General features: G+C 38.7%; 48 protein-coding genes and 1 tRNA gene (2 of these 49 only partly in view). 31 read left to right on the top strand and 18 right to left on the bottom strand.

Translation table 11 applies throughout. The annotated features are described in order from the left end of the window. Positions 1 to 8: the end of a DUF2931 family protein gene (locus ABTV71_RS06465; protein WP_433902567.1), read on the top strand. 1,522 nt of this gene lie to the left of the window's left edge; only the last 8 of its 1,530 coding nucleotides appear in the window; its start codon lies beyond the left edge, outside the window; it ends in the stop codon at positions 6 to 8. Between the two features lie 483 nt (positions 9 to 491). Then, positions 492 to 2,156, top strand: a complete 1,665-nt coding sequence (locus ABTV71_RS06470) for a tetratricopeptide repeat protein (protein ID WP_433902568.1) — start codon at positions 492 to 494, stop codon at positions 2,154 to 2,156. A 114-nt stretch (positions 2,157 to 2,270) separates the two neighbouring features. Here ABTV71_RS06470 and ABTV71_RS06475 read toward each other — a convergent pair whose 3' ends face one another. Beyond that, positions 2,271 to 2,954, bottom strand: a complete 684-nt coding sequence (locus ABTV71_RS06475) for a YceI family protein (RefSeq protein ID WP_121125073.1) — start codon at positions 2,952 to 2,954, stop codon at positions 2,271 to 2,273. Positions 2,955 to 3,227: 273 nt separating this feature from the next. Here ABTV71_RS06475 and ABTV71_RS06480 point away from each other — a divergent pair, with 273 nt between their 5' ends. Continuing rightward, entirely contained in the window at positions 3,228 to 3,542 is a 315-nt protein-coding gene (locus ABTV71_RS06480) for a winged helix-turn-helix transcriptional regulator (RefSeq protein ID WP_433903698.1), read from the top strand. A gap of 259 nt (positions 3,543 to 3,801) precedes the next feature. Here the strand turns inward: ABTV71_RS06480 and ABTV71_RS06485 are convergent, their stop codons facing one another. Both ABTV71_RS06485 and ABTV71_RS06490 read right to left on the bottom strand, forming a co-directional pair. After that, a complete protein-coding gene (locus ABTV71_RS06485; RefSeq protein ID WP_121125075.1) occupies positions 3,802 to 4,170 on the bottom strand; it encodes a response regulator in 369 nt (122 codons plus the stop codon). A 295-nt stretch (positions 4,171 to 4,465) separates the two neighbouring features. Then, entirely contained in the window at positions 4,466 to 5,023 is a 558-nt protein-coding gene (locus ABTV71_RS06490; RefSeq protein WP_433902569.1) for a hypothetical protein, read from the bottom strand. Positions 5,024 to 5,376: 353 nt separating this feature from the next. Here ABTV71_RS06490 and ABTV71_RS06495 point away from each other — a divergent pair, with 353 nt between their 5' ends. Beyond that, positions 5,377 to 6,045 carry a class I SAM-dependent methyltransferase gene (locus ABTV71_RS06495; protein WP_433902570.1) on the top strand — a complete coding sequence of 223 codons (669 nt, stop codon included), beginning with the start codon at positions 5,377 to 5,379 and terminating at the stop codon, positions 6,043 to 6,045. A gap of 102 nt (positions 6,046 to 6,147) precedes the next feature. On the opposite strand, the gene ABTV71_RS06500 is transcribed toward ABTV71_RS06495, so the two are convergent. The 4 genes from ABTV71_RS06500 to ABTV71_RS06515 all read right to left on the bottom strand — a co-directional run bounded on the left by ABTV71_RS06500 (position 6,148) and on the right by ABTV71_RS06515 (position 11,217). Next, positions 6,148 to 8,436 (bottom strand): family 20 glycosylhydrolase, encoded by a 2,289-nt coding sequence (locus ABTV71_RS06500; protein WP_121125078.1) that lies wholly within the window; start codon positions 8,434 to 8,436, stop codon positions 6,148 to 6,150. Positions 8,437 to 8,698: 262 nt separating this feature from the next. After that, complete coding sequence (locus tag ABTV71_RS06505; RefSeq protein WP_121125079.1) at positions 8,699 to 9,250, bottom strand: putative glycolipid-binding domain-containing protein; 552 nt, start codon at positions 9,248 to 9,250, stop codon at positions 8,699 to 8,701. A 293-nt stretch (positions 9,251 to 9,543) separates the two neighbouring features. Continuing rightward, positions 9,544 to 10,161, bottom strand: a complete 618-nt coding sequence (locus tag ABTV71_RS06510) for a zinc-ribbon domain-containing protein (protein ID WP_433902571.1) — start codon at positions 10,159 to 10,161, stop codon at positions 9,544 to 9,546. Positions 10,162 to 10,719: 558 nt separating this feature from the next. Further along, positions 10,720 to 11,217: a DinB family protein gene (locus tag ABTV71_RS06515; RefSeq protein ID WP_433902572.1), complete on the bottom strand. Its 498-nt coding sequence runs from the start codon at positions 11,215 to 11,217 to the stop codon at positions 10,720 to 10,722. Positions 11,218 to 11,777: 560 nt separating this feature from the next. Between ABTV71_RS06515 and ABTV71_RS06520 the strand changes: the two genes are divergently transcribed. The 8 genes from ABTV71_RS06520 to ABTV71_RS06555 all read left to right on the top strand — a co-directional run bounded on the left by ABTV71_RS06520 (position 11,778) and on the right by ABTV71_RS06555 (position 23,898). Next, positions 11,778 to 12,287 carry a protein-disulfide reductase DsbD N-terminal domain-containing protein gene (locus ABTV71_RS06520; protein ID WP_433902573.1) on the top strand — a complete coding sequence of 170 codons (510 nt, stop codon included), beginning with the start codon at positions 11,778 to 11,780 and terminating at the stop codon, positions 12,285 to 12,287. Positions 12,288 to 12,825: 538 nt separating this feature from the next. After that, a complete protein-coding gene (locus tag ABTV71_RS06525; RefSeq protein WP_433902574.1) occupies positions 12,826 to 15,918 on the top strand; it encodes a SusC/RagA family TonB-linked outer membrane protein in 3,093 nt (1,030 codons plus the stop codon). 9 nt (positions 15,919 to 15,927) lie between these two features. Continuing rightward, the gene (locus tag ABTV71_RS06530) at positions 15,928 to 17,301 is read left to right on the top strand and encodes a RagB/SusD family nutrient uptake outer membrane protein (RefSeq protein WP_433902575.1); all 1,374 of its coding nucleotides are present in this window, start codon (positions 15,928 to 15,930) and stop codon (positions 17,299 to 17,301) included. Positions 17,302 to 17,305: 4 nt separating this feature from the next. Then, positions 17,306 to 17,884 carry a fasciclin domain-containing protein gene (locus ABTV71_RS06535; protein ID WP_245971349.1) on the top strand — a complete coding sequence of 193 codons (579 nt, stop codon included), beginning with the start codon at positions 17,306 to 17,308 and terminating at the stop codon, positions 17,882 to 17,884. Between the two features lie 180 nt (positions 17,885 to 18,064). Beyond that, entirely contained in the window at positions 18,065 to 19,426 is a 1,362-nt protein-coding gene (locus tag ABTV71_RS06540; protein WP_433902576.1) for a Gfo/Idh/MocA family protein, read from the top strand. A 75-nt stretch (positions 19,427 to 19,501) separates the two neighbouring features. Further along, the gene (locus tag ABTV71_RS06545; protein ID WP_433902577.1) at positions 19,502 to 21,877 is read left to right on the top strand and encodes a hypothetical protein; all 2,376 of its coding nucleotides are present in this window, start codon (positions 19,502 to 19,504) and stop codon (positions 21,875 to 21,877) included. Positions 21,878 to 22,326: 449 nt separating this feature from the next. Then, positions 22,327 to 23,289 (top strand): hypothetical protein, encoded by a 963-nt coding sequence (locus tag ABTV71_RS06550; protein ID WP_433902578.1) that lies wholly within the window; start codon positions 22,327 to 22,329, stop codon positions 23,287 to 23,289. Positions 23,290 to 23,325: 36 nt separating this feature from the next. Continuing rightward, positions 23,326 to 23,898, top strand: coding sequence for a hypothetical protein (locus ABTV71_RS06555; RefSeq protein ID WP_121125088.1), 573 nt, complete (start codon positions 23,326 to 23,328; stop codon positions 23,896 to 23,898). Positions 23,899 to 23,917: 19 nt separating this feature from the next. Here ABTV71_RS06555 and ABTV71_RS06560 read toward each other — a convergent pair whose 3' ends face one another. Beyond that, on the bottom strand, positions 23,918 to 24,391 hold the full coding sequence (locus ABTV71_RS06560) for a hypothetical protein (protein WP_433902579.1): 474 nt from the start codon (positions 24,389 to 24,391) through the stop codon (positions 23,918 to 23,920). A 519-nt stretch (positions 24,392 to 24,910) separates the two neighbouring features. Between ABTV71_RS06560 and ABTV71_RS06565 the strand changes: the two genes are divergently transcribed. The 8 genes from ABTV71_RS06565 (at position 24,911) to ABTV71_RS06600 (ending at position 39,791) form a co-directional block, all read left to right on the top strand. After that, positions 24,911 to 25,510, top strand: coding sequence for an RNA polymerase sigma factor (locus ABTV71_RS06565; protein ID WP_433902580.1), 600 nt, complete (start codon positions 24,911 to 24,913; stop codon positions 25,508 to 25,510). 385 nt (positions 25,511 to 25,895) lie between these two features. Then, the gene (locus ABTV71_RS06570) at positions 25,896 to 26,993 is read left to right on the top strand and encodes a FecR family protein (protein WP_433902581.1); all 1,098 of its coding nucleotides are present in this window, start codon (positions 25,896 to 25,898) and stop codon (positions 26,991 to 26,993) included. A 192-nt stretch (positions 26,994 to 27,185) separates the two neighbouring features. Next, positions 27,186 to 30,548: a TonB-dependent receptor gene (locus ABTV71_RS06575; RefSeq protein ID WP_433902582.1), complete on the top strand. Its 3,363-nt coding sequence runs from the start codon at positions 27,186 to 27,188 to the stop codon at positions 30,546 to 30,548. A gap of 19 nt (positions 30,549 to 30,567) precedes the next feature. Further along, positions 30,568 to 32,481: a RagB/SusD family nutrient uptake outer membrane protein gene (locus ABTV71_RS06580; RefSeq protein WP_433902583.1), complete on the top strand. Its 1,914-nt coding sequence runs from the start codon at positions 30,568 to 30,570 to the stop codon at positions 32,479 to 32,481. 52 nt (positions 32,482 to 32,533) lie between these two features. Then, positions 32,534 to 33,715 (top strand): DUF5000 domain-containing lipoprotein, encoded by a 1,182-nt coding sequence (locus ABTV71_RS06585; protein ID WP_121125093.1) that lies wholly within the window; start codon positions 32,534 to 32,536, stop codon positions 33,713 to 33,715. A gap of 24 nt (positions 33,716 to 33,739) precedes the next feature. Beyond that, positions 33,740 to 34,951: a DUF4998 domain-containing protein gene (locus ABTV71_RS06590; protein ID WP_433902584.1), complete on the top strand. Its 1,212-nt coding sequence runs from the start codon at positions 33,740 to 33,742 to the stop codon at positions 34,949 to 34,951. A 95-nt stretch (positions 34,952 to 35,046) separates the two neighbouring features. Continuing rightward, on the top strand, positions 35,047 to 37,416 hold the full coding sequence (locus tag ABTV71_RS06595; RefSeq protein WP_433902585.1) for a discoidin domain-containing protein: 2,370 nt from the start codon (positions 35,047 to 35,049) through the stop codon (positions 37,414 to 37,416). 44 nt (positions 37,417 to 37,460) lie between these two features. After that, positions 37,461 to 39,791: a glycoside hydrolase family 95 protein gene (locus ABTV71_RS06600; RefSeq protein WP_433902586.1), complete on the top strand. Its 2,331-nt coding sequence runs from the start codon at positions 37,461 to 37,463 to the stop codon at positions 39,789 to 39,791. A 144-nt stretch (positions 39,792 to 39,935) separates the two neighbouring features. On the opposite strand, the gene ABTV71_RS06605 is transcribed toward ABTV71_RS06600, so the two are convergent. The 4 genes from ABTV71_RS06605 to ABTV71_RS06620 all read right to left on the bottom strand — a co-directional run bounded on the left by ABTV71_RS06605 (position 39,936) and on the right by ABTV71_RS06620 (position 42,851). Next, a complete protein-coding gene (locus ABTV71_RS06605; protein ID WP_433902587.1) occupies positions 39,936 to 40,874 on the bottom strand; it encodes a DUF5777 family beta-barrel protein in 939 nt (312 codons plus the stop codon). 18 nt (positions 40,875 to 40,892) lie between these two features. Continuing rightward, a complete protein-coding gene (locus ABTV71_RS06610) occupies positions 40,893 to 41,441 on the bottom strand; it encodes a YceI family protein (protein WP_433902588.1) in 549 nt (182 codons plus the stop codon). A gap of 12 nt (positions 41,442 to 41,453) precedes the next feature. Continuing rightward, a complete protein-coding gene (locus ABTV71_RS06615) occupies positions 41,454 to 41,849 on the bottom strand; it encodes a c-type cytochrome (protein WP_433902589.1) in 396 nt (131 codons plus the stop codon). Between the two features lie 153 nt (positions 41,850 to 42,002). Beyond that, positions 42,003 to 42,851: a hypothetical protein gene (locus ABTV71_RS06620; RefSeq protein ID WP_121125100.1), complete on the bottom strand. Its 849-nt coding sequence runs from the start codon at positions 42,849 to 42,851 to the stop codon at positions 42,003 to 42,005. Positions 42,852 to 42,913: 62 nt separating this feature from the next. Here ABTV71_RS06620 and ABTV71_RS06625 point away from each other — a divergent pair, with 62 nt between their 5' ends. Together ABTV71_RS06625 and ABTV71_RS06630 are read left to right on the top strand one after the other, a co-directional pair. Further along, positions 42,914 to 43,591: an RNA polymerase sigma factor gene (locus tag ABTV71_RS06625; protein ID WP_433902590.1), complete on the top strand. Its 678-nt coding sequence runs from the start codon at positions 42,914 to 42,916 to the stop codon at positions 43,589 to 43,591. Continuing rightward, positions 43,588 to 44,841 (top strand): outer membrane beta-barrel protein, encoded by a 1,254-nt coding sequence (locus ABTV71_RS06630; RefSeq protein ID WP_433902591.1) that lies wholly within the window; start codon positions 43,588 to 43,590, stop codon positions 44,839 to 44,841. Before ABTV71_RS06625 ends, ABTV71_RS06630 begins: the two co-directional genes overlap by 4 nt. Before the next feature lie 104 nt (positions 44,842 to 44,945). On the opposite strand, the gene ABTV71_RS06635 is transcribed toward ABTV71_RS06630, so the two are convergent. From ABTV71_RS06635 to ABTV71_RS06645, 3 genes are all read right to left on the bottom strand, one after another. Continuing rightward, positions 44,946 to 45,506 carry a hypothetical protein gene (locus ABTV71_RS06635; protein ID WP_433902592.1) on the bottom strand — a complete coding sequence of 187 codons (561 nt, stop codon included), beginning with the start codon at positions 45,504 to 45,506 and terminating at the stop codon, positions 44,946 to 44,948. Positions 45,507 to 45,854: 348 nt separating this feature from the next. Further along, a complete protein-coding gene (locus tag ABTV71_RS06640) occupies positions 45,855 to 46,130 on the bottom strand; it encodes a hypothetical protein (protein ID WP_433902593.1) in 276 nt (91 codons plus the stop codon). 182 nt (positions 46,131 to 46,312) lie between these two features. Further along, entirely contained in the window at positions 46,313 to 46,552 is a 240-nt protein-coding gene (locus ABTV71_RS06645) for a hypothetical protein (RefSeq protein WP_433902594.1), read from the bottom strand. 512 nt (positions 46,553 to 47,064) lie between these two features. On the opposite strand from ABTV71_RS06645, the gene ABTV71_RS06650 reads away from it, so the two are divergent. After that, positions 47,065 to 47,805, top strand: coding sequence for an SDR family NAD(P)-dependent oxidoreductase (locus ABTV71_RS06650; RefSeq protein ID WP_121127298.1), 741 nt, complete (start codon positions 47,065 to 47,067; stop codon positions 47,803 to 47,805). Between the two features lie 190 nt (positions 47,806 to 47,995). Here ABTV71_RS06650 and ABTV71_RS06655 read toward each other — a convergent pair whose 3' ends face one another. Then, the gene (locus ABTV71_RS06655; RefSeq protein WP_121127299.1) at positions 47,996 to 48,829 is read right to left on the bottom strand and encodes a ferritin-like domain-containing protein; all 834 of its coding nucleotides are present in this window, start codon (positions 48,827 to 48,829) and stop codon (positions 47,996 to 47,998) included. Between the two features lie 21 nt (positions 48,830 to 48,850). Then, positions 48,851 to 49,573, bottom strand: a complete 723-nt coding sequence (locus ABTV71_RS06660) for a ferritin-like domain-containing protein (RefSeq protein ID WP_433902595.1) — start codon at positions 49,571 to 49,573, stop codon at positions 48,851 to 48,853. A gap of 382 nt (positions 49,574 to 49,955) precedes the next feature. Here ABTV71_RS06660 and ABTV71_RS06665 point away from each other — a divergent pair, with 382 nt between their 5' ends. Together ABTV71_RS06665 and ABTV71_RS06670 are read left to right on the top strand one after the other, a co-directional pair. Next, positions 49,956 to 50,924, top strand: coding sequence for an ROK family protein (locus tag ABTV71_RS06665; protein WP_121127300.1), 969 nt, complete (start codon positions 49,956 to 49,958; stop codon positions 50,922 to 50,924). An 82-nt stretch (positions 50,925 to 51,006) separates the two neighbouring features. Further along, positions 51,007 to 51,390, top strand: a complete 384-nt coding sequence (locus ABTV71_RS06670) for a hypothetical protein (protein ID WP_433902596.1) — start codon at positions 51,007 to 51,009, stop codon at positions 51,388 to 51,390. 213 nt (positions 51,391 to 51,603) lie between these two features. Here ABTV71_RS06670 and ABTV71_RS06675 read toward each other — a convergent pair. Beyond that, a tRNA-Leu gene (locus ABTV71_RS06675) sits at positions 51,604 to 51,685 on the bottom strand. A gap of 337 nt (positions 51,686 to 52,022) precedes the next feature. Between ABTV71_RS06675 and ABTV71_RS06680 the strand changes: the two genes are divergently transcribed. From ABTV71_RS06680 to ABTV71_RS06705, 6 genes are all read left to right on the top strand, one after another. Continuing rightward, a complete protein-coding gene (locus tag ABTV71_RS06680) occupies positions 52,023 to 52,943 on the top strand; it encodes a toxin-antitoxin system YwqK family antitoxin (RefSeq protein ID WP_433902597.1) in 921 nt (306 codons plus the stop codon). Between the two features lie 127 nt (positions 52,944 to 53,070). Continuing rightward, a complete protein-coding gene (locus ABTV71_RS06685; RefSeq protein ID WP_121127303.1) occupies positions 53,071 to 53,871 on the top strand; it encodes a 3-keto-disaccharide hydrolase in 801 nt (266 codons plus the stop codon). 369 nt (positions 53,872 to 54,240) lie between these two features. Next, positions 54,241 to 54,882 carry a MarR family winged helix-turn-helix transcriptional regulator gene (locus tag ABTV71_RS06690; protein ID WP_433902598.1) on the top strand — a complete coding sequence of 214 codons (642 nt, stop codon included), beginning with the start codon at positions 54,241 to 54,243 and terminating at the stop codon, positions 54,880 to 54,882. Then, positions 54,883 to 56,376, top strand: coding sequence for a phytoene desaturase family protein (locus ABTV71_RS06695; protein ID WP_433902599.1), 1,494 nt, complete (start codon positions 54,883 to 54,885; stop codon positions 56,374 to 56,376). Positions 56,377 to 56,380: 4 nt separating this feature from the next. Continuing rightward, entirely contained in the window at positions 56,381 to 57,217 is an 837-nt protein-coding gene (locus ABTV71_RS06700; protein WP_121127305.1) for a phytoene/squalene synthase family protein, read from the top strand. 19 nt (positions 57,218 to 57,236) lie between these two features. After that, positions 57,237 to 57,671, top strand: the 5' portion of a protein-coding gene (locus tag ABTV71_RS06705; RefSeq protein WP_433902600.1) for a beta-carotene hydroxylase. Its footprint extends 21 nt past the window's final position; the window shows 435 of its 456 coding nt (coding positions 1-435); its start codon is at positions 57,237 to 57,239; its stop codon lies off the right edge, out of view.

Genomic DNA, 57,671 nt, shown 5'->3' on the forward strand with positions numbered 1-57,671 from the left:
AGTTCTGATTTTATTGATATAAACCCTTATGATTTTGAAAGATCTTTTGCATCTTGTAATTATAGCATATCCTCATTTAAATAAAGATATAAAAAGTAAATAGATCTATATTTTTTAGATAGTCAGCGCGTACAATTTTTTAATATACAGACCGATCTCTTCCACAGATAAATTGTATATTTACAACAATGGATCGAGGAACAATAACCTCGTTTTGTAAATCAATATTAGCCATTTTGCCAAATCATTTAAAAAGTTATTCTGATAGCGGCTGGAGAATCCTACCGGTAAAATGAGCTTGTCAAATTTTGATTGCGCTGTATTTGTTATTGCGATCTATTGGGAGTTGACTCATTATCAGTTAGCCATTTATACAAAAAATTGACCTTTTGAGAATGAAAATTTATTTGCTTTCACTGTTTTTTCTAACTATCCTGACAATTACAAATACGCATATAGCTTTCGGACAATCTATAGAAAAAATACTGCCTATGGAAGATCCCCTTCGTCAGCTTGAAGCTGTTTTGCAGCTTCCTGTCAATTTTGGGAAGGATACCTTGGCATTAAAAAAATCACTACAGCCTGTATTAGAAATCGCCAATGAGAAAAATAACTTTATATTGAAATGGGGATATTATATGCGTATGGCCGACGGGTATTCCATTGCATTTGATCGAACGAATGGTATTTCCGATCAATATTACCTCCTTGCGCAACAATTGCTTCAAAAGTATAATAATATTGAACTGGAAATGACAGGCTATGCACGGCAGGGATACTATAACTATGTTTATAGAAAAGTAAAGGACGCATTTCCATTCTTTTTGCGGGCAAACGATTTAAAGTCAAAAATTGATATCCGAAAAATTCCATTGCTCGTTAAACACTACCAGTTCATCGCTAATTTTTATAGCTACATTGGAGATCAGGCGAGTGCGGTTACTTACTTACAGGAAGCATTGCCTTTTTCGAAACGCGCTTCCAGGGAACGTGTTGACCTAACTAATGCGATAGCCGTTTACCTCTCCAAGGATTCGCTCAATCGTGAGGCGCTAATTTATCTAAATCGTGCGATGGAAGAAGCAAAACTGGCGAAAGATTCTGTTTGGATCGGTATTATTTCTGGGAATCTTGCTGATCAGGCATGGAAATCGGGAGACAGGCAAAAAGCAATTGCTTTGATTCGGAAAAATATAGCTCTTTCCATGCGATATGATGAGCGGAAGGATGCCATGCGGGCAAATCTGAATTTAGCAAGCTGGTATCTTGCCCTTAAAGAATGGAAATTGGCCAAGCAACACGTTGTATCTGGCATCAATTTGATGGAAGAAAAGCCTTATTTTTTGAAATACAAGATGGATGCATCAAAATTGCTATCCGACATCGCCCATGGGTTGAATCAAAAAGAAGATGAACTTAAGCAATTGCATATCTATCTTGCTTTGAAAGACTCATTGGAAAAAAGAATAAATGATAAGGAGATACAAAAGATTATGTGGCAGCGGGAGACAGAAAGATATAATCGAACTATTCAATCTACGGAAGAAAAAAGACTTCACAGCAAGCGGATATATCAATTTATTGGAATTTTCTTGATTCTGGTCTTTACGATCATATTGCTGTTAATAAATAGATCAAAAACAAAGATAAAAATGAGCAATGCCCTTCTGGAGAAGGACCGGCTCACTCTCGCTTATGAAAAGCAATTACTTGATCAAGAACTTGTGATTTTAAAGGATTCTCTCAGCGAATTTACCGATACGATTAAGCAAAATGATACAACGATTCAACAGCTAAGGCAAGAAATTGTTAAAGTTTCGGAGCAAAACCCTGCCTATATGGCTCAGGTCACCGATAACTTAAATGCCATGTTGCAAACACATATTATGACAGATGAAAGATGGCTTAAATTTAAACATGTTTTTGATAAGGTCTATCCGGGGTACCTGTCACAAATGAAGAAAAACTATACAAAAATAACAGATAATGATTTGCGTATACTTGCCCTTCAAAAATTAGATCTAAACAACAGTAGCATGAGTGAACTCCTTTGTGTTTCAACGGAAGCCATCAAAAAGGCCAAACAACGTCTAAAGAAAAAAATGGAGGCGCAAGATCAAGGGGCAATCTCTGTTGACCGAACTATTTCACGTTGATTACCATAAATAAAAGGGATAAAAATAACTATAGCATAAACAAGCAAGCTCAGAGAAAAGCTTGCTTGTTTATATTTGGAATCTTAGGAAGCTGTAGTAGCTATTAGAAACCTGCTATTTTGTATTATTTGCTAAAACATTAAGTTCAATGTCAACATTTTGTGCGATCATCCAATCTTGTGGATTACCTTCGGTACCATAGGAAAGTCCCCAATCTTGTCTTTGAATCGTAAATTTAGAATAGAAAGTAACTTCATTTCCGTTGAACGTGATTTTTGCAGGAAATGTTACGTTTACTGTTTTGTCTTTGATTGTCAGGTTACCGCTGACAGTATTTGTCGCATCAGCAACGACACTTTTTCCTTGAGAAGCGTCAAATGGGGCAACTTTCGTGATTTCAAATTTAGCTGTTGGGTATTTAGCTGTATCAAAGAAGTCAGCACTTTTCAAGTGTGCATCTAAATCTGTTGATTTTTTACCACCGGCAGTTGTTGGATCCACCGAAGCGCTATCTGTTACAATGGAATTGACGTCAATCGTAAAAGTACCACCGGTTATCGCATTGTTTTCAGCGGAAAGAGTACCCTCGCTTTTTAAAACACCATATCTAGGATTCAAGCCACCTTTGTGGTAACCTGTCCATTTTAATGTGCTTTTGTCTGCGTCTACAGTATAAGTCTGGCCTTTTTGCTCAGTCACTTCTTGTGCTGATGTTGTCTTAGCTTTGTCGCCACCTGTATTCTGACAAGACGCGAATAATAAAATAAGGGCTAAACCCGAGATTAGTTGTTTTTTCATGTTAATCGTTTTATTTTTTAATATGATGTTTGCACTATTATATCTTATCGGCATCAACCATGCCATTTCAATTATCAATACAAAGGTATAGCATAGATAGTTTATTTTTGGTATTAGTTTCCTTAAAGAAACTACTTTCCAAAAAGATAGTATGCTGTCATCCCGTAATTCCGTATTTTTGTACTATATAAGGAGATCGGATCAATGAAAAAAGAAGCGTTATCAAGTTCGTCCAGCGGTTGCAAAACAAGGATACTAGCCATAAAGGATACCATGGAGATTTTGACTGGTAAATGGAAATTTCACATAATAGGTTCGTTAATGTTATTTGAGAAGCTGCGTTTTATGGAATTATTGCGCGAGGTTGATGGCATTGGCGCAAAAATGTTGTCCAAAGAGCTACAAGATTTGGAAATGAATCATCTTATTAGAAGAACCGTATTGAATACCAAGCCACTGACGGTGGAATATGAACTGACTGATTGTGGGCGAACACTTGGACCTATTATCGACGAAATCGCAAAATGGGGGATCACCTATAGAAATACACTTTATCATAGAACTGAGATCAGCGAATCGGTTGTGTAGCCCGTTGATTCCAGTAGTTTATTATAGCGCAGTAATTTGGCTAGATGATAAGTACATTTGAACCAAAGAAAAATTGGTTTCTGGGTTCCTAAGTCTTGTTTTGGAATATAGATGTAGGAATTTTTGTCTGTAAAAGAACCTGATACGTCTGATCTGATTTTTGACTGTTGATATTTTGGAAAAATATATTAATCGTATGTTTGTTAAAGAATTTATGATCTAACCTACTAAAAGAAGAGCAGTATGAATTGCTTGATTCTTAAGAACAACATAATAAATCTGCCACCATATTTTCTAAATCTTCAAGGTCAAATGGCTTTGCTAAATAACTGTCTGCTCCTGCTTGTTTGGCTAACTGTTGTATATCAGTATTTGCAGAGAGATATATTACTGGAATATCCCGGAAGGAGGGGTGAGATTTAAGTAGACGCGTTGCTGCAACACCGCCAATTTTAGGAATCCAATTATCCATTAGAATTAAATCTGGTTGTACTTCTTCAACTTTTTCAATGATATCATGGGAAGTCTCAGATACTTCGATACGATAACCGATGGTTTCGAGAATAATCGTACATACTTCAAGAACATGCTTGTCATCGTCGAGCATGAGTATTGTTTTATTGGACATATGGTAGCTTTTTAAAAGGTAGGGCTAAAATAGATAAAAACAAATACGCAAGGTAGAGGGTAAATACTTGTTTTTTTTAGAGTAAAAAATACCCTTTTTGTTAATATGGGTAAATATTTCAAAAGATTAAATCGACATTGTATATCGAATGTTATTCGGGTATTTAAACTACTGTTTTACCATTTTTTAACGGATAAATAGTATTTGGCATATTAAAAGGAGTCAAAGACGTGGTACCGATATCGGGGCTTATTCGATGAAAATTAGTTGTCTTACGATGTACAGGTGTTAAAAACTAAATAATCGTCAACATATTTAAGATATTTTTTCGGTATTCCGGATCTTTTTCTCTTAATTCAAGAATTCTATTTTTTAGGTCAATATTCACATACCATTCCGCATAATTCTCTTTTTTGTTCGTGTCGTCGAAGAAAATTTTGGTCTTTATATACTCTTCGTCAAAATATTCAGGTTGGCCACTGAGCACAAATGCCGTAGAGCCAACGGTCTCATTCATCTTGAAAGAGCTGCCTTCAGTTTTAAACAATGCACTTAAAGCCTTCGTAAAATTATCACTTAATTCCCCCATAGAATGAAAGCTAATTCCTTCTTGATAAAATCTTTTTTTGTCAACTTCTGTATTTACAATTCCTAGTTTCATATCACGTCGAAATGAGACTTCGATACCAACGGTTTCTTTTTCCCAAAGACCCTTTGCCTGAATAATGTAATTTAAATTTTCATCATTCCAGCTCTTTGTTATAGTTAATTGTAGATCAACAAAATCTTGGTCTTCACTGACGTCAATCTGACTTAATCTACGCTGTCCTTTCAAGAAATTTAAAAAGCTCATATGGTATTGTTAATATGTTTTCGAGTATGACTTTAGCAAAATTGTCTGAATTGCATCCGATTAAACAGGTCGCTCTATATTTGTCGTTATCATAACTCTGGCTAAGTATAATAAAGATAGTAAAAGTTTTGATTCTATACAGTGCTCAATGAAAGGCGATGTGTTTTTCAATTATAATGATTCTTGTCGGACAATCTATTCCCGATGAATACAGCCAGAGCACATTTGTCGAATTGTCTTTTGAATATACTTTTTTTTAATCGAAATAGATTTTGGTTCAATTCAGCTATCTTTATAGTCTAGCAATAAATTTAGTGTTTAATTAGTTTGTGGTAAGCTAAATATTTTGAAGTGTGAGCAAAGTAGAATTATTTGAAAATGAAAGAGCAAGTGGCTACGATCAGTTTGTAGAAGCTTGGATACCAAATTACCGGTATTTTTTGGATTTTTTACCTAAGTTGTTTTGGGATTCGGCCCGGACCGAAATATTGGTTGTTGGCTGTGGAACCGGTAACGAGATCCAAAAACTTGTAGCTAAGCAAAAGAAATGGAATGTAACAGGTATAGACCCCTCGCCGGAAATGATTCAGCAAGCCAGACAGAAACTTGAGGGATATACGAACGTTAGGCTTATTGAAGCGTTAATCAGTGATTTGGAGGTTGACAGAAAATACGATGCGGCCACCCTATTGTTGGTTCTTCATTTTCTTGAAGATAATGGGAGCAAATTAGAATTGCTGAAGCAAATCGGAGATAGGCTAGTCTCAGGGGCATTGTTTGTGATGCTGGATATTACCGGGGATGAACGGATGATCAGGGAAAATCTGAAAATTCTAAGACTCCTATTGCCTGATGATATTACAGAAGAACAGATCAATCATCGACTGAATAGGATAGAGAAGGAACTTTTTCATGTACCTGAGGACCGGCTTGCGGCCTTATGTGTTGAAGCAGGCTTTGAGGCTCCGGTGCGTTTTTTTCAATCAGCTATTTATATGGGCTGGATGACAAGGAAAAAATAGTTTCAAAAGATGTGACAAAAAAACGCCCTATTTCGGGAGGGCACTGAAAAAGCCCTTATTAATGGATAATTTTCCAATGCTCTCCTATTCGGGCGGCCTTATCTAGTTTTTATGGAAGAAGCAATCATTGGGTATGTCAGTGACTTTAGAACCGTTAACACTATATTGAAGTTTTAGTGTAAAACCTCCGCCGGCTTCTAAAAAGTCAACGGTTATCGGATGATATCCGGATTCGAGGGCCATCTGTCCACTCTTCATGATTGGTGCATGTTGCCCGTCATTGTCTACCACCACCTGATTATGAATGCGTAAGACGCCACCGTCGTCACAAGTGAAATAGAAATTATAGATCCCCTTTTCTTTCACATATAGATAACCCTTAATTTTTGCGCCAAAGGCAGGCATTTTGATGGTATCACTCAAATGGATATTCTTAATAATCTCTTGGTGTACCGCCTTGCCTGTTATTGCAGCTGTGTTTGCAAATGTTCCACTAAATAGCGTTGCGGTCAATCCCGTACGCATATTCTTTACATTTTCGGTAACACCTTTTTTCCAGCCGTCTTTCTTGAAATTCACCTGGTACAATTCGCTCTTTGCTCCTGAAGAAGATATCGTTGCGAAACGTATGGCTCCTTCGTTTTTGACAATAAGCGAATCGCTTAGTACTGGGCTTTTCTGAGTCGGTAAACTGCCATCAGTCGTATAATGGATAGCGTTTTCCGGAAGTTCATTTTCAATTTTCAAGATGGATTGTCCGTCAACAATCACCTGAGTATCGGCAAAGCCTTTTAAATCTGGCATACGGTAACGTAGGCCCATCTTGTTCCAAAGCCCAAAGTGAGCGATTAATCTATTTCTATAGCTCTCATATAGTGATTTGTTGGTCCAGACCCGCTCTGCCAATGCGCTCAGCCTTGGCAGAATCATAAATTCTAATCGGGCTGTCGACGGAATCATTTCTGTCCAGATGTTTGCCTGCGCGCCCTGGACTAAATTTGATCTGTTACTGGGAATATCGGATGGTATGACAGACATGTTATACACCGCATCCAGACTACTACTATTAGGAAGGTAGTCAAAATACAACGGATTGGTAGGTGTCATGATGAGACGATGGCCACGATTGACCGCCTCCCGAGGTGCGTTTTTCACCCATCCCCGCCAATACATAACTGTCATCGAAGTATCCGAATCGCCATCAAGGATTTCATCCCAGCCAATGCTGCGTTTGTTTTTCGAACGTATGAAGTTATTTACACGTTTTACAAAATAGCTTTGTAAGTCATGTAAATTTGCTATGCCTTTCTCTTTCATAAATGCTTTAGCTGTGGCTGAATTTGACCAGGAGTCTTTTTCCACTTCGTCGGCACCAATATGAATATAAGCGGAAGGGAAAAGCTCGATAACCTCGCTAAGTACGTTTTCTATGAATGTATAAGTACTTTCTTTCCATGGACTGATTGGTACCGAGAACTGTTTTCCCCAACCTGCAGTGGCACTGTCTAGGAGTAGCTCGGGATAGGCTTTCGTCGCGATCATCATGTGCCCGGGCATATCTATCTCCGGTATAATCTCCATATGCCTGCTCGACGCATAGGCCACGATATCCCTGATATCCTGTTGGGTGTAAAATCCGCCATACTCTTCTCGCCCGTTATGGATACGTTTGTGTTCACTGGGTAAATTGAAATCCGGATTCTCTTTCGCTTTGGCAAGACAGGCCGAATCTTGATTATTATACGTTCTCCATGCACCTTGTGAAGTAAGTTTTGGGTATTTTTTTATTTCGATACGCCAACCTTGATCATCTGTGAGATGCAAGTGAAGCTTATTGAATTTATAGGAAGACAAGAGATCTATAAACTTGTATAAATAATCTTTTGAGAAAAAATGTCGCGCTACATCAAGTTCTACACCGCGCCACTGAAATGCCGGTTGATCTTTAATCGACAGATAAGGCAAACGAATATCGCCATTAGGTTTAGCGAGAAGATACAGTTGTTGTATTGTCTGTAGTCCGTAAAATAGCCCCTGATCCGAAGAAGCGGAAACCTGTATTCCTTTTTTATCAATCGTTAATTCATAACCTTCTTTGGAAAGACTACTTTTTTTTATCAATCGTAGTGTTGCATTGGCATGTGTCACCTTCTTTTTAGTGATGTCCCCGAATAACGATTGACGTACCCATTGGTCTAGAGCGTTTGAGGAGATGTCGGAATCAATTGTATAAGAGAGTTCTCCCTTGGCTAGTTGAAAGAAACCCGTAGATGATTCCAGTTGTTCGGGAAAAGGTATCAGCTGGGGGATATGATTTTTTTCTTGCGCATAACTTGTACGAGGACAATAGAAAGCAAACAATAGCAGGATCAGTGAAATAGCTTTATGCATAAAGTTTTTTTGTGATTTTTTAATAATTATGTGTTTAAGAGCTTGCCAAATAGAATTTGTCGGTTTAGCATGAAAAACTCGCAACCAATATAGAAATATTTTATGTAAACGAAGGTAATAAAAACGTATCCTAATAGCACTGTTATCTAGTAGCACAGTTATAACACCTATACAGATGCCGATTTGTTTTTTTTTGACCAGGTATTGGTAGGACAAGGTTGAGGGATGGCTTTGCGTTGATTTTATTTTGGGATAATCGAAACTAGTTTCCGGCTATCTTTTCAAATAAACCTGGATAGTTTAGGATCAGACCGTTCTCGTCCACCTGAATATAAGCGGTGAAATCACTGACTATATTTTCGTACAGATATTCGTGTAAATCTGTCCTTGTATAACGTTGCCGAACTGGAGTAATGTCGCTGTTGATTAGGTCGATATAGATGATATCTATTTCTTTTGAATCACCAATTTTAAGCTGTAGATTGTTTATCGGTAGCGTGTTTGTAAAAGGAGTTAAAGAGATATCTATATAATGAAAACCCTTGAAGCTTGGATTGTCGAAATGATTGATTTCCCAATTGATACCCGTTTTTTTCCCAGTTAGGATGTTTTTGGTCATATTGACTTCAGAATCAATAAGAAATTCTTCGATCTTCCATTGTTTGTTTATAATCAGTCGATAGGAGGCCGAATAAATTTTTTGCTGATAGGAACCTATTATTTTTGATGCCACAATATAATAATCTTCCTTTTCCTGTAAACTGAAATACTCTAGAGAGGGGAAAGCGATTCCCTGCCATAATACTGTTTTCATCTCGCTATATTAAGTAATTAGTTAACGGGCAACCTATGTTGTCGTTGTTCTTGTTCGACTTCGTTTTTGACTCGTTGGTTGATATTGATTTTTGCATTGATGAAAGTGAAAATCACAGCTCCATATTCTCTTGCATAGCAGTTTGTAATGGAATTAATATAGAAACTTATCCTGATGTAAGTCATATATTGAACTTATCAATTGCTACTGGATGATATATTTCAGTAGAATAGATAAGGCTTGCTAGAATAATGTGTTTCATTTAAGAACAGATTTGTCCATAAGCTCCAGTTCTATTTTCTTTCTATTGACGATATCTGATTATCATCTTTCATTTTGACAACTTCTGCTCGGGCTAAAGTGACTTTTTCTGAGTAATTATCGCTGCGTTGTTCCCTCAATTTCCGAAGACCTTTCGTTCCCTCTGCTTCGTAGTCGTTGACGTCGAAAGTAATGGAATCCGTTGTGACATTGGCAACACGGTATAAGGTGTACATGGACTTCCCATTTTCTTTCCGTTTGATTTCATATACATCACCAGCAACCGGACTTTCCAGGTATTTTTTTGTTTTAATGGATCCGGATATTCCCGCTGCGGCCGCAGATCCGAAGAAAAGACCGATGAGTATTAATCCAGAAAAATATCCAACGGGTGTCTTCGGCATACCGCTTGAACGGATTGTTGCGAGGGTTTGGGGATCAATCTCACGTTGGTAATTTACTTTTTTACAATGATTACATACGCTAATAATTTCTGTACTGTATGGAAAAATGGGGATCCAGAAGATATGAAAGTATTTTACCTGTTTGTAGGCATATAAGGATCCGACTGAGTTGCAATAATTGCAAGTTCCCACAGCTACATTGGAGCTGTTTTGTAGTAGTTTTGTTCTTGTTCCGAAAATAATCATATTCAAGGTTTAGATATACTGTTTCTATATTTTTGGCTTATGGGTTTTTCGCCCGTTTTGTGTACTATTTAATTGGTTTGTCGATAATATTTTTTCAAAAATTATGCCATTATGGTTGATGAATACAAGAATGCTATTCGGCATATGGACTCGTCCCAACATAAAATATATTTTCAAAGACTGAGAGCTATTTAATAGCTAATAAATAATCCGTGAAAAACTCCGGACAACAATAGTCCGGAGTTTTTATGGATTTTAAGTTCACGTTTCTTTTAAAATATTAGCGCCGTCACTTCAAAAGACCGTGTTTCCAGTAAGCGAGTCCGAGTATTTGGGATATCTTCGGTAACTATTCGTATCTAATTCGGGCGTTAATCGTACCTGAGAGCAGATCTTAGCATGGTCTGACCATTTTGCGAACGTGGTTTTAACGAGTGTGACACGGACTCACCACGGACTCACCACGGAGACACCATGGACTCATCCCTACGCTGTCCCGACTGAGGTACGAAGCAGACTGGGACGGAGCCCGTAGATAGAAAGAAGAACTGCTTTATTCTAAAAGTTCTGTGAATCCGCAGAAGGACCGTAGCTCGACGGTAAGGGGATATTGTTCAGTCTATAGTAAACACCCAATTGCGCCCTGTGGTGTGTAATCTGATTTAAAGAATGACGAATTGCCTCATATTTTGTCCAACTCGCCAGTTGATGCCCTGCATTCTTGATCGTCCAAGTCGGAATTAAATCCTCTTCAGTTGCATTTTCTAAAGCTTTTTTGCCTGCTTCATAGTCTTGGTCTAGTTTCTTGAGTAAGTCTTCACGCGTTGATAAAATAGTAGGCGTGTACCCCCCATCTGCAAAGTCCAGTTCGGACGTTTTCAAAATTGTACTTGGCCATTCAAATACCTCCACCAGATGGGTCGCAAGGGGCATGATTTTCATGCTTTTTTCATGTGGGGCATAGTCATTTTTGCCTTCTGGAAAAAGATTAATAAAATTTTTGGTGATCTGGTACTCATTTTCAAGTTCAGATGTTAGTTGTTGGAGTGTGTTCATCTCTTTTTGGAATATATTAGTTTAATATTTTGATGTATTCATCTTATTTTTTTCCATCCTTTTAAACAAAGGATCGTTCATTCTGTTTTTTTTTGCTACGTTCAAAGATAGGTTTGGATATTGACAGCTATGTGTCAGTATGGATATGAAGATTTATAATAAAAAAACCGCTTGAAGCGGGGAACTTCAAGCGGTCTAACCTAACCAATTATTAACCTAAATTATGAATTTTATAATATGCGATTTCTGTGCCAAAGATGATTTTTGACAGGTATTGCAACGTAACAAATCTGTTGTCTCTGATTTTAAGTGGATAATAGTTGACTTTGGCTGGCATTGTTAGTGACATAGCGGTTTCTTTTCATTTTTTCAGATACAAAAAAATAAGGTGAGAATAATGGAAAAGGAGCTGTTTAAATGTAAATTAATCTGTTTTTTATGTTGTTTTCGATAAAATTTATTGTTTTATTGGCCCGTTATTGTGTTTTATATTGTTTATAGCGAATATTGTTGTAGCGGTTTTTGTCTTTCTATTTCATCATATTGTCATAGAGAAGAAAATGGATATGAAGGTAGAGGAGAATGGACATCGTGTAATAAACCAAAATAAATATAAAAAAATGAAAAAATTAGTATTGTTAATGACTGCAGTTATTTTTATGATAACTGGCGCTTTTGCTCAGATTCACAAACCGGTAAAATGGACTGTAGCTAGCAAAAAGCTGAACAGCAAAGAGGCAGTCGTCTATGTAAAAGCGACCATTCAAAATGGCTGGCATATTTATTCGCAAAATGTAAAAGATGGCGGACCTATTCCGACTTCTTTCACATTTGCTAATGCGACTGATTATGTATTGGCAGGAAAAACTGCTGAGCCAAAACCGAAAGTAAAACACGAGGAGGTTTTTAAAATGGATGTAGGATATTTTACAAATGAGGTGATCTTCCAACAAAAGGTGACTTTGAAAAAAGGAACAGCAACTGTGAAAGGTAGTGTGGAATGGCAAGCATGTGATGCATCACAATGTCTTCCTCCAGATGAATATGCTTTTGCAGTAACGATCAAATAACAAAATCTTATTTTGGATCGTATGAAAAATCCCATTTATAGCGCTATAAATGGGATTTTTTTATAATTATTAATTTTTTTCAATATAGCACAAAATAAGTTGCCACAATAATACGTTAATAATGCAAATACTTTTCATAAAATAGGTTAATATATGGCTAAGACCCTAGAGTTCCCCGCTCTAGGGCTTTTTTATGACCTGCTTTATGTCATCTATTCGGGATTATGAAATTTCCACAAGCACGGCAGCCTGCGGCTTGGATTTCATCCAATTTCCGAAGATCCCATTTGGAATTTTTATTGACTTGGTTGGGAAAGAAAACAGTATTTATGAAATAGATAGTAGGACGATATCATGTTTGTTGGATGTGATATTGTCACATAAATGTTACTAAATTTAGTGCTACGTATACTATTGTTTTTTTTCAAACGTTAATTATTTGATAATGCTTGACGTTTTAATGTAAATGTTTTCATTAAAATATTATTTATTAATCGTTGTCGATAGTTAATAGGTGATATAAACTTAAAGTCTTGATATGAAATTTAGTGCTAACCAGTGTAACCTTAACGGACCGTATTATGTTTTATCCTTATTTTTTTTGTGCAGCATTTTAATTTTTCCTGGTATTGTAGTCGCTCAGCAGAAGACGGTCACTGGTAACGTGATTGACGCAACCACAAAGTCGCCTTTATTTGGAGTCACCGTAAAGCTCAGCGACACAAAAGATGTGACAGTGAGCACAGATAAAAGGGGGGGCTTTGTATTGGACGATGTAGCAATAGGACAATCCATTACTTTTTCATTTGTGGGCTATTCGAGTCAGACGATAAAAATAGATTCGCGGGCAAGCTATACGATCGCACTCGTTGCTGTTTCCAATCTGATGGAAGAGACTGTTGTGGTAGGATATGGGCGTCAGAAAAAACGAAACCTTACAGGATCTATTGTTTCCGTAGGTGCTTCAGAAATTGCCAAGACAACATTGCAGGATCCCATTTCCATTCTACAGGGGCGGGCAGCCGGGGTGCAGGTTTCGTCCAATTCTGGAGCGCCCGGTGGTGAGATGAGCATACGTGTCCGGGGGAGCTCCTCATTGAACTCAGGCAACAATCCCCTTTTTGTTGTAGACGGTATTCCACTGGAATCCAATTCCATTTCTTCTCTAAATGGTACTGAAAACTCTGGGCTGAATCCGATGACGGATATCAATCCGAACGATATCGCTTCGATTGAGATTCTGAAAGATGCTGCGTCTACCGCGATTTATGGTTCTAGAGCCGCCAATGGAGTCGTAATGATAACGACGAAACGAGGTGCTGAAGGTCGACCCGAGGTGATATTAAATACAACCGCGGGAGTGAGCGCCCTGACCCGCAAGCTAAGTGTTTTGAACGCAAGACAATATCGAGAAGCAGTTTTGGATTCCTATAGGGGAATGGCCAAACCCGAGGAACCATTTTATACAATTATAGATTCACTGAACCCCATGAACAGTGGTGATGTGGACTGGCAGGATGAGTTGATGCGTTCAGCAAAGCAATATAAGTTGGATCTCTCTGTTCGAGGCGGGAACCAAGGAACAAAATATGCATGGAGTTCATCTTATTTGGATCAGGATGGTGTGATATTAAATTCCAATTACAAGCGATTTACTTCACGCTTGAACGTCGACTTTACGATTTCGGACCGGATCAGGATAGGCCAGAGTATTTCCTATACAAATGCCGTGAACAATCGGACAAATGCGGCGGGCTCAGGGAATCTGAGTATCATCCGGAGTTTATTGATACGGCCACCTATTATGTCGATGTATCTACCTAATGGGGCACTGAATGGTTATATGATCGGACAGCGGAATCCCGTTGGGATGGCTTTGTTTGCAACCAATCTGAACAAGAGTAATCGCATCGTTGGAAGCCAATACCTAGAAATTGATCTTTATAAAGATCTTAAATTCCGAAGCAATGTAAACCTGGATTATATTTCAATGAAAGAAGATGAATTTATGCCATCCATATTGGATTACCGCGAGGGATATAATAATGGTGCTGTACGATCTTCTGGAAATCTTACCTGGGGTAATGAAAGTTATTTTACCTATGCAAAAAGTGTAGCTAATGCACATAATATTGGAGCGGTACTGGGAATAAGTTTTCAGAAATGGCGTTATGACCGGACAGGTCTCGATGGAGAATATTTTCCAAGTGATGATATCCGTACATTGAATGGTGCATCAGTCATTTCAAACCAAGGTGTAAATATCGCTTCCGAACATGCCATGCTTTCTTATTTCGGTCGGGTAACCTATGACTATCTCGGGAAATATTTGCTGGAATTCAATCTTCGTACGGACGGTTCTTCCCGTTTTGGTCGTAACCGACGATTTGGATTCTTTCCCTCTGCATCAGCAGGCTGGCGTTTTGTCGAAGAAAAAGGAATCAAAGATTTGGGCTGGCTTAGCGATGGTAAGCTTCGTTTTAGCCTCGGAAGTACCGGAAACGAGGCTATAGGTGATTATGCAGCGAGAGGAGAGTTTACTTTGGGAACGAATTATCTGGATTTTTCGGGAGCAGCGCCCACAGTGATGCCCAACCCGAGCCTCACTTGGGAAACAACGCGTCAATATAACCTTGGTTTAGAGCTTGGCTTCTTAAAAAACAGAATCCTGTTTTCTACGGATGCTTACTTGAAGAAAACGAAAGATCTTCTTTATAACGTGCCTATTCCCGGAACCACGGGATTTGAATTTATTACACAAAATATAGGGTCAATTGAGAATCGAGGATTGGAATTTAGCCTACAGACACGTAATCTGGAAGGGGATTTTAGCTGGAATACGAATATAAACATCAGTTTGAATAGAAATAAAGTTACGTCGTTACCTAAGAATCTTCTGACTGGCGGTCATATTCAAAACGGTACTTTCCATATTCTACGGGAAGGCCTGCCTATCGGTGTATTTTATGGTTGGCGTTTTCTTGGTGTGTATGCGCGAGATGAAGACAATACAAGCGGGTTAACAAATGGTGCCAACGGAGCTGTATTTGTAGGTGGAGATCCCATTTGGAAGGATGTGAACAATGATAATATGATCGATCAAAATGACCGCGAGATTATTGGTTCTGCTGAACCGAAGTATTTTGGCGGGATTTCCAATGATTTTAGCTATAAGAACTTCCATTTGAATGTGTTTTTCCAATATTCTGTCGGTAATCAGATTTATAGCGAGTTGAATCATCAGCGCAATTCAATTGTTCGTTATAATAATCTATCTACTGACGCTCTTAACCGGTGGCGGGAACAGGGAGACCAAACAGATTTTCCCCGATTGATTCGGGATGATCCAAAACAGTCTGATAGTCGGGTGCAAAGCAGGTGGGTCGAGGATGGTTCTTATCTGAAATTAAAAAATGTCAATTTGAGGTATTCTTTTGACTCCGCTTGGAGCAAACGCATCGGTTTGCGTAAGCTCGATGCTTTTGTTACGGCTACAAATCTGATTACCTGGACAAAGTATACAGGTTTCGATCCCGATGTTAATTCCTATTCTGGTCTTCGTGTAGGATTGGATGAGGGCTCTTATCCACAGAGCCGCACATTTATGTTTGGTTTAATCCTTGGTCTTTAATAAATCGTGATGAAAAAAATGTTAAAATATACATGTTGTTCTCTTCTATTTTTATCCGTTAGCAGTTGTTCGAATTCGTTGTTGGATAAGGACCCTATTAGCAATGTCTCCGGAGAGGGGTACTATAAAAAGCCCAGTGATGCGCAAGCTGGTGTCAATGGTATCTATAATGGTTTGCAATCTCTTTTTCGTCAGAATTTTGCTTACTGGGGAGAGGGGCGGGCTGATAATATTGTGACCCGCCATGCCGGTGATCCTGCTGCGCTACAACAGAACACGCTGACTCCCGTTATCAATTCGGCACGTTGGGATAATTTTTATACGGTTATATCCCGAGCGAACTATGCGATCAAATATATTCCTCAGGCATTTGGAGCCGAAGATAGTGAATTAAAAAGGCAGTTACTTGGGCAAGCCCATGCTTTAAGGGCACTCGCTTATTTTTACTTGGTTCGGATATGGGGGCAGGTGCCCTTGGTTACGGAACCCTATGAGGGATTGGATCAGGATCTGTTTGTCAAGAAGAACACTGAGGCGGAGGTATTGGCTAAGGTGGAAGCAGATTTAATCTTAGCAACAGAGAATTGCGCTTCAAATTATTCAGGTGCCAGAAACCGTGTGATGATTACCAAAGGGGCGGCTTATGCTTTTCTGATGCAGCTCTATATGTGGCAAAAAAAGTATGAACAGGCGATAGAAATGGCTGAAAAAGTAATCGCGGACCCGCAATATGCCTTGGTACCAATTGAGGATTGGAATAACATTTTTGTAAAAGGAAGCAGTACCGAAAGTATTTTTGAAGTCGGATATAGTGAAGTACAACCCAATAACCTCCGTGTGTGGTATGCCAATGGATCGGATAGTGATTATGTGCCCAGTGCGGGTTTTATCGCATCAATCGAACCTGACGATCTTCGCAAACCTCGTATTTACGATGTGTCTCAAGTTCAGCCCCGTAAGATATGGAAGTTTTTTGGGCAAGGATTTAATGACGAGAGTCCAGAACCTTCCGCAGGCAATATTGTATTAACGCGATTGGCCGATATCCTCCTACTAAAGGCTGAAGCGCATGCCAATTTAAATCAGCCTGTTGAAGCATTGGACCTACTGAACCGTATCCGTATTCGTGCGGGACTGCCAGTTTTGGATCAAGATAAGGCGCAAAGCGAATTCGGAAGCTTAGTTGGCAGTATTTTACATGAACGATCTGTGGAACTTTGTTTTGAGGGACACCGATGGTTTGATCTCCTGCGAAATGAAACGGCTATTTCGACAATGAAACCGATCAATGGTCTCTCCGATAAACGAAATTTGCTGTGGCCAATACATGAAGGGGAACTTCTTAAAAATCCAAATTTGCAACAAAATGAATTTTATAGATAATCTTATGAAGAAGATAAAATATATCGTTATTTTTTTTCTATGTGGTTTTGGTACGCTGTCATTGTTTTCTAGTTGCGAAATACAGGAAAGCTTTGAATATGACTACGCGGAAGACAACAGTAAACTGAATATGTCGGCATGGACATATATTCAGGGGAAGGATTCATTGTCCTTACTGAAACAAACCATTTTGCAATGTAAGGATGAAGCATTGTATGAACGTAAGGAAAAAGCGACCTTTATTCTGCCCACCAATCAAGCTTTTACAGCATATCTAAAAGAAAATAAATACGACAATATTACAGCTATTCCGGTACCAATACTAAAGGATATTTTGCGTTATCATATTGTAAAGGCAGTAGTGAATTTTAGCGATCCTGCCTTGGCTCCGAGTAACAAGCCAATTGCCTATACGACTGAAAAAGGTCAAATCATGTACTTGTCCCATACGAGTACCTATGTGGGGCTGATCAATGAAGGGACCAATAACCAATGGCAAATCCGCACATCTAATTTAGTTCCGGATAACGGTGTCATCCATGTCGTTGATCACATTGTATTTTTATCTGAGAAGACGAAATAAGTATATTGATGTTCTGTTTTTCTTCATAATGCTTTGCATACAGAATAAAAAAATGGAAATACGAATAGCTTATAAAGTGTCATTGTGATAATAGATACAATTGAAAATGATGGCTCAATAAACATTATCTTCAGTTTATTGTTTAATTTAATAACAAACTAAACAATAAGCCAGTAAATTATGGTTGATTATACGCTAAACCGAAGAAACTTCCTTCTGAGTGCAAGTGCTTTTGTTACTTTATCCGCTTTAGAAGCTAAAGGATTATCCTTTAAGAGATTTCCTAAAAATATCAAGGTCGGACTGATCGGGGCTGGTTGGTATGGAAAAAGTGATCTATTTAGGCTGATGCAGGTTTGCGATGTCAATGTGGTTGCGATTTGCGATGTTGATAGCCTTCATTTGCAGGAGGCAGGGCGATTGGTCGGAGAACGACAACGCTCGGGGCAGATTCCAAAGCTCTACAAAGATTACCGGAAAATGCTTGCCGATCATCAATTCGATCTCATTCTGATCGGTACACCTGATCATTGGCATGCGCGGCAGGCCATAGATGCAATACGTTCGGGAGCGCATGTCTATTTGCAAAAACCCGTAAGTGTTGATGTGCTAGAGGGAGAAGCAATACTTCGATATGCACGAAAATATAATAAAAAAGTACAGGTAGGAACACAACGGCGGAGTACGGCACATCTGATTGATGCAAAAAAGCAGATTATAGACCAAGGTTTACTCGGTAAGATATCGCATGTGGAAATGTGCTGTTACTATCATATGAGGAAGAACGGTAATCCGGCACTGGAGCCTGTTCCTGACTTTCTTGATTATGAACTATGGACTGGACCGGCTCCTTTACGTCCTTACGACGGTTTACCTCATGGCGGTTGGTGGCGAACTTTTATGGAATATGGGAATGGTATCACAGGTGATATGGGTATGCATATGTTTGATACTGTTCGTTGGCTATTACAACTTAAATGGCCAACGAAAATTAGTGCATCAGGGGGAATCTATGTGCAAAAGGATGGAAAGTCGACCATTGCGGATACACAGACGGCAGTTTTTGAATATGATGAGCTTAATTGTATATGGCAACATCGTACCTGGGGCAATCCTGTGGATCCCGAATATCCTTGGGCGTTTATTATCTATGGGGATAAAGGAACGCTAAAAGGAAGTGTGATGAAATATGAGTTTACCCCAGTTGGTAAAGGCACTCCCATAAAAAAAGACGTGGTTTATGAAAAGGAGAAATTTCCGGCTGATCTGGAGGAACCTAGAATTGAACTGCACACCGCTCCTGCCACACGGCAACATCTATTGGATCTATTGTCCGCAATAGAACAGGATCGATTGCCTGTGGCTGACATCGAGGAGGGCTATATATCAACAGCCTGTTGTATACTTGCCAATATTTCTATGCAATTAAATAGACCATTGAGATATGATCCAATGAAAAAAATATGTGCCGATGATCCCGAAGCAACCAAATTATTGAAAAGACCTTATCGAATGCCCTGGCAACATCCTTATCTGTCCTAGTGCAAATTATGGCCATGGCTTAATTTAGAGTGTCTGATTTTTTTTATTTTTTTACCAACTAGAAATTTATGCATAATGATTTTGGACCGTATTTTCTCAACCGTTGCTGTCTGGATTAAAATAATTTTGATTTTAGGCTTCTTTTCGGGTCTGGTTTATGGACAACAGGAAGTACGAAAAATATACATTCATACTGATCGGGAGGCTTACTTCCCTGGCGATTCTGTGTGGTTTAAAAGCTATGTTGTGCAGCATGGCTATCTTGATTCTTCTGCCATCAATCTCCATCTAAATCTTGCGGATCAACAGGGTAATATTGTGAGATCTATGTTTAGCTTACAACGTGGGGGTATGAGTGATGGTGTATTTTTACTTCCGCTGGATTGGAAGCAGACCAGTATCTATATTAATGCTTACGTGGGCACAGATAAAGGAATGATTGAACGATACTATTTCAAGGAAATTCCGATTATTCAAATAAATAACCAGAATAAAAATGATTTAGACAGTGCAGCTATACCGGTGGATTGCCCCCTGATTGTACGCCCTGAAGGCAATCGTTTCCTGCAAAATAAAGATAATAGGCTTTATTTGCAGACGATAGAGGCTAGTGAAAAACCACTACTTGTCAAAGGGACTATTTTAAAAAGTGATGGTGATTTACTGTCGGTTTTTGAGTTAGATAGTTCCGGGTACGGTGTTGTCAATATTCCCCCTTTCGTTGGGAATTGTCGCCTAGAATGGGAGGTGAATGGTAAGCGTAAACCTGACATCCTTTTAAAAACCGAACTTGGACGAAAAATATATAGTAGGGATATAGGTGATACTATAGCTGTTTATTTAGAAAGTAATCTTCCTGCTGAAAGGGTAAAGATCATATTGGCTTCGAATGACAGGTTGGTCATGATAGATACGATCACAATTAGACCTGATCGGCGGACTGTTATTTATTTAAACCGCAATGATCTAGATTATGGTCTGCTGCGGCTTGAGCTGCGCGATCAACAGGATAGCATACGCTCTCAATCCGCTCATTTTGTGGGCGGATTGAGAGATATTCAAGTTGTGCCTAATATCAAATGGTTGCAGATAACGCAAAAGGACAGAGGAAAGAATAGTTTTAGACTGAGTTTGCCTTCAGGTGAAGAGGGAAACTTATCTATCTCGATCACAGCTTTGGAAGTACCCAATGATTGCGTCCCAGATATTACTGAGGATATTTACTTTAGGCCCTATTTCTTGCATAAGGAACCTGTCCATTCAACACATTTATTTCGGAATGATAAATTGCAGTATGGTTTGATAGCCACCAGCGCTTGGAATTCTCCATCCAATTTGAATTTTAATAAGGTACGGTCGACAAATGACTCCGTTTATTACCTACAAGGGCAGATCTTAATGGAAGGAAATAAATGGGTGCATTTCCACAAGAAGCTTGTTGATCAGATAGCAAAAAATAATGGGAAAGGAAAACCTGGTGGAATGTCTTTTGGATACAAATTTCCGGAAGATAGGGTTATGCGTTATAAAACAATTATACCTGATCTCTCAGGATACTTTATCGTGGATAATTTGATTATCCGGGGGACGATAGCTACTAAGCTGTCTGCTATCGAAAAAAAGATGATGTTTGATAAATTTCTGGTTAAGTACAATTTTGGGCCGAGAAGAGTAGATTCTACCTTTTTTATTCCCCCTTTACATCAAAAGTTTTTAGTACCTCAGGCATGGAACGAAAGTAAGTGGGCCTATACACCATTGAGCTATCGTGATAAAAATGGGGGGATCCGATTAAAGGAAGTCAAAGTAGATCGAAGTGTGCAGCAGAGGCGTATTGATTACCTTGAGGGTAGATATGCCGGAGAAAAATTTAAAGGACCTGCTAATGCCGTACTTGATCCCCATAACGACCGTTTCGTCAAGGCTCTGCCGTTAAATTTTGGAGAATATGCTCGTTTAAATTATACTAAAATCGCGGATTCAACCAGATGGGATCGTGTATTTGTCAATAACTATGAAATAAGAACAAATAGATGGAAGCTGGAAGATTTATTCAATACATCCATGGATCGGATTCCGTATGTCAAGTACTTTGAGAAATTCAAAGTAGACGGTTACGTTACTTCTGTATTGTATGTTTATCAAATGGATCCCAGTGAAGGGGACCCATATATAGGCAGGGCCTTGGACGAGCAGGAAGTTGAAGGTTATATGCGAGAAGAACATTTTAAACTGGTAACCTATAATGATAATTTAGCAAATGAACAATTTGATGCACGGCCCACCTTGTATTGGAATCCGGATGTCAAATTGGATGGGCACAGTAGCGGAATGGAGATTTCGTTTTTTAATAATAGTAACCCAGAAGGGTTTTGGATTACTATTCAAGGTATAACCAAAAGCGGAAAGACCATATTCTTTCGGGATATCATAAGAGCGTCGAAAAGATAAATGCTAATAAAAAAAATGTATAACCCGTTTGTCTGTGGTTGGCTAAAATTATTGCTGAAATAGGCAAGTTATCATTTTGGGCCTGTAGTTGACAATTTTGCATCGGGAAACTTTCTATGATAATTCAATATCTTTGCAAAACTGTATCATTGGCTAAAATTGAAAAGGACTACGCTATTGTTTTGAGTTAATTATAAAATGGTATAAATAAAAATGTCAGTACAGAAGGCGACAAGGCAGGGAGATTTTTATAGAAAATGGATTTAACAAATAAAGAGATTGCATTACTGAAAAGTATGGATAGCCTGCATACTGAAACATATTCGTTCGGAAAGCTATAAACCAAATATTAGAGAAATGCCATCGAAAATTTAATCCCATAGCGTTGAATGTTTAATCTGTAATTTATCTTATGGCTTTTTTAAGATATTTAGCTAAATATTGAAACTATGCTATTGAAATTTAATAAACTACTTGTGCTGTTATTGACATTTTGCGCTAATCTTGCCTGTGCACAACAAAGCGAACAACATATTGACGGAGTATATAAATCTTCGGGTGCTGCTTTTATTATAAATAAAAACAAGACTTTTTTGATAATCGCTTACGGAACATTAATAAAAGGTACCTGGAAGATCGAAAATGATCTTATTTATCTACAGCCTAAAAATCCTGAGGCCCAATTTTATGTGTATGCGCGGAAAAATCCGAATATTAAAAGTGGAATGCGTGTCTGTTTCATGGGGGATCGTTTGAGTAGTGCGATTTTGGTCGGAATGTTACCGGACAAAATGCAGCCTCTTTTTAATGAGGATGCGAATTGTAAAGACTTTCCTAGCGTTCATCTGTATAATGAAAAGATGGATACGATTACTTTATTGGAACAAGAAAACCAGGATAGTGATCGTGGTATTGAAATTCCTAAATTGATGTATCATTTTGCCAGTGGCGATTTTAATGATTTTATTGTTCAACATATGCAAAGTAGCTTGTACCACAATGACTTTGTTCTCAAAATAGGCAAAGAAGGGTTATATCCTGTGAGTGATCAGTCGGATACGCCTATTCGAAAATCCACTAAAGAAGAAGAATTTTCTATGCTCGAAGAACTGAAATTTTTAGACCAATCTTTTGATAGAGCTTTTGATGCGGATTTCAAGTTGGTAAATAATGGGTACAATACCCATGATGATATGGATCAGGAAATAGCGTTAGCAGCTTACAGATACGATACCGACAAAAATCTATATGTCAGTCGGGCCATACCTGCAAAAGAACTGGACTATAAAAGCACAGACTACCATTACGATGGCGTATTAATGAAGTTTGATCAGATTAAGGGAACGTCAGAACCCCAGATAGCCGTAAAGATATTGCCGAAGCCCTTATTTATTGCGAATTGTGATAACTAAGCTAATTGTGATCATTTTTCTTAAAATATATACATTATGGCAAGACATCGTTTTATAATTTCTCTCATTTTGGCACTATGCATAGTACTAGGCTGTCGAGATAAAAAGACCGAAGGTTCCAAGGGCAAACAGGTCGAAAATAAGATTGAATTAAATAATGACGAGCCCCCTCGAAATATAGAAAACCAGACGGTTCCAGACACGATAGTGTTATCCCAGATACATAAACCAGGTACGTTACACTGTGATTTGGACGGAGACAATTTGACGGATACAGTGCAGATTGTCCAAAATACAAAAAATGAGAAATATGGCCTAAGATTTATTTTTGGGAACAAAAAGATTGAATACTTAGGTATGGGTACTGATATCTTGGGTCAGGGCTTTGATGATATAGATTGGGTGGGTGTTTTTGAAAAAGCGCCCAAAGGGGAAATCTATTGGAACAATGTAAATGATGATGGTGAAATAATTACAGATGAAGAAGTAAATGAAACAGATAAAATCAAATTGATAAACGATGGTATTTTCATTCACCAAGCTGAATCTTGTGGTGGAGGTGTTATCTATTTAAACAAGGGGAAATTTGCCTGGATACAGCAGGAATAACAAATGTGCTATATCCTATTTATTTACATCTCAATACAGTTTTTGTTGCACCGCTCGATTTTGTAGATACACTCTCTGCCGGTTCTGAAAGAATATAATCGATTGAAATAACATTTACTTTCGCATTTTGCTTCGGTTCAATTTCCTTATTTTCCTCTCCCTTCGCTGGTGTATTATCTCCATAGTAGTAATATTCAAATGTTAAATTCCGATCCGATTTATTCAAGATATAAGTCGCTCTTCCATAGTTAATTTTAAAGCCATCTTTCGTTGTTGGGAACAACACAACCTCTTTTGTATAATTATTGCAGTCTGTAATTGTCAGGATACTTGGTGTAAACCAATTGATCGGAATAGTTAGGAGAAGCAGTAACAATATCGCATCATTTTTACTTTCCTCTTTTTTGATAAATCGGGTATATAGCGGTTTGATAACTATTAAAAGACAAAATATCCCAATAATAATTAAATAAGTATTTAATGATACGATCATAGGTTTTAGATTATTTTACGACTCAAAATGACTGTGTTATCTTTTAAGTTTTATTAAGTATTTGATTAATTATGTCTGGTTAAATGATATCGAATTTCGTGCCAGTTTTGAGCTTTTTACCTTCGATATTTCTACGCGACAGTTTCATTAGCTCAGCTACTTGCATCATACTGCTCCTGTAGTGAAACAGTTGATTGTCGGAAAAAAATAGCTCAACCATTTAGTAATGTCAGTAACGATTTGATACGTCCTTTTTAAAAAAGAGGAATGCATTGACTGTATCGTAATATTTTACATGTTTTTACGTGTTTTATACATCTCTGGTTTAATTTATATCATTTCTTTTGTTTCAAGATCAATTGTCAGGCGACTGTCAGGTGGCCTAACGAAATTTTGCTGCTATTTTCAACTCGTCAAGTACCTAGAAAAGCACATGTGCAGAAATTATGAATTATTTTCCCGCACATCGTAATGCAATTGAAAAACCATGGATTATTGAACTTCGATAGAAATAAAATTATGAGTCTAGAGGACAACGCGATATTGCTCTTACAATTGGCTGAGGGGAATCAAAAGGCATTCGAAAAACTCTATTATGGCTATAGAGCACAGATCTTCGGCCGTATATTAAGGCAGGTAAGATCAGTGGAGTTTGCGCAGGATATCGTTCAGGATGTATTTATAAAGGTCTGGCAGAATAGATCGCAGATTGATGTTTCAAAAAATTTTAAGTCCTATCTCTATACAATTGCACAAAGCACAGTTTACGATTATTTTCGAAAAATTGCTTCAGATCAAGCTAAGAGTGAACAGCTGATGATTCTATCGAAAGGAAAATGCGCAAATGATATTGAAGCGGCGGTCTCTTATAAAGAAATGGAGAAGTACCTCAATGATATCTTGGATATTATTCCCGAACGATGTCGGGAAGTATATGTACTTTGTAAGCTCGAAGGTCGAAGCTATGATGAGGTGTCCAAACTTTTGAATATTTCTACAGCCACCATCAACAATCATATTGTTAAAGCTACCGGTATTATTAAATCGCATTGGAATTGGAACTATTGTTGTTTTTTTATGATGCTATTTGCAGAATACTATCCTGTATTTCACAGCTAGGATTTGGATCAGTACTTTTTTCTTATGATATTATTTGTGGAATATTAACCTCGATTTTCCATTTAAGAATGGAAATTACTGTTGTTTCCTTATATATTATTAGCGGAACACCAGTTTGTATTTCTCAGCTACATCAGCACAATCCTGCTACAAGTCATTACACATTAAAATCAGTAAATATCCATTGAGCATCTCTGCGTTTGCAAGTCGTAGAACATATTTGCAAGTATTTTAATTTTTTTTGATTTGGTATAGTTGATATTTTTTTGGCTTACGTATATAGAGTTAAAGTAAGACCAATTATACTGTGGAACAAACCAAATTGATAAACTTATATAGAAGATATCTTGCTAAACAGTGCACGGATAAAGAAATCCATCTGTTAATGCATTACATGCGTCAAAAGGAGTATGCAAAACTTTTCAAGGAACTGATCTTGGAAGATTTGCAGCTAGAAGAGGAAGTTGAGTTAGATGATCATGCTAAAATTGCTATTCAGCAGCTTGATGAATATTTCGACCGTGAATATTTTTATCAGAACCAAAAAAAGAACAAAAGGAAACTATTCGCGTGGATATCAATTGCTGCTGCGGCTTCAATAATCTGTGCAATTTCGGTATTATGGTATACACGTGGAGGGCAAGAATCTGGTGGTATAGGAATAGCAGATAACCGGAGTACATTGATAACAAGTAATGGAAAAGAGATAAAACTGGATGGTACCTCTAACGTTGAATTATTACGGGAAAATGGCACCGTGATTCTACAGGATAGCCTGGGGGACATTCATGTTAAAGTACTGGATAGTCAGCCTAATCTTAAGCCTCAGATTATATATCAAACAATCCGGACAGCCAAAGGCCGACAATCACGTATTTATCTTACCGATGGTAGTGCTGTGGTTCTAAATTCTGATTCCCAACTTAAATTTCCACTTTTCTATGCTGAAGGTCAACGGGAGGTCGAACTTCAGGGTGAAGGATTTTTTGACATAGTAACCAATAAACATAAGCCTTTTATTGTTAAAACACACGATCAACGGATTAAGGTATACGGAACCAAGTTTAATGTCAACAATTATGAAAATGAACAAATAACTAAAACCACTTTGTTTCATGGTAAAGTATCTGTCCAGAATTTAATTGGATCATCACCGCAAAAGGAATATATCCTTAAACCGGGCGAACAGATTGTCCTCGATAAAAAATCCAAAGCTTTAAAACAAGATAAGACTGAAAATGAGGAGCAGGTATTGGGCTGGAAGAATGGTGTGTTTGTTTATGATAATGCTACGTTAAAAGAAATTATGAAGGATTTCTCCAGATGGTATAATATTGACGTGGATTTGGAAACCCTTCCTGCACTTACATTTAGTGGAACTATACCAAGAAATTATGAGTTGGACAAAGCATTGAGCGTTATTGCACGGACAGCAAATATCAAGATTAACCGAACGGGAACTACACTAAAATTTGAAAAATAAATGGGGAAAAAAACTTAATCAAAAAAAACCGACAGTACTGCCATACCGTCGGCGAACATTAGGGTAATACAAAATTTTCTAAAAACCTAACATCACAAAAGTATGAATTTAAAAGTTCAATACAAGCATTTGTATTGTTTATTACATCGCCTATTGGGAACTGTAATATGTACTCGCAAGCATCTAATCATAATGAAGCTAACATTTGTAATTACATTTTTATTTTCGATTTCGGCATTTGCGGAGGGCTATGGCCAACGTATCAATCTCGAGCTGAAAAATGCAGCTGTAGAATCTGTGCTGAAAGAGATCAAGAAACAATCGGGGTACGACATGTTCTATAATATAGATCTGATCAGCCCGTTAAAAAAGACAAATTTTCGAGTTAAGAACGCCACACTTGATGAGGCGTTGAAGGAAGTTACAGCTAATTCAGGACTAGCGTATGCGATAGAGGAAAGAATGATTATTATCTCCAAAAGAAGGGAGAGCCGGGCCGATCAGAATTTGATTAAAGGTGTTGTTTCGGGAGAAGGGGATAAAAAACTACAGGGGGTGTCTGTCGTGGAAAAAGGGACAAGCAACGGAACGACAACAGACATTGATGGAAATTATAGTCTCAAAGTATCGAACCCCAAGGGAATTCTTGTTTTCTCTATCGTTGGTTATGCAAAAAAAGAAATTCCGATTGATGGGCTTCAAGAGATAGATGTACAATTAACGGAGGATAAAAGCGAATTGGATGAGGTGGTTGTAGTCGCTTACGGCCATCAGAAAAAAGAGAGTATGGTCAGTTCCATTACAACAATCAATCCGAAAGAATTGAAAGGACCGACCAGCAATCTGACAACGATGCTTGCGGGAAGGCTATCTGGGGTTGTTGCCTTTCAACGGAGTGGTGAGCCCGGCGCGGATAATGCACAGTTTTTTATCCGCGGGATTACAACATTTGGAAGTGGGAAGGTAGATCCACTGATTTTGATTGATGGTATGGAATCTTCTTCCAGTGCATTAGCCAGATTGCAACCCGATGATATCTCCGGATTCTCGGTCTTAAAAGATGCAGCGGCATCATCGCTTTATGGAGCCAGAGGGGCTAATGGCGTGGTGTTGGTGACGACGAAATCTGGAATTTCAGGCAAAACAAAATTCAATGTGCGGGTTGAGAATTCGCTTTCTTCCAATACGCAAAATTTCAAACTGGCGGACAATATCACCTATATGAAGCTGGCGAATGAAGCTGTGCTAACCAGAGATCGCTTGGGAGAACTGCCATACAGCCAAAACAAGATTGATCGGACGATTGCCGGAGATAATCCCTTACTGTATCCAAATAATGATTGGATCGGCTTGCTGATCAAAGATTATACACTCAATCAGCGATTTAATATGAATATGAGTGGTGGCGGGAAAAACGCACAGTTTTATATTGCGGGTACCTATAACGTAGATAATGGTGTGTTGAAGTCTGACAATGGAAATAAATTCGATAACAACATTAACTTGAAAAGTTATCAAATCCGTTCAAATGTTAATGTTAAACTAACACCTACAACGGAGGGAATTGTACGGACTTCGGGCAGTTTCGATGATTATCAAGGACCAATTGGTGGAGGGGGTAATATCTTTCAGGGCGCAATAGCTGCAAATCCTGTTAAATTTCCAGCTGTTTTTCCAGCATCTGATATGGGCTATGCGCAACATCCTTTATTTGGCAATGCTAAAATTAGTGAAAGGGGAGAAGCTTTGTATTTTAATCCGTATGCAGAAATGGTTTCGGGATTTCAACAGTACAACACTTCAACATTGAATGTGCAGCTTGAAGTTAAGCAGGATTTCAAATTCCTTACAGAAGGCCTGAATGCGAGACTCATGGCTTATACACAACGCTATTCTTATTTTGATTTGAACAGAAGGTACAATCCTTTCTATTATAGGGCAAATGCGCTAGATGCCAAAGGTGATAAATACTCATTGGAATTGCTCAATGAGAAAAATGCAACAGAGTATCTGGATTATAATAAAGGAGAAAAAGTTTCAAACACAGTATCTTATCTGGAGGCTGCGGTTAATTATAATCGTGTTTTTTCAGAAAAGCATAGTGTCGGTGCTTTATTAGTGACCCAGTTGCGGAGTTTTCTTACCGGCAATGCCGCTGATCTTCAGGCTTCACTTCCTTTTCGCAATCAAGGGCTGTCGGGGAGATTTACATATGGCTATGATAACAGGTATTTACTTGAAGCAAATTTTGGACTAAATGGTTCTGAACGTTTTGCGAAAAATCATCGTTATGGCTTCTTTCCTTCAATCGGGGTAGCCTGGAATGCATCAAATGAAGAGTTTTTTAGATCATTAAGACAGACGATAACGAAACTAAAATTTAGAGCAACTTATGGTTTGATCGGTAACGATCAGATCGGCAATACAGATGACCGCTTCTTTTATCTGTCTAAAGTGAATCTGAGGGATGGAGCACATGGATCAGCTTTTGGTACAAACTATACCTATAGCAAAGATGGTGTTTCGATTTCGAGATATGCCAATGAGACGATTACCTGGGAACAGGCAACAACAGTCAATCTAGGGATGGATCTTAGCCTTTTTAACAGTGTCAATATTATTTTGGATGCTTACAAAACACGCAGAAATAATATTCTGATGAATCGGGCTTATGTTCCTACGACAATGGGCTTATCTGCAGGCATACAAGCTAATGTGGGTGAAGCAGAAGGAAAGGGTATTGATCTTTCGGTGGATTACAATAAGACTTTTGGCGACATGTGGGTACAGGCAAGGGGAACATTTACCTATGCCACGAGCAAATTGCTTGTCAATGAGGAACCCAATTACCCGTCCAGTTTAGCTTATCTGTCTAAAGTCGGTCATCCGCTTAGTCAATATTATGGTCTGATTGCAGAACGACTTTTTGTCGATAATGAAGAGGTGAAAAATTCTCCTGTTCAGACTTTCGGTGAGGTGATGGGCGGAGATATCAAATACAGGGATATTAACGGAGATGGTATGATCTCTTCCTTGGACTATGTGCCATTGGGCTTGCCGACAGTACCTGAAATTATTTATGGTGTTGGATTGTCGGTAGGTTATAAGAACTTTGATCTTAGTGGATTCTTTCAGGGGTCCGGCCGGTCTTCTTTCTGGATTGATCCCGATAAAACCAGTCCTTTTGTTATGAATGGCCCTTATCAACACGGGTTGTTACAAGCCATTGCCGATGATCACTGGTCCGAAGAGAATGGCAATATTTATGCGTTTTGGCCTCGTTTAAGTCCGAACCTAAACCAAAATAATCTTAAACCTTCCAGTTGGTGGATGCGTAATGGCTCTTTTTTACGGTTAAAAACAGTCGAATTGGGCTATAACCTATCGAGCAAAATGCTCGATAAAATGGGAGTAGGACCAATCAGATTTTATTTAAATGCCAGTAACCTGTTTGTCAAAAGTAGCTTTGATCTCTGGGATCCAGAGATGGGTGGTAATGGTCTAAGATATCCGCTTCAAAAAGTATACAATTTCGGATTAAATGTCCAATTCTAATACAAAAGAGAAATTCAATATGAAAAGATATACGATTCGTTTGACCCTTTCGGCAGCCTTGCTGCTATTTATGATGAATTCCTGTAAGAAAAACTTTCTTGATGTGGTTCCGGACAATGTCTCGACCATTGACCACGCTTTTTCCAACCGGAATGAAGCCGAGAAGTTTTTGTTTACCTGTTATGATGGTTTGCCGCGGGAGGGCCATCCGGAAATGAATGCAGGGCTGAATACCGGAGACGAGCTATGGATTTATTGGCCAATGCCAACGGGCGAGGATTATTCAAGTTTATCCCCTTATAATATTGCCAGAGGCCTTCAGAATAAGGATGAACCTGAATTGAACTATTGGGACGGTTATGATGGTAAGTCGATGTGGAATGGTATTCGGAACTGTAATATATTTCTTGAAAATATCGATCGGGTCAAAGATGTTGAACCCTATATGAGAGATCGCTGGATTGCCGAAGCTAAATTTTTGAAAGCTTATTTTCACTGGTACCTCTTTAGAATGTATGGTCCTATCCCCATCGTCGATAAGAACTTACCTATTTATGCTAGCGCAGAGGAGGTAAAAGTAAGCAGGCAGTCAGCTGATTCCGTAGTTAATTATATCGTCAATCTTTTAGATGAGGCGGCGGCCGGGGAAGGTAGTGTGGGCCTACCAGATAAGATTATAAATCAAAGTACTGAATTGGGGAGAATCACGAAACCTATCGCACTTGCAATAAAAGCAAGATTGCTTGTCACGGCAGCAAGTCCCTTGTTTAACGGAAACCCGGATTTTGCCAATATCAAGAATCCGGATGGGAGAGCATTGTTTAACGCAACCTATGATCAAAAAAAATGGGAAAGGGCAGCAGAGGCATGTAAATTAGCGATTACGGCAGCAAAAAATGCGGATATTGATTTGTATCGTTTTATTTCGCCCACAAAGCCGGTTGATGATTTCACAAAAACGGAAATGAGCATCCGAAATGCTGTATGTGAGAAGTGGAACTCGGAGTTGATCTGGGGCACAACGACCAAACCCAATGATACCTGGACGCTGCAACTCTATGCTAGTCCGCAGTTAGATCCAAATGTTCCTAATTCCGGTTTAAAAGGACAACTTGCACCTACCATGAAAATGGCCGAATTGTTTTATACAGAAAATGGTGTCCCCATTACTGAGGATAAAACATGGGACTACGCCAATAGATTCCAGTTACGGACTGCGACAGCTGCCGATCTTGGGATACAGGATGGCTATCAGTCAGTCGGCTTGCATTTTAACCGAGAACCACGCTTCTATGCGGATATGGCATTTGATGGCTCTAAATGGTATATGGAAAATGGAAATTTTAACATTCAAGCCAAATCAGGCCAACATTCTGGCAAAAAGCAAAGCCGCATTTATTCGGTAACAGGTTATTATACCAAGAAATTGGTCAATTGGAAAATGGTCGCAAGCGCAACCAATATTACGGTAGAGCGTTATCCATGGCCTGTGGTACGCTTAGGTGATCTTTATTTACTTTATGCTGAAGCATTGAATGAGACCGATAATAAGACGCTAGCATTAGAATATGTCAATATGATAAGAGATCGTGCAGGACTTAAATCGGTAGAATCTTCATGGACAAACTTCTCAAAAAATCCGAATAAATATACTGATAAGGATGGTTTGAGGGAAATTATCCAACAGGAACGTTTGATTGAAATGGCTTTTGAGGGTAGTCGCTTCTGGGATCTGAGACGCTGGAAAAGAGCTGGTGAATTTTTGAATCAACCTATTTATGGTTGGGATGTTATCCAAACTAGCTACTCGGATTATAACCGTAGGGTATTGTTGTTCAATCAGAGCTTTAATAGCCCCAGAGATTATTTTTGGCCAATAAAAGACTACAGTATTTTGGTAAATCCGAATCTGGTTCAAAATGGTGGGTGGTAATAATAGCCAAGGAAAATTTAATATGAATGACTAACTATTGAGAAAAGAAAAAATGAAACGAATAATATCTGTGTTATTTGCGGGACTATTGATCGTTGGGACGATTGGATCCTGTCAGAAAACCGAGGTGGGTACAATGGATAAAAGTGATAAGCAGGCTCCGGGACCTGTGAGTAATGCCGAGGTTGAAAATTTAAATGGGGCTGCTAAAATAACCTATAGTCTGCCAAAGGATCATGATTTACTGTATGTAAGAGCCGAGTATACCACAAAAGACGGTATCGTGCGGACGACAAAAGTGAGCCGGTATCTTGACAGTGTTGTCTTGGAAGGATTTGCTGATACGGATGTTTACGAAGCAAGATTATACGCGGTCGACAAAAGTGAAAATGTATCGGAGCCATTGGTCGTAAAAGTACAGCCCAAAACACCACCATTTGATCTTGTCAAGGAAAAGCTAGTCGCGAGCGAGGCATTTGGCGGAATAGATGTTACTTATAGGAACGATATTGGCTCAGATGTCGCTATCGTGATCTTAACCAATGATAAACTGGGCAATTTTGTTCCTGTAAAAACGCTTAGTACAAAAGCGAAAACAGGACGCTTTGGCGCCAGAGAGCTGCCATCCGTGGAAACCCGATTCGGACTGATGGTACGGGATCGCTGGGGGAACCTATCGGACACGACTTACGTGACATTAACTCCCATCTTTGAGGCGAGACTGGATCGGACAAAGATGAAAGGACTAAATATTAATGGCACGGATGCAAAAAATTATCCTGGAAATGAAGTCGAATATCTTTTTGATGGTGATGTCAGCAATACGACAGCATATCATACAACAGATCCTGTAAAGATGCCGCAGTGGTTTACCTTTGATATCGGGAAGACCGTAAAACTAAGCCGTTTAGTCTGGTTTATGAGACAGGGATGGTACTATAATCTGCACAATCCGAGAAAAGTAGAAATATGGGGTTCTAATGATCCGAGTCCGGACGGCAGTTTCACCAATTGGATATTGCTTGCCGAACACGAACAGATTAAACCTTCTGGTTTACCTGTCGGACAGAATTCTAACGCTGATAATGAAGCAGCCTTGGAAGGAGAAACCATTAATATCCCTATAGAAGCACCTGCTGTAAGGTATATCCGGTTTAAGACCTTACAAAACTGGACCAATGGGGTTTATGTAAATTTCACGGAACTGACTCTGTGGGGGAATCCTAATCCGTAGTAATCATACTTTAAAAGAGAAAATATGAAAATAATAAAATATCTAACCTGCTTTTTTTTCTTTATCGTTGCTGGGACTGCTATAATTTCCTGTACAAAAGAAGACGATTATAAAGAGATTACAAAAGATGGCGAAATTTACTATCCGGGAAGAGCCGATAGTATCGCCGCCAATGGAGGAAGGAACAGGATTCAATTGCGGATTATTCTGGGCAATGACCCGCTGGTCACTAAAGTCAAGGTGTTCTGGAAAAATAATACGGATTCCGTAGAAGCAAATGTTGTAAAGACAACTGGTAAGGATGTGGTTGATTTTATGTTCAATAACCTTACCCAAGGGGCTTATTCTTTTGAGGTATATACATATACTGCCAATAACGCAAGATCAATTGTTAAAAAAGTAACGGGTACGGCATATGGTGATAATTATCAACGGGCATTGTCCAACCGTACGGTTAAATCAATTGGTTTTTCTCCAGATGGAAACAAGCTTATTATTAATTGGAATGCGGCATTAGATGGCGAAAAATCTATTGAACTAAAGTATACAGACGAAGCGGGTTTGGCACAGACAGCGATTGTTCCAGGAGGAAGTGCAACCACAGAGTTGCCAAGTTATAAGAATGATACTAAACTTGTCTACAGATCCATATTTTTACCCGAGCCTAAAGCAATAGACGAGTTCACTGTCGATCAGGTCGAGATCGGGATTCCAGCATTTGAGCGCGAAGTGGATAAGGCAAACTTTAAGGTCTATTCGCTTCCTACAGATGTTCGGGATAATTGGGGTTGGCTAATGGAATATCTTTGGAATAAAGATTATGACGGTAAAGGCTTTGCTTCCACGGATGGATCTTCACAATGGTTTACTTTTGATATGGGGGAATCTGTTTCTATTAGCAGATTTAAAACCTGGCAGGCGGCAGATCGTATCTTTAGGGCTGAGAATGTGAAGAAATTCGAGATATGGGGCAGCAATAGTCCTGCTTCAGACGGATCTTGGGAAAGCTGGACAAAACTAGCCGAATGTCAATCCGTAAAACCTTCAGGATTGCCGGTCGGACAAACAACCGATGGAGATATCAACTACGCAAAAGCAGGCGAAGAATTTAAACTTCCTCCGGGAACACCCAAAGCGAGGTATATCCGAATTAAAGTACTGGAAACTTGGGGCGGAGGTACATTTATCACGATGGGTGAACTGACCTTCTGGACAAGTGATCGGATCGTTAAATAGTAACCAATTTTTAGCATACACTAATACAAGAATATTTGGGGTAACACCATCAGATTTTACCCTGAAATTTATACGAAATTCAAACAGGTAATACAATGAAACCAACTATGTTTAAAAACACAATTACAACACTTTACTTAGCTCTTGCAGTCAGTGCCGCTTTAGCACAGACGAATGCTGGTTCATCTAAAATAATTAAGATCGACGGAAAAGGTACCGGACGGCTTTTTGATGGGGTCGGAGCTGTCAGTGCAGGCTCTTCCTCAAGATTGTTAATAGATTATGCCGATAAATCCAGAAGTGATATTTTAGATTACCTGTTCAAGCCAAACTTCGGTGCAGGCTTTACTTATCTTAAGACTGAAATTGGAGGGGATGGTAACACCACCTGTGGTTCGGAACCAAGTTTTGCACGAACAAGGGCGGAAATGGAAAAACCTCATTACAATCGTGGATTTGAGTACTGGCTGATGCGTGAAGCCGCAAATAGAAATCCGAATATAGAACTCGATGCCCTGGAATGGAGTATGCCCGGATGGTTTAAAGGGGTATGGTCACAGGATAATGCAGACTACCTGGTCAAGTTTATTGAAGGTGCAAAACACTGGGGCCTCAAGATGAAGTATATTTCAGGCTGTTGGAATGAACGCGATTATAACAGGGATTGGATTGTCAATGTGTTAAGACCTACACTCGATCGAAATGGCTTTAAAGACATTAAAATAAATGCACCCGAAGGTGCTGGCAAAGCATGGGAAATCAGTGATTTGCTGGTTAAAGACTCCGTATTCAGAAATACAATTTCATCGATCAGCTATCACTATCCGGACTCCTATATGTGGGGATATAGAGGTGAAGAACCAAATCCAAATTCTGTTCTGACAGAATTACCCTTATGGTCCGGTGAGGATTTTTCATTGCCCGGAGCATCCTGGAGAAACACGACATATTTAGCCAAGAACATTTTAAAGTGTTATATCAAATGGAAAATAGTGAAAGTAAATATGTGGTGTCCGATTGCTTCAATGCCCGATATTTCCTGTTTTTCGAACGTAGGCTTGATGAAAGGGACTACACCGTGGTCAGGATATTATGAGGTGTGGCCAACGATTTGGGCAGTAGCGCATTTTAACCAGTTTGCCAAACCGGGGTGGAAGTACCTCAATAGTGGCTGTGGGGAATTCAGTGGTGATGGTGCTTACTGTACTTATAAAAACATGGATGGCAGCAATGATTATAGTATTGTGGTGGTCAGCGGTTCAGAGGGACAGAAATTAACATTCAATATCGCTGATCTTCCTAAAGATAAGTTGCATGTGTGGAAGTCGGACAGTAAAAGCCAATTTGTACAACAGGAAGATGTTTCTGTAGTCAACGGAGAAGTTACATTAGCTATTGATCCGGAGAGTATTTATACGATTACGACAACGACAGGTCAGCAAAAGGGAGCGCATACTATTCCTAAGGAAAAAGCCTTCCCGACAAAATACAGTGATAATTTTGATAATTACTCTTTAGAAAGAGCACCGCTTTCGCCAAAATACTTTTATGACAACTCGGGTGCTTTTGAATTGGCGCAATCTGAGGGAAATAATAAATACTTAAGACAATTGCTCGTAAACGATATCACTCACTGGATTCCGGATGAATGTGCCTATACGTTTGTTGCGCAAAATACGGAATGGGAGCAGGGCGAAATTTCTTCTGATGTTTTTGTCGAAAATGATGCCTTTAATGGAGTCGGCTATGCCGGACTAATTTTGAGAGGAGCCTATGATAAAGCCAATCAATCAAATATTCCTTTCGGCTACCGTTTTAATATCTATAAAGATGGTACATGGAAACTTCAGACAAAGAAAAATATACTTGCAAGTGGAAATGTGGATGCCAGTAAATGGCATAAGCTGAAGTTGACCGGAAAAGGAAGCAATATCAAAGGTTACATAGACGGCCAGCTCGTTGTTGATGTACAGGATGATACCTATTCAATTGGAGCGGCAGGTTACGTATCGGGCTTTAATTTTGCCGGATTCGACAACCTTGTCCTCAATTACACGCCGGCCTCAGGTCAATTGCTTTCCGCATGGAAACCAGCGACATCTCCTGCTGATCCCGTGGGACATAGCTTGATTGGTGCATTTGATGGAAATAGCCTTTCCAAGTGGAGTCCAAAAGCTGATGGTACCGAGCAGCATCTGGTCGTGGATCTTGGTTCTGTACAGAAAATCAAAAGATGTGAAACCTTTACGGATTTCGTAGATAAAGGTGCACAATACAAAATTGAGTATTCCGCCGACAATGTAAAATGGTCTATTTTTGCAGATAGAACCAACAACGCTAAAATATCAATTCCATGTTTTGCTGACGAGGGCAATGCCAAAGCGAGATGGGTACGATTGACAGTGTTACCTGCCAAAGATAAGACTATTGCCAATATCTATGAATTTAAGGTTTATGGAGATTAACTAGCTTTCCACAACAAAATGAGGGATTTGAAACACGATATATCATGAAGAAACTGTTAACTGTATTTTATTTTTTCTGCCTCGCTCTTACAACTGTATCTGCCCAGCAAAAGCCCTTAAAATTGTGGTATGATAAACCAGCGGAAATTTGGGAAGCCACATTACCGCTGGGTAATGGCCGATTGGGAATGACACCTGATGGCGGTATTTTAAAGGAGCGCATTGTCCTGAACGATATTACTTTATGGTCTGGAAGTCCGCAGGATGCCAATAATTACGAGGCTTATAAAAGCCTTCCAGCCATCCGGAAACTTATTTTAGAGGGGAAAAATGATGAAGCGCAAGCATTGGTAAACAGCAATTTTGTTTGTAAAGGCGAAGGCTCAGCGGGAGAACGGTGGGGTAAATTTCAAACAATGGGTGCATTGCAGATCGATTTTACCTATAAGGGGGATCAGGGAAAGGAACAAAAAGTTGAGAACTACCGTCGCGAGCTCCTATTAGACCAAGCCATTGCGAATTGTACATTTACACGTAATGGTGTAAATTATAAACGCGAGTATTTTACAAGTTTTGATGATGATGTCGATGTCATTCGGTTGACAGCAGACAAGCCGGGGCAGCTCAATTGTCGTATTGCGATGAATCGACCTGAGCGTTATCTGGTTAATACGGTGGGCAACGAATTGCAGATGTCCGGCCAGCTCAATAACGGTACCGATGGTAAGGGGATGAAATATCTGGCTCGGGTACAGGCGAAATTGAAAGACGGAACGATCCGTCCGGAAAATAATAATCTGGTTATTGAGAATGCTACTGAGGTGTTGATTTACGTTTCTGCTGGAACTGATTTTAGGGGCTTTGCCTTTGAAGAAAAGACAAGTCAATTTTTGTCTGCAGCGATGAAAAAAAGTTATGATCTGCAAAAACGTAATCATATCGCAGCATTCAGCAAGCTCTTTAAACGTGCTTATATTGATCTTGGAGAAGGGGCAGCTGCAGATTTGTCAACAGACCGTCGGATAGCTAATTTCTACAACAATTTCAACAATGATCCATCACTTGCTACTTTGTTTTTTCAGTATGGGAGATACCTGAGCATCAGCAGCACGCGGGTAGGACTGTTGCCACCAAATTTACAGGGGCTTTGGGCGCAGGAGATCAACACACCATGGAATGGGGATTATCACCTGGATGTGAATGTACAGATGAATCATTGGCCTCTTGAGGTGGTCAATCTATCTGAACTGAATCTGCCGTTAGCGGAATTGGTGAAAAGTCTCGTTGAACAGGGAAAGAAAACGGCCAAGGCCTACTATAATGCTGATGGCTGGATAGCACATGTCATTACCAATGTCTGGGGATTTACAGAGCCCGGCGAGAACGCGTCATGGGGAGCATCAAATGCCGGCTCTGGATGGCTATGTAGCAATTTATGGGATCATTATACTTTTACAAATGATTTAAACTATCTAAAAGATATCTATCCTGTGCTGAAAGGTTCGGCTGAGTTTTATAAAAGCGTATTAGTGAAAGATCCTAAAACAGGCTGGATGGTTACTTCCCCCTCGGTTTCGCCAGAGAATACGTTCTATATGGCTAACGGAAAGACCGCGAGTATCTGTATGGGGCCTACCATTGATAATCAGATTGTGCGGGAGCTGTTTACGAATGTGATCACAGCCTCAAAAAAACTGAAAATTGATCATGCGTTTAGACAGGATTTGGAGAATTTACTGCAAACGATACCTCCGGCTGGAGTGATCAGCAAAGATGGACGTATACAGGAATGGTTGGAGGATTATAAGGAAATAGAACCGACTCACCGTCACGTCTCTCATTTATATGGGGTTTATCCGGCTCCATTAATCACGCCTTTATCTACTCCCGACCTTGCGGAAGCAGCAAAAAAGTCGCTTGAGGTAAGAGGAGATAATAGTACAAGCTGGTCTATTGCTTATAAAACCTTGTTTTGGGCAAGACTTCATAATGGAAACAGAGCGTTCAAATTGATCCGGGAAATGCTAAAGCCGGTCGCTGACCCCAATAATATGGGCGGTGGTGGAGGTGTTTATCCGAATCTATTTTCCGCACATCCTCCATTTCAAATCGATGGCAATTTCGGTGCTACAGCTGGTATTGCTGAAATGCTTTTGCAGAGTCATGATGGCTGTATAGATCTGTTGCCTGCTTTACCTGATGCATGGAAAAATGGCGAGGTGAAAGGCCTTAAAGCGAGGGGCAATTATACGGTCGACATGAAATGGAAAGACGGTAAATTGATCAAATATACCATACGCTCTGCGAAGCCGGAAAAAATAAAAATCAGACTAAATGGTGGCTACCAGTGGTACACCACACTTAAAAATATTTAAGTAGCTGTGCAAAAGAATGCTTCTCATGTGCATTTAAAAAAAACTATTATCCCCCTCACCTTTATCGGTGGGGGGATAATAGTTTAGCTTTAAACGATTAATATCATTGATATCAAACCAATAAGCACCGTGTGTTTACTGATTTTATCCTTTATCTTTTTTGTTAAAATTAAAACGTCTTGCAATACTGAATCCCCATCTAAATTGCCCTTTCCCCCATGAACTGTTGGTCTCACTGATAAACTGTGATTCTTGTATCGCTGTGGCATTTGTAAAATTGAGATGAAATATATGTCCACCTGTGTCCATTTCCAAACCAACTCCTAAAGCATTGTAGTAGCGTTGGCCAGTTAGCTCTTCGCGGTATTTCTTTTTCGAGGATTGACGGAAAGGGAGGAAATAGTCGGCAACGAATGCTATCCTCTTACTGACTTTCGCCCTACCACCAATACCGATTGCAAACATGTTATTCTGGTCATTATAGGCTGTATAATTACGGTGAAGATAGGAGGGAACAACAGTAAGAGAAAAACTCGAACTGAATTTTCGAGCAATAATCAATTGCGTCACATAGCTCAGACGGTCGCTGAACCGTTCGAAACTTGCCGCTGAATGTTTTTCTTCTGACGCCTCCATAGCGGATACGACCGTGCTTCCAAAAAAGGCGATCGAAACAGGTACACTATTGTCTATTGTTTGTTCAACAAAACGGTATTTGATATTACCTTCATAGAGTTGTCTGACTTCTGTGGCACCTTTCGCTCTGGCGATTCCAATGTTGATGTTATCCGTTAAACCATAATCAAAACCGATCCTGATATCTGTTGAATTATCAAGACCGAAGAAATTTTTTGCTCCGCCAGCACTTCCTCCAATATCTCCAAACCGGTGATCTACTCTAAAGTCCATTTCATTTCGATGAATGGTTTCAGTGGTTTTTAGATTGATCAAGTTGCCTGATTTAAATGTCGCAGTAACTTTTTCGTTCTTTGGCCCATCAAGCTTGATCATTTTATCGAGATCTTCCTGTGCAACTACTTTCAGCGAAATAATAGATAGCATTATGCCTAGTATACTTTTCATAATTGAATGGAATAATTATTAGTTATAAGCAGCTTCTATTTTTACGTTCACGACCTCAGCAATTTTCTTCCCGACGATGGAGGGAATACTGATTTTATGGTCTGCCAGTCTGACATCAAAGGCGGCGATAGCTTTTATTGCACCATTCTTTACATTGAAAGTCGCAGCGGTAGAATAGGGTTTACCGACGCCGTGGATTTGTAATGTACCAGAAACATTCAATTTGTAGGTGCCATCTTTGGCTAGTTTTTCGCAGTCTTCAATCTTACCTTTAAATTCAGAAAGCGGATATTTATCGCTCTCCATATAATTTTCATTAAAATGCTCCTGCATCAGTTTTTTGTCAAATTGAAATGAAGTAATTTTTACCCGAAAGATAATTTCTCCTGTTTTGATATTTAGGGCAGATCCCGCTAAATTGCTTTTCGCTTCTATATCTTCCAGGGGGGCACTGCTGAAAAAAGAAATGCTTGCAGCTTTGGAGACTAAAGAATTTGTCTGCTGAGCGAATGTCGCTTTACTCCCGAGCAATAACAGGAGTAGACTATAGATATGTATCTTATTCATATGAGTTTTGCATTAGTTTTCCGGCGTATTGCGTTTGATCCAGGCATCCAGCAATTCAATTTCTTTTGCTGTCAGCGTGCCCCCGATGGGCATCGTCTTGGTCACCAATACAACGTTGTTAATTCTTGTTATATGATTTTTGACAGAGTTATATCCGTTAAATTCCCAGCGCGCACTGGCAGGTCGTCCAGCGGTATGGCATGAACTGCATTTGGTTTCAAAAAGTGCTTTTGCAAAATTTGTATAGGATACATTTTTTACGGTAACTTCTTCTGGCCCCGAAGGTTCAGGAGATAGTTCCGCTGCTTGTTTTTTGGTACATCCTGTAAGTGCAATCGCAATAGTCGCTATAGTCAACATGAACTTATTGTTCGGGATGAACGGTCTAGCTATTTTTAGTTTTTTCATCTGTATTATTTTTTCTCGAAGTGGATGAAGCTATCAGTTTTATTTCTTACATATTTTCATTTGTTAATGCTGATCGAGACCTGGTTTAAAAGTTTCAGGTCAGTGCGTGGGCCGTGTATGATAATAAGTCACGATAGCTTCCTAAACGATAATTTAGCTGGTAGGTGCAGTAGTTGTTTTGTCGTTCAAGATTGGCCAGACACCAGGGCGGGGGAAGCTAATTCCTTTGTTGTCACCACGTTGTTGATCTTGGCCAAAATAGTACATAGGCCATCCTTTGAACGTCAATTGTTTTTTACCAAAAACATCGATAACCGAAATATCTGCCGATTTTACGAGGGATGGTAAGGCTCCTTTGTCCATTTGATAGATCGGCCAGACGTTATCATTGCTGAAATCGGGTTTGGTAAACGTATTTTTATTGAACTTGTCGGGGTTAAAGGCATAAAGTGTTCGGCCTTTATCGTCGGTTAAATACAAGGTGCTGCCCGTACCTTCCGTGTAATCTCCCAAATAGTTTTTTCCATCATGCCCGACAAGTTGTGCATTGGCAACCATGAGCAGATAATCGGGCTTTGCCACATACCAGATTTTATTTACGGCATCTCCTTTTACAGGATCAGATTGGCTGTCTCCTGCATAATAATATAATGGCCAACCTTTGTAGGTACTTTGTTTGCTACCATCAGCTCTCGTAATTTCACCTAGAAGACTTTTATCGATCTTCATATCCGAACTTGACTCATTGTTATGATAAACCGGCCAGGTGGATAGACAATTTCCCGTACATGCTGACATGCCTTTTGTATCATTTGAAAAGAAATAGAGTGTTTTCCCATTAGCGTCTGTCAGAATGGTGCCAAATTGCGCATTTGCAGCTGTCTGTATTCCCTGCTTTTTATCTTCAGGAGCTTTATCGTCATCTTTAGAACAAGACGAAAATAAGGATAACATGAGGACGGCCATTAGGGCTGTTTTTACATTTTTTGGGTTGAGTTCCATAATACTAAGTTTTAATGTTGATACTACCCATTACGACCATGCTCTGGAAAAGGTTGCCTGCAATGAAAAAAATATTTTTTTCATTGCAGGCAACCTTTCTTATTATCTCATCGTACTACATTTTATACTATATTTATCAAAAAGAAAAGCAACAATATCGAGTGGCGATAAAAGAAGTTGACGAAAAATCTATCCATATTATTAAGGGATGCATAAATGAGGACCGTAGATCTCAAAAAGATCTTTATACCACATATTATGCGCTGGCACTGGGTATATGTTTACGATATGCCGATAATAAAGAAGATGCAATAGGTATTTTAAACGAGGGATTTTTTAAAGTATTTAAAAATATAATCAAATATGATTATCAAAAGCCTTTATCTGCCTGGATAAAAAAAATCATGACAAACACGGCAATAGATTTCTATCGCGCGAAAATTAGACAGGGTTACCTGGTCGATATTGCGGTGGTTGAACATGCTATTGCCGATAATGATACGATAACTCAAAAATTGAATTACGAGGATTTGTTACTGATGATACATCGGCTTCCACCGGCCTATCGTACAGTGTTTAATCTTTATGCGATTGATGGGTATGGACATGAAGAGATCAGTGATATGCTGGGTATTGCAGTTGGGACTTCAAAATCCAATTTGCATAAAGCCCGCGGACGACTTGCTGAAATGGTAAAAAGCCAAGAGGAGACAAAAGGTAAAACTGGGGAGAATACATGATGGAAAAGGACAAGAACAAGATTGATGAGATCTTTAGAGAAGGTCTCGATGAAGCTAATTTTGACTTTAATGAATCGCATTGGGAGGAGATGGAGTCTCGATTGAACAATGATCGAAATAAAAGAAGGTTAACATTGTATTTCCTTACAGCACTATCTATGGCAGCAGCCGCAGTTCTCGCTCTTTTTTTTATTTGGAATAAGGAGGTACCAGTAGAAAGAAAAAAAATGGATAATTCTGGTCAATCCGCTGCTATAAATAGCTCTGAGCAGCAAGTAGGAGATACGATTATTCAGCATGATCTTTCACGGATAACCCCTCAGGGAAAAACGGAAAATATAAAATCCGGGTTGAAAGAAGATATTGATTTTAGTCTGGAGGAAAAAACTGGTGGAGAGCTGACACAAAATAATACGATAGCAGCGCTCCCAGAAGCAAATCATGGTATCCTACGGCTGGTTGATACAAAAACCGATTTTACAGTTCCGAAAATGAAATTTAAAGCTGGGCAACTATCCCGTTTTAACTTATCCGTAGATCCGGTTGAAACAACAGGAGATCGGTTAGCCGCGTTGTATAATCAAACGGAGGTTGAAGAACCCAGTGTGCCAAAAAGAGAGTCGTCGGTGTTAACACTGTTGGCGGGACCTGATCTAACGAGTGTAAAAGGTGCCGGTAAATCTTCCTTAAGTCAGAACGTTGGTTTGGCTTATTCCTATCCACTAATTAAAGGGTTGAGTGTTTCTGTTGGCGCTATCTATGCCAAGAAGAATTATAAGTCAGCATATAGCTTTTATTCTCCCTCGAATCCCCCACAACTGACACAGTTGCCTAGCCAGGTCAGTGCCGTATGCGATGTGATCGATGTCCCCCTGACAGCAAATTATACGGTATTGAAAAGTAAAAAGGTAAAGTTTAATGTAAGTGCTGGTCTGTCCAGCTATTTTATGCTGAAGGAAAAATATACATTTGACTATGAAAGTGAAGCTAGTTACGGAGGCAAAAAGGGGGCAGTCTATGGGGCCAAAAGCAGTTACGACGATAAAAAAAGTGTAAGCTATGAGGTCAATGGCGAAAACCAGCATATTTTTGGTGTAGCAGACTTTTCGATATCGGTTGAAAAGAAAATCAGCAATAAGATCAATATAGGAATAAAACCCTTTTTTAAGATACCTCTAACAGGAATAGGATATGGGAATGTGGACTTACAATCAAAGGGTGTCGCGTTTACACTGGGATTGAGTTTGTAGTATGATACAACCAGTATATACCGATCAAGCTGTTCATGTTTACAATTCAATAATCCTTGCGGAAAAAAGAAAAAGACAGTTGGTTGTTTCCAGCGTCTATAGTGTTAGTTCATTCGCATCTTATGGATCTTGTTTGATACATGGGCGTTATACTGTATGAAGCTCGGATATTGATCTGTTTTAGCCATTTCTGGGATAATAATAGCTAATTCAGTACCCAAATCTAAAAATTGTGTCTCCAGGAGCTTAAACCTATTTTCATCAGCACTCTCTTTAGCCTTGGTCATTTCTGCGAATAGGTTTTCCAGCTTATCTAAATATTTTTCTGCTTTCTCATTGTTTAACTCGGGACGATTTGCGTTTCCTACCTGTTCTGTCGCTTGTCTATTTTGCGCATTGTCCTCTTTTTTGCCAGACCGATTATTGTTGAAGAATGTATTTAAACCAAAAGCTAGTAGTGTAAACAGGGGTAGAACAATCAGCATGATAACCGGTCTGCCACCGCATTTTTTAAATTTGATATAAGCATAATATAAAAGTATACCGCCTAATATAAGTAAACCGATTGCTAAACCTATATTTCCTGAAAATTCATAAACAGGAAGTAATATTCTTGGAATTCTATAAGTTGATTGCTCACTAAAGTAACTGACTCCAAGAGCCAAAAAAATGCGCCAATTAGTCCCATTGCAAAGGATTTGACTTTCTCTGCTGTCAGTTGTATGTTGTTATTTGTATTCATTTTATTCACAGTTTAATTAGGATATCTACGTATTTCATATCGTATTCCAAAGTTAATGGCTGATTTAAAATAAATCCGAAGAATTTACAAAGCGCCATCTTTCTTTTACAATTAGGGAGCTAGAGTCATGATTATCTTCATTTTCAGGGTTTAAATATATAGCGATACAAATAGAGTCGCACATAGGGAAATGAATAATCTGATAGCTTCTTTACAATTGAAAAATAAATTTATACGGATAAAAAAAATTGGTTAATATCAGTATGATTTTTCAATAAAAGGTGTAGCTCAGATCGAGGACGCGGTCTTCAAAATAATGAGCCATTTTAGCTGTTTCAGATTTTCGTTGTATTATTGTTAGAAAGCCTTTTTTATTATACGTCATAATCAACTCGCTGACTTTTTGTCCATTTCGGATGTTTTGCATCGAAAACAGATTTCTGTTTTTGTCATAGCTGTATTTTTCACTTTTAGATGCAAAGTCTGCATCTGTTTCATGAATTGCGGATAGGAGGTCGATAATGTTGAACGTATGTAATTGTAACAATTTAAACTTATTCTAACTTCGAAATACAGTGAATGGAAATGTGACGAAAATAGACGTGAATGAGAAAAATACCCAGGCGGTGGATTTCTATAAGCATATGGGGTTCAGTGTTGTCAAAAAGTCAGCTTTAGATGGCCAAGGAAAATCATATCCGATCTTACATATGGGGTATAATTAACTCATTATTTTGCATTTTTCGGGAGAGTAGGCTTTATGATCTTGCTTTCTTGCTGATTGAGTTGTGCGGCCTCTTTCTTTAGTTTCTGAATCTTCTTAAGACCTTGGATAATGCTTGATGCAGGAACGTCATATTTGGCCACGGCTTCATCCAATAACAAATAGCCATTCATAATTTCGGAAATTGCTAATTGGAGTCTGGTTTTCCTTGGATCTGGATTTTTATCATCAGTTTTTATTTTCATCGTTATTTTGATTTGTGGAATGTGTCTTATTTTTCGGGATGATACCGACAACAAATATTACTTTTTTTTAAAACAGCGTTAGTTTTATAATGAAAGTCATTTTTCAATTGTAGGTGTATTTTTACATGATGTAGCTTGTTCTTTACAGTTTTTATATGATTTTTTTAGGATAAGATGCTATTGGATAGCCTATCGAATGTTGAGATTTCAACCTGGTTATTTTAGGCAAGAAGCACTGGGGGTTGGGGAGCTATGATGGTTATGCAAAGCAATTGGTATCATTTATAGGCGAAAAGATCTTTCTTGAGAATCGTATAGCATATCTTTATGTTGCGGAATCTAAATTTTCAGGCGATTTCATTATATAGAAACCTCAATTTTAAAACAAGAATAAAAATGACTTTCTGGGCTTTTTAGCCTTCATGATAATGGAGAACAAAAATGTAGCAAGTTTCGGATTTTATGCTTGCATCTTTTAAAATAGCTTTGTATTAACTAATACATAAAATAATATGAACATTTTTAAAGATAAAGTTATTCTCATCACGGGGAGCAATAGGGGGATAGGGAGAGCATTGGTAAAAGCCCTTTTGGATCATGGCGTGAAAAAGGTATATGCTACCTGTAGAAACTTGAATACATTGCCATCGTTCGAAGACAATAGAGTCATATCGTTATCTCTGGATATTACAGACGATGGACAGATCAAAACAATTGCTGATGTTGCCGGGGACACTGAAATTCTCATTAATAATGCGGGTATTTTAAATAGGGGGAGTATATTAGATGGCGATCTATTGGGAATGGACAATGATATGAAGGTGAATTATTTCGGGACAATAAAGATGATGCGCGCATTTGCATCTATTTTGAAAAAAAATCGCCCGGCCAAAATCATTAACATCGTTTCAATTGCAGCTTACTCCCCCTTACCATCCATTGCTGGTTATGCTGCCTCCAAAGCGGCCCTTTATTCTGCAACACAGTCTGTCCGCATCGAATTAGCCAAAGATGGAATCGCTGTACACGCAGTCAATCCCGGAGCAATCGATACGGATATGAACAAGGGAAGTGATTGGGATATGCCTGACCCTGATAGTGTTGCCATTAAGATATTGAGGTCTGTCGATGAAGGTAATTTGGATATTATACCTGATGAAATGGGGCAAGAGATGTACAATTCCTGGCGGGAGGAGCCTTCAAAACTATCAAAGATTTTTTCTGATCTATATTATGCCGAAAATATCGGATAAAGAGTCTATTGTTAGAGAAGAGCCGATGTGGAATTTTTTTAGGACAAATAGAAAGCAGCTGTATATATGGCGAGGGAGAATGCTGAGGTAATTTCTGTATTTGAGCGCCTTTTTATAGTTAGCGACTAATGAAAGGCCCTGGTTTTTTAAATAAACCAGGGCATTCAAAACAGGTTAACTACGACTCTTGTTACGCTTTAATAAATAAACCTGCAATATTAAGTACAGCTTCGGCAGAAAGCGGTTCATCAAAAGACTGTGTTGCCGCACTTGTTGAAATTTTTCCCATCGAACCGGGTAACGTTGTGATATCGACTCCTCCTTGTATTACATTGTTTTCACCCGCATATATAGGGTCTACAACTGCTCCGATTCCAGTGTCATTGTTTCCTGTAATCCAAGGTTTCTGATCGGCGGCACCGCCTCCACGAGCACGTCGCATCTGACGAATATGTGACGCATGTCTGGCCTCAACCGAATGGATCTGCAATGCAGCGGTCAGCACTACTCGATTTCCTAGTAATATGCCTGCCTGTCCTTTGTATGCCCGTACTCCAATATCTTCAAAAGCTTGAGCAACCGCTAAAAAAGTATCGTAATCACTAAAAACATTGCCAAAGGTACCCCCCGCTGTAAAGTCAAAAGTAGGCTTTGAGACGGCCTTATTGCCCAGTACCTGTTTTAAAAAATTAACGTGGGCGACCTCATGATCACGGATCGTGGTAATTGCCCCTAGGGGTTTTCCGGATGGAATGAGACCTGCTTTAGCAACACCCATTGTATAATATTCAGCTTCAAGGTATTCTAAAGTTAAAGCATAATTAAGAACACCATTGACATCTGTGGGTGCTGTGGCGCCATAAGCCTTTTTGAAGAGTTCACCAATAAAAAATGGTAATGCTGCTAAGCTCACTTTTTTGCTCATCGAAGCCAGATTTTTAATGGCTTCTCGTCGCGGACTGATACGATCGCTGAATTCAGGATCTATCGTATTTATTTGTTCAAAAACATTTAAAAGATTCATGATAATATAATTTTAGGTACATTAATAAGTTGGTAGATCCTTTACATCGATTTTAGATTTGATAAACGGTGCTGCGGCACTCAAGACGACGCTTGGGCTCTTGGCTACATCCAGTCCGTTCGAATCTACCACCTCTTGATTGGCAAAAGTGCCATTATCTATCATGTCGCGGACCCATGCTGCATGTCGTGCTTCGACAGAAACGATCTTTCCTGCCAATAATAAATAATTCGGATCTTTAATTAACCAACCTGCTCCATTGTAAGCAGAGACTCCGAGATCTTCAAATGTCTTTGCCGTTGCTAAAACACTGGCGCGACTGCCGAAATTAATGCCGGACAGATTAAATTCAAGACTGGATATCGCTTTAGCTCCCAATGCTACTTTGAAAAACTCGCGATGAGCAATTTCGTGGTCTCGGATATCAGTAAAAAAAGCCTTTTCCAGATCCGTGATCCCTGAATAAGGATTGTTGACCAAATGAATGTAAAAGGCGGCTTCGAGCTGCTCCAGCGCATAGGCGTAATTCAGTATTGCAATATCACCACTGCCAAAATACATGCCTTTACCGCCATTGTCCATGTCGTCATCATGATCTTTTTTACAGCTCGATAGTCCGAGAAGAGCGAGTGATGCAGCACCTGCTCCTGCAAATCTTAGAAAATCTCTTCTTCTGAGATCTTTCATTCCTAGTTCACTATGATGATTCAATAGTGGTTCATTGTAAGATGTTATCTTTTCCATAACAAAAGTCTTTAGTTTATAATTTTCTGTACTTATTATCATTTACGACTTTTTGAGATGCTTGGATTGCCAAATTTGATTTTTATTAAAATATTATATCTTTTCAGCTTTCAATAACAAATTATCGTGGCGGAATTGTACATGTTCTGGGTTGCTCAAATTTTCTTATTTTCTGTTGTTTGATTGGGCAGAGAAGGAGAAGGAGAGGGAGAGGGAGAAAAGGGGGGAAGAAGGAAGATGAAAAAAGGTGCCCGGATACCTGTAATGAAAAAAAACTTAGTTGAATAGTTTTTTTCTGTAACTATTCAACTAATCCCTTGTTTAATTCCCCGTAAAATACTATCTTTTTTACAATTTTTGAACTTAGAAACAAGGAATAGCAATGTCATTAATAGATTTATCAAAACGTGTAGCGTTAGGAATAGATATCGGAGGAACAAACACTAAATTCGGGGTGGTCAATCATCGTGGGGAAGTTCTTGAAAAGGGGAGCATACGAACAGATGATTATGAGCATGTTGAAGATTTTATTGACGCATTATATGAAAAGGCTCACCCTTTTATTGAAAAGTTCGGTGGTGAAAATAGCTTCGATGGAATTGGAGTTGGAGCTCCCGATGCGAATTATTATACAGGTACAATAGACCATGCTCCGAATCTTCCTTGGAAAGGTGTGATTCGATTTAGTGATTTAATGACTGCCAAATTCAGAATTCCCTGTACCATCACCAACGATGCGAACGCTGCGGCCTATGGTGAAATGCTTTTCGGAGCCGCGCGAGGAATGAAGGATTTTATTATGATTACTTTGGGAACAGGCGTAGGAAGCGGTATCGTGGCTGGAGGTAAGCTTATTTATGGACATGATGGATTTGCTGGAGAATTAGGCCATACTATTGTCAAGCCGGGCGGTAGAAAGCACTGGAGTACGGGGTCCGAGGGGAGTTTGGAAGCTTATGCTTCTGCAACAGGGATCACAATTACAGCAAAGAAAATGAGGGCCGAATTTCCTGAGTCGATGTTGAATCAATATCCCGAAGACGCTATAAATTCTAAAACGGTTCATGAATGTGCAGTGAAGGGGGATTCCATAGCCATTGAAGTATTCAGGTATACCGGGCAAAAATTAGGTGAGGCATTGGCAAATTTTGTGATGTTCTCCTCTCCCGAAGCTATTCTATTGTTTGGTGGGGTGATTAAAGCCGGTGATTTTATTTTAAAACCAGCGAAATTACATATGGAAAGAAATCTTTTCCCCTTATTTAGAAATAAAGTGAAACTCGTTTTCAGCGAGCTGGAAGAAGCTGATGCCGCTATTCTCGGCGCCAGTGCTTTGGTTTGGGAAAAATAATTTTATCAAAGGCATAGTATTTGCTTATTGAATTCTTTAAAACACAAAAATTTCTATTGTAACTAAAAACGAAATTCAATAAATGAAAAAGACCATTTTACTTTTTGTATTGCTATGTACTGCTTTTTTTTCAAGAGCAGACCAACTCCAGGCTTTAACACAAGCTCAGGCGGAGAAGGCGGTGGGATACCTTAAAAAAGAAACAGTTGTTGTTTTATGGTGCAGCTGTTGTGATAATGAGACACCCCAAAAAATCACCATTAACGAAGTCTTTTATAAAAAATATTCGGATGGAAAATATTATTCCGTAGTATTGAAAGGTAGGGACGAGAATGGCAACGAAGTTGAAGAATATTTAGACCTTGCTTATGTATTTGTGAAAAAGGGAAAAAAAGCAAAGAGCTTGGGTAAGGTATTAAAATTTGAGTGCGACCCCTGTACAAAACCATTTGACTGGTCTGCCTAAAGATGATACTAGTTTTGGTTTGTCGAGCTATTTAAGAAAAGCCTGCTAGGGATGAAACAGTAGCTGTTTTCATTTTTTTCAATATGATATTTGGGCTGATCGACATCTGTATTTTCTTTTTCTTCTAATAGAATGTAAATCATACCTGGGACGAACTTTAAAGCATTTTGGAAAAAAAAACTCCCGATATTTTAGAATCGGGAGCTTTTTATGTGCGGAAGAAGGGACTCGAACCCCCACGCCTTGCGGCGCCAGATCCTAAGTCTGGTGCGGCTACCAATTACGCCACTTCCGCATTAGGATTCCTGTTGATGTCGCAAATATATAAAGCTAAGCGATATCTTGCAAGTATTCTGCAAACATTCGCTGTACAGCGCACATTATGAGGTAGATATTTTCAGTACGATTTTTTATCATGAAATAGATTCTCCTATTCCTGTTTTTTGAACCTATCAAATTTAAAAAAAGAGATTTTGCTTCTTTTGATCTGTTTTTTTGATATTAAGCGTTGCTTTTTACCAAATTTAAAATAGTTGAAACGGATTGTAAAAAGTTCTTCCGTAATATACTGAATTTGTTTTTTATTGTACTTAAATAAGAGATAACATATTTGACGAATGACAGGAAATCTAATGAAAAAACTAATTATACTTGCAGCCGTGCTCTTTATTCATCTTTCCTCCTTTGCACAGAAAAAGTTTGAAAGCCATTATCCCAGTGGAAAGATAAGGTCGACAGGACAGTATGATGAAAGCGGTAAAGAGACAGGTATATGGAAAATATTCTACGAAAGTGGAAAACCGGAAGCAATGGTAACATTCCGAAACGGAAAAGAAACAGGTGAATTTAGGTCCCATTATGAAAGTGGAAAATTAGAAGAGCTGGGAAAGTATGAAAATGGAATTAAAATTGACGTATGGAGGAGCTATCATGAAAACGGGCAACTTCGTGCAATCTGGCAATATGAAAACGGTAAAAAAAACGGAATTTCCAAAACATACCAATCCACTGGGAAGCTCGCTGAGATCGGGAATTATAAAGATGGACAAGCCATAGGCGAATGGAAAGCCTATCATACTAACGGAAATCTTCATGAAATCTGGAACTATGAAAATGGAGATCCCAAAGGGGAATTTAGAGAATATTATGACGATGGCGGGCTGAAACGAATTGGAAACCGCCATGGCTACGCCGCCGATGGTGAATGGAAAATGTACTATCAAAATGGTACGTTGGAAAAAATCGGAACCTACAAAGATAATAAGGAAAATGGTGAATGGAAGCATTATAATCTTAATGGAAAGCTATGGGAAATCGGTAGCTATGAGGATGGGAAAAAGATTGGGGACTGGAAATTATACGGGAATAAAGGCAATTTGCTACAAACCATAAGATACGAAATGGGAATGGCGGAAGGTCTAAGCCAGTTTTATCATGAAAATGGAAAACTTAGAGAAACTGGTCGTTATCAAAATGGCAAAAAGTCCGGCGAATGGAAATTTTATGATGAACGAGGAGAGCTTATAAGAACTGAAAATTATCAAGAAGAATAATTTTGACGTAAAAACTATCGATTTGGAAACAAATGAAATATAAAACTGTATAAGGACTGTTTAGCTAAAGCTTAAAGGAATATATCGTATATTGGTGTTCAATTTAAACCAAATAGCTCACTTTTAAATGAAACGATTAATCTATATAATTGTAGCCGTTAGTTCTATTTTTATAGGCTGTACCGGATTGAAGGGCCAGCGGGATAACAACGGCTGGAAATCATTGTTCAATGGAAAAGACATTAAAAACTGGTTCGTCAAAATTCATCATCACGATGTCGGCGTGAACTTTGGCAATACCTTTAGAGTCGAAGATGGAATAATTAAGATTAGATACGATCAGTACGGTGATTTTAATGACCAGTTTGGACATTTATATTATAAAACACCCTTTTCTTATTATCATTTGAAATTTGAATATCGTTTTGTCGGTGATCTTCAAAAAGGTGCACCTTCCTATACGCTTCGTAATAGCGGTGTTATGTTTCATTCTCAAGACCCCAGAACGATGTTAAAAGAACAGGATTGGCCAATATCCATAGAAATGCAACTCTTGGGCGGATTGGGTGATGGTCAACCACGACCTACTGGTAATATGTGCTCTCCAGGCACTAATGTGGTCTACCAAGGCAAGATGGCGTCCTCACATTGTTTAAATTCAATTTCAAAAACTTATGATGGCGATCAATGGGTGCGAGGAGAATTGATTGTGCTTGGCGACTCATTAATAAGGCATATTATTAATGGAGATACTGTCCTCGAATATTCCAAACCGCAGATCGGAGGTGGCGTAGCAAATGGATATGATCCAAAAATTAAGATTGACGGTAAGTTGTTGAGCAGTGGATTTATCGCATTGCAGAGTGAAGGGCAGCCTGTAGACTTTAAAAATATTTGGATTAAAGAACTCCCTAAACCAAGGAAATAAAATAATTCCCCTGTTTTTGTAAAATGTCCAAGTTCGTTTGAAGATACAGTAACTTCGGAAGAGTATCATACATAAAAAGAATTTAGATAGACTTTTATCGCCGGGTTCCTAACTATGCTCACAATATTCTTATCAAGAATACGCTGTTAGATGAATTTTACGAGACAATGGATCAATTGTATAAATGATATAGAACATTTCTAAAATAAAAAGCAGGACATAGATCCTGCTTTTTATTTTAGAAATGCCCCGCTTAGACCACCTTTATCAAATATGTTACCGTTAATTAGTGTGTTTTTACACTATTTATATATTATTTTTAAAATATTAAAACCAAAATAAGTATATTTATGTTCTAATTCAAGGTGTATGAAATATCAACTTTTAAAAGAAGTCTTAGTGCTGATAGAAAAATTTGAAGAGGAGAATTTGACAATACATATGTATAGCAATCAAGTGGAGGGATTTAAAGAATGGATTGCGAAACAGGTCATACAGCCAGTTGAGGAGCCCACTTGGGAGGGAAAGGAAAAAGGACGGAGCCCAGAAAGTGTTATTAGTACCTTAATTGTACATATGAATAGATTCGCAAAGAGCTATTCGAAAGCTGCTATATGGGGCTCTGATTTTTCAACGCAGGAGGAATTTATTTACCTGATCACCTTAAAATCATTTGGAGAGATGACGAAAATGGAATTAATCAAAAGAAATATCCATGAGAAACCAGTCGGTATAGCAATTGTTAACCGATTGATCAAACAGAGGTGGATAGCTCAGAAAGATTCGCAACAGGATAGACGTAGTAAGCTAATTAATATTACAGAAAAGGGACTGCAAGTATTAGAGGGGCAAATGCAAAATATACGTCGTGCGACTCAAATTGTTTCAGGGGATTTAACTCATCTCGAGAAAATGGAATTGATACGATTGCTCAATAAGTTAAGTGATTTTCATCAAGCTATTTATGAAAAGAATTTTGCACCGGACAGATTGCTGGATGAACTAAAATAAATGAAGAGAGATACAAAGAAAATGAAAAAAAAGATAGCAGTAATTGGTGCTGGTTTTTCTGGGCTTTCTGCCGCGGCATATTTATCCAAAGCAGGATATGAGGTTCATGTCTTTGAAAAGCATGAACAGGCTGGGGGGCGTGCCAGACAATTTTCTACTCCCGAAGGTTTTCGTTTCGACATGGGCCCCAGCTGGTACTGGATGCCAGATATTATTGAGTCGTTTTTCTCAGATTTCGGCTACAGTACTTCGGATTTTTTTGATCTTGTATCACTCAACCCACAATTTGAGATGGTATTTGATTCTGCTAATTTCAGTATCCCCGAATCTTATGAAGACTTAAAACTGCTATTTGAAGGCATTGAACCCGGAGCTGCTTCCAAGCTGGATAAATTTATGCAGTCCGCGAAATTTAAATATGAAGTCGGAATGCGTGATTTTGTCAACAAGCCCTGTCATAGTTGGGGGGAATTTCTTTCGCCCAAAATTGCGTTTAGTGCTCTTAAACTAGATTTATTTTCCAATTTCAGATCCTATGTGGCCAGATATTTTTCAGATAAACGATTACGCACTTTGATGGAGTTTCCTGTGATTTTTTTGGGAGCTTCACCAAAAGAAATTCCGGCGCTATATAGTCTAATGAATTATGGAGGATATGCCTTAGGAACACATTACCCTAAAGGAGGTTTCTATCAGTTGGTATTAGCTATGCAGAAGGTAGCACAAATACAGGGAGCTACCTTCCATTTTAACCATAATGTGGAAGCGTTGGAGATTAAAAATAATACCATTACTTCACTCATTATTGATGGCAAAAAAATAGCGTTTGATTTCGTAGTTGCTTCGGCCGATTATCACCACATTGAAACACTGCTGCCTGAGGATTTAAAAAATTATAATGATTCGTATTGGAAAAATAGAACATTTGCCCCCTCTAGTCTTATTTACTACTTGGGTATGAAATCAACGATCCCCAACTTAACTCACCATACACTTTTCTTCGAACCCGATCTGGATGAACATATAAAGAGTATATATGGTGATAAAAAGTGGCCAGAAAAGCCATTGTTCTATGTGTGTTGTCCTTCAAAAACGGATACGCATGTCGCGCCAAAAAATCAGGAGAACCTCTTTTTGTTGATGCCGGTAGCAACCGGTATTGATGATGATGATAAAACAAGAGAAGAATACTTATTAAAAATGCTTAAGCGTCTTGAACGGCATACCGGAGCACGTAACCTCTATGAGCAGATCATATATAAGCGAAGTTATTGTGTAAGGGATTTTGTTAACGATTATAATGCGTATGGGGGCAATGCATATGGCCTGGCCAATACATTAAGGCAAACTGCTGTTTGGAAACCGAAAATTAAAAATCAAAAAATCCATAATCTATTTTATACAGGACAATTGACCATTCCCGGCCCTGGGGTACCACCATCCATTATCTCTGGAAAAATAGTTGCTAAAGAAGTCATTAATCTAAATCCATAAAACGATGAAAAAGCTGTTTGATGAACTTGCTTATGAGGTAAGCAGAAAGACAACCGAAAAATATAGTACAAGCTTTTCGCTAGGTATTTTGGCCCTGAAACCTAATATTCGCAACAGTATTTATGCGATCTATGGTTACGTAAGATTGGCCGATGAAATAGTCGACAGCTTTCAAGGTTACGATAGAAAGCGGCTTTTAGGCCGTTTGCATCTGGAGACAAATTACGCATTGGAAGAAGGAATTTCTTTGAACCCCATATTACAAGCATTTCAGGAAACAGTCCATAAATATGCCATTGACCGTGATCTCATTAATCAATTTCTTCACAGTATGTCTATGGATCTGAAAAAGTTGGAATATAATTCAGCGCTGTATAATGAATATATATATGGTTCCGCAGAGGTCGTCGGATTGATGTGCTTACAGGTATTCACAGAGGGCAATAAACAACGTTATGAAGAGCTAAAGCCTTATGCGATGAAACTTGGTTCTGCATTTCAAAAGATAAATTTTTTACGTGATCTGAAAGAGGATTACCATGTTCTTGGTCGCACTTATTTTCCCAATCTGAATATGGAAGTATTCGATAATACACTTAAAAGCCAGATCGAAAATGAAATCCATCAAGAATTTGAAGAAGCATTTTTGGGTATAAAAAAGCTGCCTAAATCGGCACGATTTGGTGTATATCTGGCATATAAATATTACCTTTCTCTTTTCGCAAAAATTAGGAAGAAATCTTCTAAAGAGATTTTGGAAAATAGGATAAGGATAGCCAATACAGAAAAAGCTTACGTCGCATTTAAATGTTATTTGCGTTACAAAGCGGCATTTTTATAAATAATAAATAACGAGTGTCATGAATATTTTAATCGTAATAATCATTTTTATCTCTATGGAAGGAGCTACTTGGTTGATTCATAAATATATTATGCATGGCTTTCTTTGGATACTGCACCGAGATCACCATGATCATAGCACCAAAGGATTTTTAGAGAAGAATGATTATTTCTTTGTGATATTCGCACTTCCCACAATTGCGTTAATGTATTATGGTTCATTAGAGAATTATAATTATCTATTTTACATCGGATTGGGGATTATGTTATATGGCATGGCTTATTTCTTTGTGCATGATATTTTTATACATCAACGCATCAGATTTTTGAACAAAACAAAAAATAGGTATTTCCTAGCGCTTAGACGCGCGCATAAACAGCACCACAAGCACCTTGGAAAGGAAGAAGGCGAATGTTTTGGTTTTTTATATGTGCCAGTCAAATATTTTAAAATG

This window comes from Sphingobacterium puteale (assembly GCF_050986225.1).
Classification (GTDB): Bacteria; Bacteroidota; Bacteroidia; order Sphingobacteriales; family Sphingobacteriaceae; genus Sphingobacterium; species Sphingobacterium puteale.

Excerpts from the sequence above, each read along its gene's own strand:
- ABTV71_RS06470 (WP_433902568.1), top strand. The coding sequence starts at position 492 with ATGGAAGATCCCCTTCGTCAGCTTGAAGCTGTTTTGCAGCTTCCTGTC.
- ABTV71_RS06475 (WP_121125073.1), bottom strand. The coding sequence starts at position 2,954 with ATGAAAAAACAACTAATCTCGGGTTTAGCCCTTATTTTATTATTCGCG.
- ABTV71_RS06480 (WP_433903698.1), top strand. The coding sequence starts at position 3,228 with ATGGAGATTTTGACTGGTAAATGGAAATTTCACATAATAGGTTCGTTA.
- ABTV71_RS06485 (WP_121125075.1), bottom strand. The coding sequence starts at position 4,170 with ATGTCCAATAAAACAATACTCATGCTCGACGATGACAAGCATGTTCTT.
- ABTV71_RS06490 (WP_433902569.1), bottom strand. The coding sequence starts at position 5,023 with ATGAGCTTTTTAAATTTCTTGAAAGGACAGCGTAGATTAAGTCAGATT.
- ABTV71_RS06500 (WP_121125078.1), bottom strand. The coding sequence starts at position 8,436 with ATGCATAAAGCTATTTCACTGATCCTGCTATTGTTTGCTTTCTATTGT.
- ABTV71_RS06505 (WP_121125079.1), bottom strand. The coding sequence starts at position 9,250 with ATGAAAACAGTATTATGGCAGGGAATCGCTTTCCCCTCTCTAGAGTAT.
- ABTV71_RS06510 (WP_433902571.1), bottom strand. The coding sequence starts at position 10,161 with ATGATTATTTTCGGAACAAGAACAAAACTACTACAAAACAGCTCCAAT.
- ABTV71_RS06515 (WP_433902572.1), bottom strand. The coding sequence starts at position 11,217 with ATGAACACACTCCAACAACTAACATCTGAACTTGAAAATGAGTACCAG.
- ABTV71_RS06520 (WP_433902573.1), top strand. The coding sequence starts at position 11,778 with ATGGATATGAAGGTAGAGGAGAATGGACATCGTGTAATAAACCAAAAT.
- ABTV71_RS06525 (WP_433902574.1), top strand. The coding sequence starts at position 12,826 with ATGAAATTTAGTGCTAACCAGTGTAACCTTAACGGACCGTATTATGTT.
- ABTV71_RS06530 (WP_433902575.1), top strand. The coding sequence starts at position 15,928 with ATGAAAAAAATGTTAAAATATACATGTTGTTCTCTTCTATTTTTATCC.
- ABTV71_RS06535 (WP_245971349.1), top strand. The coding sequence starts at position 17,306 with ATGAAGAAGATAAAATATATCGTTATTTTTTTTCTATGTGGTTTTGGT.
- ABTV71_RS06540 (WP_433902576.1), top strand. The coding sequence starts at position 18,065 with ATGGTTGATTATACGCTAAACCGAAGAAACTTCCTTCTGAGTGCAAGT.
- ABTV71_RS06545 (WP_433902577.1), top strand. The coding sequence starts at position 19,502 with ATGATTTTGGACCGTATTTTCTCAACCGTTGCTGTCTGGATTAAAATA.
- ABTV71_RS06550 (WP_433902578.1), top strand. The coding sequence starts at position 22,327 with ATGCTATTGAAATTTAATAAACTACTTGTGCTGTTATTGACATTTTGC.
- ABTV71_RS06555 (WP_121125088.1), top strand. The coding sequence starts at position 23,326 with ATGGCAAGACATCGTTTTATAATTTCTCTCATTTTGGCACTATGCATA.
- ABTV71_RS06560 (WP_433902579.1), bottom strand. The coding sequence starts at position 24,391 with ATGATCGTATCATTAAATACTTATTTAATTATTATTGGGATATTTTGT.
- ABTV71_RS06565 (WP_433902580.1), top strand. The coding sequence starts at position 24,911 with ATGAGTCTAGAGGACAACGCGATATTGCTCTTACAATTGGCTGAGGGG.
- ABTV71_RS06570 (WP_433902581.1), top strand. The coding sequence starts at position 25,896 with ATGCATTACATGCGTCAAAAGGAGTATGCAAAACTTTTCAAGGAACTG.
- ABTV71_RS06575 (WP_433902582.1), top strand. The coding sequence starts at position 27,186 with ATGAAGCTAACATTTGTAATTACATTTTTATTTTCGATTTCGGCATTT.
- ABTV71_RS06580 (WP_433902583.1), top strand. The coding sequence starts at position 30,568 with ATGAAAAGATATACGATTCGTTTGACCCTTTCGGCAGCCTTGCTGCTA.
- ABTV71_RS06585 (WP_121125093.1), top strand. The coding sequence starts at position 32,534 with ATGAAACGAATAATATCTGTGTTATTTGCGGGACTATTGATCGTTGGG.
- ABTV71_RS06590 (WP_433902584.1), top strand. The coding sequence starts at position 33,740 with ATGAAAATAATAAAATATCTAACCTGCTTTTTTTTCTTTATCGTTGCT.
- ABTV71_RS06595 (WP_433902585.1), top strand. The coding sequence starts at position 35,047 with ATGAAACCAACTATGTTTAAAAACACAATTACAACACTTTACTTAGCT.
- ABTV71_RS06600 (WP_433902586.1), top strand. The coding sequence starts at position 37,461 with ATGAAGAAACTGTTAACTGTATTTTATTTTTTCTGCCTCGCTCTTACA.
- ABTV71_RS06605 (WP_433902587.1), bottom strand. The coding sequence starts at position 40,874 with ATGAAAAGTATACTAGGCATAATGCTATCTATTATTTCGCTGAAAGTA.
- ABTV71_RS06610 (WP_433902588.1), bottom strand. The coding sequence starts at position 41,441 with ATGAATAAGATACATATCTATAGTCTACTCCTGTTATTGCTCGGGAGT.
- ABTV71_RS06615 (WP_433902589.1), bottom strand. The coding sequence starts at position 41,849 with ATGAAAAAACTAAAAATAGCTAGACCGTTCATCCCGAACAATAAGTTC.
- ABTV71_RS06620 (WP_121125100.1), bottom strand. The coding sequence starts at position 42,851 with ATGGAACTCAACCCAAAAAATGTAAAAACAGCCCTAATGGCCGTCCTC.
- ABTV71_RS06625 (WP_433902590.1), top strand. The coding sequence starts at position 42,914 with ATGAAAAAAATATTTTTTTCATTGCAGGCAACCTTTCTTATTATCTCA.
- ABTV71_RS06630 (WP_433902591.1), top strand. The coding sequence starts at position 43,588 with ATGATGGAAAAGGACAAGAACAAGATTGATGAGATCTTTAGAGAAGGT.
- ABTV71_RS06645 (WP_433902594.1), bottom strand. The coding sequence starts at position 46,552 with ATGAAAATAAAAACTGATGATAAAAATCCAGATCCAAGGAAAACCAGA.
- ABTV71_RS06650 (WP_121127298.1), top strand. The coding sequence starts at position 47,065 with ATGAACATTTTTAAAGATAAAGTTATTCTCATCACGGGGAGCAATAGG.
- ABTV71_RS06655 (WP_121127299.1), bottom strand. The coding sequence starts at position 48,829 with ATGAATCTTTTAAATGTTTTTGAACAAATAAATACGATAGATCCTGAA.
- ABTV71_RS06660 (WP_433902595.1), bottom strand. The coding sequence starts at position 49,573 with ATGGAAAAGATAACATCTTACAATGAACCACTATTGAATCATCATAGT.
- ABTV71_RS06665 (WP_121127300.1), top strand. The coding sequence starts at position 49,956 with ATGTCATTAATAGATTTATCAAAACGTGTAGCGTTAGGAATAGATATC.
- ABTV71_RS06670 (WP_433902596.1), top strand. The coding sequence starts at position 51,007 with ATGAAAAAGACCATTTTACTTTTTGTATTGCTATGTACTGCTTTTTTT.
- ABTV71_RS06680 (WP_433902597.1), top strand. The coding sequence starts at position 52,023 with ATGAAAAAACTAATTATACTTGCAGCCGTGCTCTTTATTCATCTTTCC.
- ABTV71_RS06685 (WP_121127303.1), top strand. The coding sequence starts at position 53,071 with ATGAAACGATTAATCTATATAATTGTAGCCGTTAGTTCTATTTTTATA.
- ABTV71_RS06690 (WP_433902598.1), top strand. The coding sequence starts at position 54,241 with ATGAAATATCAACTTTTAAAAGAAGTCTTAGTGCTGATAGAAAAATTT.
- ABTV71_RS06695 (WP_433902599.1), top strand. The coding sequence starts at position 54,883 with ATGAAGAGAGATACAAAGAAAATGAAAAAAAAGATAGCAGTAATTGGT.
- ABTV71_RS06700 (WP_121127305.1), top strand. The coding sequence starts at position 56,381 with ATGAAAAAGCTGTTTGATGAACTTGCTTATGAGGTAAGCAGAAAGACA.